Origin of the sequence: Rhizobium sp. UBA1881 (assembly GCF_002338015.1) — a bacterium.
Classification (GTDB): Bacteria; Pseudomonadota; Alphaproteobacteria; order Rhizobiales; family Rhizobiaceae; genus Rhizobium.
Window position 1 is genome coordinate 1 of record NZ_DDHH01000192.1, and the last position, 55,798, is coordinate 55,798.

Below are 55,798 nucleotides of genomic sequence, written 5' to 3' on the forward strand. Positions count from 1 at the left end.
CGCTGGCCGAGCCGAGGCCGCCCTTGAAGGTCGCCGTGGTGGCGCCGGTGCCGGCGCCGACCGTGCCGAGCGCGAAGTCGCCTTTGCCGGCAGCGCGGAAGGCTTCGTAGCCGAGTTCGCGATAGGGCGATTGCAGGCCCCAATCCTTGTCGCCGCCATTCAGGAGATCCATCAGGATCGCTTGTGGAACGATGGGGACGCGCTGGTTTCCAACAGGAAAGCCGCGACCCATGGCGCGCAGGCCGGCCTGGACGCCACCGGCGGCATCGAGGCCGAAGGCGGAGCCGCCCGAGAGCACGAGAGCATCGACCTCGGCCACCGTCATCGACGGGTCGAGCAGCGCGGTGTCACGGCCGCCGGGCGCACCGCCGAGCACGACGCCGGAGGCGACCGCCGGCCGATCGAAGACGATGGCGGTGACGCCGGAGCCGAGGCCGAGATCCGTGGCGTGGCCGACAGAGAGGCCCTCGATATCGGTGAGCAGGTTGAGCAAGTGCTGCGTCCTCTTCGTCAGTGGGCTTTTCGCAGATGGGCGATCAGCAGGAGGCGATAGGACGATATGGACGGCCAAAAAACAAGACCGGCCCCGCTATAGGCGGGACCGGTCAGATATCCTCGAATTGTTTTCGCCCGGCGATTTCAAGCCGGCATCGAACCATGCCCTCAGGCATGGATGGGTTTGGGATGACGGCGGGTCATCAGGTCGTGGATCGCGTGCTTGACCTCTGCCGGCGAGCTGAAGTGCTGCTCGTCGAGGTCATGGACGTGATACTTCACGGCGATGAATTTCAGCCGGTTTTCATCCGGAATGACGATGCCAACGGGCACGCCTGCGTATTCGATAACTTCTTTTTTCATGCATAGAACTCCTGCCGCGCGGAGTGCGTCGGCGATGGCGAATTGACTTGTCTTTTACCGTTTAAGGGGGGACGAAGGTCACATTCGACAGTTCGGGCGGGAGAGAGCGCCCGGACGGTCACTGCCAAGCACCGGGCGCATCAGGAGCGTGGCAAGAATTTCAAAGTCGTTCATGTCTCATTCCTTTCTTCTGCGTCGTGCTTGCTTCGGGCCCCGGGGCATGCCGGGACCGGCGGTTTGCGTTCCGTATAATCTACTTTATTTGTAGAGAATACATAACGAACTGTCGGAAACATATTCCGAAACGTGTCAAAATGTCGGCGATTAGGAAAATATCATTCCGCCAAACCCGAATTCACGAGAAGACCATTAGCAGGTCTTTGTGCACTTGGTATGACGATACGGAACTCTCCGTCGCTCGCAGCCAGAGATAGGGAGTGCGTCTGATTCCGGCAATGGGGCTTTTGATTAAAAGTCGGTAAGCCGCGAAATGACCGAAATGGTTAACGGGCACCGGCAAGCGATTAACGCTTGAAAGTCAGGTGGATCGTGCCGCTGGGCGCCGTTTCCGATGTGACCGTGTAACCCGCTTCGAGGCCGCGCAAATCATCCCACAGGCGGATGCCGCGACCCAAAAGGATCGGCGTGATCGCGACATGAAGCTGATCGACGAGACCAGCTTTCAGAAAAGCTCGCGCGACCGTCGGTCCGCCGCCGATGCGTACATCCTTGCCGTTGGCGGCCTTCGTCGCCTGCGCCAGCGCATCGACGGGATCAGCGCTGAGAAAGTGGAAGGTCGTGCCGCCGGACATCTCGATCGACGGGCGCTCCCTGTGCGTGAGGACAAAGACCGGGCAACCGAAGGGCGGCTCGTCACCCCACCATCCGCGCCAGTCCGGATCATCGGGAAAATTGTGCAGGCCGAACATGCCGGCACCCATGATCTCGGCGCCTATATTCTCGAAATAGGCCCGCGCATAGTCATCGTCGAGGCCGGTGGTGCCGCTGCCGCTTGTGTCCTTGAAGACGCGCTCCCGGAAGGTCCGCGTGGCCATGTAAGCGCCCACGAGCGGTGGCCAGTCCTCGCCGAACGGGACTTCTGATGTCTGGTCGGTCGTCGTGGCGAAACCATCCAGCGAGATCATGAGATCGATACGGACTGCCATCGTGCCATCCTCCTCACAGATTAAATACTAAGGTCATTACCTTTGTATCAGATCAAAATACTAAGGCAAGTACCTTTCTAATATTGACCCGTAACCCGCCCTGCCGTAAAAAACGACATGCCCTATCATTCGACCCCGCTCGACCTCGCCTTTCACGCCCTCAGCGACCCCACGCGCCGGGCGGTCGTCTCGCGGCTGGCCGAGGGCGAGGTATCGGTCAGCATTCTGGCGGAGCCCTTCGACATGGCCCTGCCCTCCTTTGTCCAGCATCTGAAGGTGCTTGAGGATTGCGGGTTGATCGCCAGCGAGAAGCGCGGCCGCAGCCGCTGGTGCCGCCTGGTGCAAGCCCGCTTCGACGAGGCCGCGGACTGGATGGCATCCGAGCGGCTGCGCTGGAGCCAGCGGCTGGATCGCCTGGAAACTTATCTGGACAATACGCAAGATGAAGTGGGAGGAGATTGAAGCACATGGCAGATCCGTTTGGCAGCTGGTCGCTGGACCGCGAAATCGTGCTGGTGAAGGTCATCAATCATCCCCGCCACAGGGTCTTCGCGGCCTGGATGGACCCCAATGCCTTGGCGCAATGGTATGGCCCCACAGGCCTTGCGATCGAGAGCATCGAGGCCGATATCCGCGAAGGCGGCGTGTGGCGGTTCGACATGGTGGGCATGTTCGAAGGCCGGGAGCAGCGCTTCCCCAATCTCATGCGCTTTCTCGAGATCGTGCCCGACGAGCGGATCGTCATGGACTACGGCACGCCCGACCCCGAGGACCCCGATCGCTTTCGGGTGACGGTGACCTTCGACGAGCAGACCGACGGCAAGACGGTGCTCACCATGCGCCAGCTGCATCCGACCCGCGCGCGGCGTCAGTTCGTCATCGGCTTCGGCGCGGTCGAATACGGGCTGCAGACGCTTGACGGACTGGTGGCCTGGCTGGATGGCCAGGCAGGTGGGGCGGCCGAGTAAGGCCGCTCACCAGCCCTCGGACAGCACCTTTTCCAGCATGTCGGCGAAGAAGTCGGCGCTTTCGGCGGCAAGGCAGAGCGGCGGCTTGATCTTCAGCACGTTGAGGTGATCGCCGGTCGGCTGCATAATGACGCCGAGCTCGAGCAGGCGCGCACAGATCGCCGCCGTCTCCTCGGTCGCAGGCTCCAGCGTTTCGCGGTCGCGGACGAACTCGACGCCGAGATAGAGCCCCATGCCATGCACCGCGCCGATGAGCGGATGATGATCCATCAGCGCCATCAGCCGGCCCTTCAGCCGATCGCCGATCTCGCGGGCGTTCTGCTGCAGCGCCTCGTCGGCCATGATGTCGAGCACGGTGATGCCGACGACGGAGCTGACCGGACTGCCGCCGGCCGAGGAGAAGAAATAGCCCTCCTTCTCCAACGAGTCGGCAATGGCGCGCGTGGTGATCACCGCGCCGAGCGGGTGGCCGTTGCCCATGCCCTTGGCGACCGTGATGATATCGGGCACTACCTGCTGTTCTTCGAAGCCCCAGAAATGATAGCCGAGCCGGCCATAGCCGACCTGCACCTCATCGGCGATGCAGACGCCGCCACGGGCGCGCACCTGGCCATAGACGGCGGCGAGATAGCCGTGCGGCAGCGCGATGCCGCCGGCGTTGCCGTAAACCGGTTCGGCGATGAAGCCTGCCAGCCGCTCGCCGCTGGCGTCGATCAGCTCCAGTGCGGCAAGAACGCTCTGCAGATAGTCGCCGGTCGAATCGGGACCGCGGAACTCGCCGCGATAGGTGTTGGGCGCGGCGACGGGGTGGACCCAATCGGGCCGCGTCGTCAGCGCCTGCGGGTTATCGGCGATAGAGGTGGAGACGGCATCGCTTGCCACCGACCAGCCGTGATAGGCCTCAAGCAGGCTCAGCATGTTGCGCGCGCCGGTGTGCGCCCAGGCGAGCCGCAGCGCCAGATCGTTGGCCTCCGAACCGGAGTTGACCAGGAAGACGGTGTCGAGACCTTCGGGCGCAAGGGCTGCCAGTCGTTCGGAGAGATCGGCGACGGCGGCATAGTGAAAGCGCGAATTGGTGTTCAACCGCAGCCATTGTTCGCCGACAGCGTCCGCCAGACGGGGATGGCCGTGGCCGAGGATGGTGACGTTGTTGACCATGTCGAGATAGGCGCGGCCCTCGACATCGAACATGTGCTCCTTCCAGCCGCGCTCGATGCGCGGCGGGGTCTCGTAATAATGCTTCTGGGCGGCGGCAAAATGGGCCGTGCGGACGGCGAGGATTTCCGCATCGACCGGCTTCGGCGCCTCGACGCCCTTGCCGAGCAAGGCTGCCGGCGACGGGCAGAGCGCCGACCATGCGAAGACTTCGGCGGGCGTGCAGAAGAGCGGCGGCTCCGCGCCCTTCAAGGTCGAGAGCTGCACGCGCAAGCCGCCGAGCGAACCCTGCTCGCCGGAGACCACGCCGATCGCCTGGCCCGATTCAAGCTCGGCGCCATCCTCGACCGATGGATCGAGACCGTCGAGATGGAGGCTGATATCGGCACCCTCGAGCACCAGATGGTGGTTCTGCCAGCTGATGCGGCCGGAAAAAGGGGCGGCGATCGTGTTGCCGGCGGCGAGGCAGATATCGGCATGCAGGGCGTAGGTGGCCGACGGCCTGGCGCTCAGCAGGCGGGCACGCGACAGCCTGTATTCGCCGTAGCGGGTGGCGGCGGCATCGGCCTCGGAGGCGGCGCGAGCAAGCAGGCGCCAGTCCATGTCGCCCTGGCCCCAATTGCCGGCGGCGAAGTGCTGGCTTTCCACGCCGAGGTCGACATAGAGCATGTTCTGGAGATCGAGATCGGGCAGCAGCGGACGCCAGTGCTCGGTCGCAACGGCGGGAAGTTCGATGCCCGCCGTCTTCAGGATCGCCGTTTCCATGAGATCGAAGGGCGCGGCGATGGCGGTATCGAAGATGCGCTGCTCGAGCACGAGGTTGGCGCGGACATATTCGTTTTCGGGATCGATTGAGATCTGCTGCTCGCTGCTCGCCACCAGAATGACGGCACGGGCGACGACCAGCGGCCAGAGCGCCCTGAGCTCCTCTTCCTTTAGTGGATAGACCTCGTGATAAGCCTTGACGGCGGGCAGCACGAAGAAGGGATCGCCATCGGCCTGGTGCAGCAGCGAGGCGCAGGTGACGGCGAGATCGCCGACCAGCCAGCCGCGGATGATATCGCCGAAATCGATGACGCCATCGGGGATGAGGCGACCCTTGTCGTCGCGGCGGCTGACGACATTGTCACCGGTGACGTCGTGGTGGACGGCCTGCAGGCGCAGCGCCGGCGCGAAGGGCTGCACGCGGCGGACGGCGGCGACCATGTTCTTGGCGATGCGGTCGCGCGCGGCGCCATCGGTGATCGCCGACAAGAGCTGGACGGCGACCGGGCCGGCGCGGCGCAAGTCCCATTGCAGGTTGCGGTCGAGGCCGGGGTGATCGAAATCGGCCAAGGATTTGGCGAGATTGGCGCAGAGCGCGCCCAGCGCCGCCACGGATTGCCGGGGGAGATACGAAGGCTTGGTGAGGCCCTCGCCTTCGAGATATTCGAGCAGGCGAACCTGGTAGGTCTGGTCGCGGACGACGACGGCGACGATGTCCTGGCCATCGGTGGAGGCGACCACGCGCGGCACGCGCGGCGCGCCCTCGATGCCGGCGAGGTGTCGGATCGCGGCATTCTGCGCCTCGAGCTCGATCGTCTCGTAGATCATGTGGCAGATCTTCAGGACATATGTCTGATCGCCGGTATCGACGCGGTAGTTGCGGTCCTGCTGGCTTCCGAGTTCGCTGAGCTGGCCGGACAGACCGTAACGCGACTGCAGGATGTCTCCCGCTTCCTCTGCCGTCACATCTGGACGCGGAAGCTCGAGACGCTGAGCGAGCGTTTCATCGGTCATGGCATTCCCCCACCGCACGATTCGATCCTGCACAATAAGCAGATAATCGACAGCTTGCTATCGGCAAGCAAGGGATCGGGCGTCATCACTAGGAATTACCGCCTTGGGTATTAGAGGACGCCCGATAACTGTGTCAGCCCATGCGCTCGGAGGCATAGCTGCCCGGGCTTGCCGGGAAGACCACGGTGCGGTTGCCGTTCAGGAACACGCGGTGGTGGATGTGGGCGTGGATGGCGCGGGCGAGAACCTGGCTCTCGACATCGCGACCGATCGAGACGTAATCGTCGGCCGACTGCGCGTGAGTGATACGCGCCGTGTCCTGCTCGATGATCGGGCCTTCGTCGAGGTCGGCGGTGACGTAGTGCGCGGTGGCACCGATCAGCTTCACGCCACGCTCATAGGCCTGCTTGTAGGGGTTTGCGCCCTTGAAAGACGGCAGGAAAGAGTGGTGGATGTTGATGATGCGGCCGGACATCTTCTTGCACATGGCATCCGAGAGCACCTGCATGTAGCGGGCGAGCACGACGAGCTCCGTGCCAGTCGATTCGACGATCTGCATGATCTGCGCTTCGGCCTCGGGCTTGTTTTCCTTCGTCACCTTGATGTGGTGGAAGGGAATGTCGTGATTGACCACGACCTTCTGATAATCGAAGTGGTTGGAAACGACGCCGACGATATCGATCGGCAGCGCGCCGATCTTCCAGCGGTAGAGCAAGTCGTTCAGGCAGTGACCGAAGCGCGAGACCATCAGCAACACCTTCATGCGCTGGTCGCCGTCGTGGATTTCCGCGGTCATCTCGAATTTCTCGGCGATCGGCTGGAAGCCTTCGCGGATATCAGACAGCGCCGCACCCTCTTCGGAGATGAAGCTGACGCGGGTGAAGAACATGCCTGTAGAGAGGTCATCGAACTGCGAGCTGTCGATGATGTTGCAACCCTTGTCGGCCAGATAGGTCGAAATCGCCGCCACGATGCCGCGTGTCGATTTGCAGGCTACCGTCAATACATATTGCGTCATGCGTCACGTTCCTTGTTTAAGCGTCTGCCTTGTTTAGCCATTGGCCTTGTTCAAGCGTCGGCCTTTTAAGCGTTAGTCTGGGGCGACCGTCGAGCCTGCTTAGATCAAAGCGACATGGCCGATCAAGCACGACGCTCACGCCGCTGCACCAAGTTTATCGAGAAGATCGGCCTTAATAGCCGGAACATCCCATCGACCGTCAGCTTACGGCGTTTCCTATCGGAGTCCGTTCACTTTGCGTCGTGGAACCGCGAATCCCCGCCGTTCACGTCAGGTCGCGGCGAGCGCCCTTTTGCGCGGCGTGGTAATTTCGTGGACGGCAGCGCCCACCAGCGAAGACAGGAGCAGGCAGAGGATGATGAAGGAGACGGGATTGTGCAGGATGCCAATAGACAGATGGCCGCTCAGGATGCGCAGGAAAGCAAGGGAAAAGGCATGAGTGATGTAAATTGCGTATGAGCAATCACCGAGATAGCTTAGCCACCCGATGACCCGCCGCTTCGAGAGATCGATGGAGACGGCGCCGTAGACGATGAAGATCGCCGGCACGCCCCAGGCATAGAACCGGCTGCCAGCCCCTGTCAGCCGCTCATTGACCAGAAGAAATACAGCGCCGACAATCAAGACCAGCCACGCGGTCTTCTTTGGCAGCAGCACTTTTTCAGTATAGAGCCAGCCGATCGCGACCCCGGCCAGGAATTCCAGAATGATCGGCTCGCCATAGAACTTGGTCGCCGTGGTAGCAGGCGAGAGATGGCACAGCGTAAGGATCGCCGCGAATGTGGCCGCAAGCGCCGGAATGCGCCAACGCTCGGGCAAGGGCAGCAACAGGGCGAAGACAAGATAGAAGAACATCTCGTAATTCAGTGTCCAGCCAGGAACGACGACCGGAACGATCATGCTCATGTCGGCCGGATTTCTCCAGGGGAGGAAAAAGAGCGAGGCAAACAGATGCTGGATGTCGAATTGGGTCGATTTCAGCAACTGTGGTGCGGCGAATGCGATGGCAGCCGAAAACAGCGTCGCAAGCCAGTAGAGGGGGACGATGCGCTTGATACGGCGGCGGTAGAACTCGACCGGGGTTATGGCCCTACCCGTCGTGGTCAGCCACATGACGAAACCACTCAGAACGAAGAACACATCCACCCCGGTCTCGCCCAACGTATAACGCTGCGGATCAAACCCGGCATCGACCTTCTGGAACTGCAGGACGGCATGGAAATAGACAACCAGAAGCGCGGCGATTGCTCTTAGATATTGAAGCTGGAACAGCATTGCGCCCAGCGCTCCCTTCGATCTCGTGGCGCCTGCCCCTTAGGGGGCGGCACCGCACCTCAACTCGTGACACCAGCGACGACGCGGTCCTGTGTCACACGCGGCCGATCGACGAAACGCATATAGCCGATCACCAGCCATAGCAGCCCCGAGATCTTCATGGAGAAGATCGCGGTTCCACCGATCATCATATTCAGAAAAATGAAAAGACAAAGTGAATGCCCGGCGCGGCGTTGTGCCGGTGTGGCACCCGCAGGATACAGGCATACGAACAGCCAGAATGCGATCACGCCGAATATGGTCGACCCATACAGGAGATAGACGTATCCGCTATCGGCGAATTCGAGAATCCGGTCCACGGCAAGGCCGAGCGGCGCCAGCGGCTCGATCTCCATGAATTTGTGCATGGTCAGATTGATGCGCCCGGTGAAATTGTCTCCCGTCGCATTGGGATTGATGGAGAAAATGAGAAAGCCGGCGGCCAGAATCAACGGCATCAGCAGGAGATTGCAGAGCTTGGGAATGAGTGGGAAGACAAAGTAACCGACGATACAGGCCAGACTGAAGATCAGCATGGTTCGGGTGTCGTTCGTGGTCAGGATGAGCAGCGCGGTGGCGACCATCAGCACGCGATCGCCACGACCAAGCCTATCCCACATCGAGATCAAGTAGATCGCGATCACGCCGCAGAAATTGGCAAGTGATACCTGCTCCAGGAAAATCGACGACGATCGGTGGTCGATGATGCCGAACGAGAAACGGCCGGGGAAGCCGAGTGCGTTCTGAAACAGGCCTGTCTTGTTGAAGCTATAGGGTTTCAGTCCGCGTGTATTGGCGAAGTAATCCGACGGATGCACGAGGCTGACGTAGAAATTGGTGTCAACGATCTCGAACATCAGGAAGATGAAGACGACCATCGCGGCAATGCGGAATGTCAGCTTCAGCGTTCTTTCGTTGCACCAGCTTCCCAAGCCCGCGAAACAGAAGATGATCAGCACGTTACGGAAATGGTCGATGAACGCGATCTTGTTGACGACGCTGATGTAGACCGACACGAACAGCGTGAACAACATGAACAGCAGCGTCGGCAGATCATCCTCATAGAAGCCTTTCTTGAGGAGATAGGCGACCGACCAGACGATGATTATCCCCTCCATTCCGGCGACATGCGTCATCGAAAGAGGCATTATGTTGTGGTTTATGTAGGCCAGCAAACCGTTGTAGAGTACGGACAGCAGGCCGAGCACCAGGATGGGATATGCAATGCGCTGTTTCGCCACCGACCCGACCGGTCCCAACGCGGTTGCGGAATAGCCGGCGGCATCCTGGCTGGCGAGTGATGCTGATGCCATCATCAATCTCCGCCCGGTGTCGGGCCGGCGCAGCTTGCCGGCGGCTTGCCTTCGCTAGCCGTCGCGCGCGCCAGTGCCGTCATCTGAGGGCGCTCAGAACCCTCGCGCGGCTGCACGTTGAAGGGCTCCTTTTCCGGCCACCAATCGCCGGCCGCCCAGTATGACCAGCCGAGCCAGACGTCGCTATTGTCGGACATCTCCTTGAGGATCACGTCCAGCGCCTCGACACATGGCTTCATGGAGGAGACGCCGAACTCTCCTAGAAAACCGCGCTTTCCGTTTTTCTTGAGCCAGGACGTCATGCGGGCAATCGCATCGATGGCGGAACCTGCGCCTTCGCAGGTTGCGTGTGTTCCCGATGAGTCCAAATCGAGGTACTGATGCACCTCATAGGCATAGTTGTTGGCGGGGTCGCGAACGCCGAGCATCACCCGGCCATTTGCGCCGCCGACGACATCGTTCTCCCATGACCACGCGCCGCTCCACGAGGTGCCGGGCACCAGCACGAGATTCTTGGCGCCGGCCGCGCGGATGCCGCGGATCGCCGCGTTGGCAGCTTTCAGCCAATCTTCCGAGGTTATGTCATAGGGCTCGTTCATCAGCCCGAAAACGACACCCTTTTGGTTGGCGAATTCGACGGCAAGCCGCACCCAAAAATCGGCGAAGGCCGCGTTGGTGACAGGGCGATTGCCGATCCGTGTCTTGTCGTAATAGGCGAAATTATGCGGATCGATGATCACCGCCATGCCGGTGGCGCGGATCATCGCCACCGTGTCGGTCAGCCGCTTCAGCTCGTCGGCATCGAGCGCCGCGTTAAGCGTGGGCTGTAGATGCTCCCAGCGCACCGGCAAGCGGATGACGGTCATTCCCTTATCGGCGAAGTAGCGGATCGTGGCTTCCGGTGGATATGTATAATTGGTGCCGATCACGCCGGTGCGGTCGCCGTACTCGGCGCCGGACAGGTTTACGCCGCGATAGCAGAGCGGCACGCTCGGGGATGCGACGGTCGCAACGGGCTGCACGATCGCCATCGTGGCGAGCGCGATTACCGGAAAAATCCGTGATTTCAGGCGGGAGATCATGCGTCGCACTTCTTCCAGAGACCGTTTCCCGCACCTTAACGGTCCGTTAGCTAAGAATTTCTAAAGTCTCGCGAGCGCAGCCGACGTTGGCAGCAGCGCCAGAGTGCATTTATGAGCCAATACGACCGATCCAAGGCCAGCCGGCTGCCACAGTGGCGCAGCTATGAGACGGATGCCGACGGCCCCGAATCACGGCCCGCGCGCGCACCTGTATTGCGGCCTGGCGATTTCGCGAAGGCGCGCCCTGTCGTCGTCACACCGACGCAGACGCCCGCTGCAGAACCAGCTGCAGAGATAAAGACCGAGGCGCCCGTCGTCGTTGAGGAACCTGTTCAGCCGGCGTCGAAACCGACGATCCCGGACGCCTCCCTGTCCTCTATCGAAGCGCCACCCGCGCCGCATAGCGGGCCGCTTCTGGACGTCGGATCCGCGATTGCAGCCATCTGGCGCCGACGCCTGATCGTGCTCGGCCTTGCTGGAGCCGGCGCCGTCGCCGGCGGTGTCGTGGTGCCGACACTGCCACAGAAATTCACCGCCACGGCCAGCCTCTATTTCGATCCCAACCAGATCGTCAAAGCCGATAACTCCTCTTCATCGGGGCCATCGCCAGAGATGCTGTCCGCGCTGGTGGATAGCCAGACACAGATCCTGACGTCGGGAAACGTCCTGCGCCGGGTGGCGGAGGCGATGAACCTCTATCAGGATCCGGAATTTACCGGCGGGCGACCCGACGGCGCCGCCGTGATCAGCGCCCTGCAGAAGGCCGTGGTGATCACCCGGCAGACGACCACCTATGTGGTGACGCTGGCGGCCACGACGCGTGATCCACAGAAATCCGCCAAACTGGCCAATCAGGTCGTGGCATCCTTTCTGACGGAGGAAAACAGCGCCTCCAGTGGCCTTTATGAGAATGCCACCAGTACGCTGGATGCGCGGTTGAACGATCTTCGCCAGAAGGTGCAGGAAGCCGAGCAGGCCGTCGAAACATACCGTGCCGATAACGACATGGCATCGACGCAGCAGGGACTGATCTCGGACCAGCGCCTGACCTCACTCAACGCGCTGCTGGTCACCGCGCAAGACAAGACAATCCAGGCCAAGGCCAGGGCGGACGCCGCCTCCAACCTCAGCTTCGAGCAGGTGGTGGCGACAGGTCCACAGGACCAGAACGCAACCTCGACTGCGCTTTCGAGCCTCAGGCAGCAATACGCGGCACAAGCCGCGCTGATCGGCAACCTGCAGAGCCAGATGGGCGCTCGTCATCCGCGCCTGCAGGCGGCTCGATCCTCATTGCAAAGCATTGCCGGCGAAATCCGCAGCGAGCTGGAGCGGATCGCCGTGTCGGCACGCGCGCAATACGATCAGGCCAGGAAAGCCGAGGAGTCGATCTCCAAGGAGCTTTCCGTGCAGAAGGCGCTGCAAGTGACCACCTCCGACCGGCAGGTGGAACTGAATGAGCTCGAGCGCAAGGCCGCGGCCGCGCGCGACATATACGCATCGTTGCTGAAGCGCTCCGACCAGACGACCGAGGACCAGAACCTTTCGCGCAACAACATGCGCGTGATTTCCGAGGCCGAGGCGCCGGTGAAGGCCGATGGCCCGAGCAAGAAGATGCTGCTCGTGGCCGGCATTATCGGTGGATTGCTGGCAGGTTTTGCCGTCGGCGCCGCCTTCGCCATTCTCACCGCACTTTTCACGCACCCGACGATCAGAGGCTACTTCCGCAAGCCGGCCTAGGCTCGCATGAGGTCACGTTTGCGGGAGCGGCGCGTGCTTCCGCTTGATGCGTTAGAGTGGCATGCTTACATCGAGCGCATTGATAGAGAGACCGGCAAACGGCCGGAGGGAATTGATGCGGCTTGGTAATTTCGAAAAAATCGTTCTCGTGGCGCTGACGCTGTCGAGCGGCGTTCTTCCCGCGCCGGCGTTTTCGACCGACTGGGGCCGCGCCGGCCAGGGCCGGGTGCAATCGGCCTATCCCTATCCCAACCTGCCCGGCGTCAAGGCGCCTACCGACCCTTCGCTGGAGCCTAAACTGACCTGCCGCACCGAGACGCAATTTGTGCGCCGGCGCTACGACGAGATCTTCCGCTCCGGCGGCATGCCGATGACCGTTTATGTGTGCGATCGAGACGGCGTGATTTCCACCGGCAGCCAGGTTCCTTTGCGCGGCCATTACCAGCCCGTCCGCTGATCGGCTCTTTCCCTTCCCCACGGAATTCGATACTCGTCGCCGACGCTTTTTTAAGCGATGCAGCCTTGCGAGGTCGGCGAAATATTTCCAAGGTCCGGTAACAATTGCATGTGCCCGTTCGTAGAGGATGATGTCGGGTGAATTATTCGGCGCGTGAAGAGGAATGGGCAGACTGGATGCGCCGCGCGCTTGATGGCGACGCGCAGGCCTATCAGCGCTTTCTTCTGGCGGTGACGCCGCATCTGCGCGCCATGGCGCGGCGGCGTTGCGAGCAGTTCGGCGCGCCGGCAAGCGAGGCGGAAGACGTGGTGCAGGAAGTGCTGCTCGCCGTGCACCTGAAGCGCGGCACCTGGGATCCGGCGCGGCCGATCGGCCCGTGGCTGTCGGCCATCGTGCGCAACAAGCTGATCGACAGCCTGCGCCGGCGCGGACGGCATGTGAGCGTGCCGATCGAGGATGTGATGGAAACGGTCGCCGCTGACGATGAGGCCGCCGATGCCATGGATCGGCTGGACGCGATCCATCTGCTGGAACGGCTGAAAGATCCTCAGCGCGACATCGTTCGATCGATCTCGATCGGCGGCGCTGGGATTAGGGAAACGGCGGAGCGGCTGAAGATGAGCGAGGGTGCGGTGCGCGTTTCGCTGCATCGGGCGCTGAAGAAGCTTGCCGGCTTTTATCGCGGCGAGACGGACGATCGGAGTGGACGTGTTGAAGACGAATGAGCTGATCAGCCTGCTGACCGAGGATACGCCCGTGCGGATGCGGCTGGGGCGCGCGCTGAAGACCGCGCTTGTCTCGGGCATCGTCGTTTCTGCGCTGATTCTGGTGTTCGCGATCGGCATCCGCCACGACATCGCGAGCATGGTCGGGACCACCCGCGTGCTCTTCAAGGTGAGCCTGATGCTTGTGCTCGCCATTCTCGCATCGACGATCGTGTTTCGCATCGGTCGCCCTGACGTTCCCGTCAGCACCCTCGCATGGGCGCTTCTGGCGCCGACAGGCGTGCTTGCGGCCGCCGTCCTGATCGAGCTCCAGGTGCTGCCGCGAGAGCTTTGGGAGCCGCAGATGATGGGGCACAATGCGGCCTACTGCCTGATGCTCATCCCGCTTCTGTCGATCGCGCCGCTTTTGGGCTTCATCCTGGCGCTCCGCGCCGGTGCGCCGCGTCGACCGGCGCTTGCGGGCGCTGCCGCCGGGCTTGCCGCCAGCGCGATCGCGTCTGCGCTCTACGCCTGGCATTGCGTCGATGACAGCCCGCTCTTCGTCGCCACCTGGTACACGATCGCGATTGCGCTCGTGACCGCCATCGGCGCGGCACTCGGCCGTCGCTATCTCAGATGGTGATGATCAAACGGCGGCCTGATCGGCCACCCCGCACGCGGGATTGCTAGCCGCCACTGGCGACATCGCCATCGACCGCCTGCTGCTGCGTCGCCTTTGGCCCGACCGGCTGCACGACGTCGTCGATCCTATGCCTGGTGCCATAGCCTATGATGGCGCAGGCGACGATGACGGCCATCAGCAGACAGGCAAGCACGCCCGTCAGATCGACCCTCAGCGCGATGCGGCGGCCACTATCGGAAGAAGACGTCACGTTGGTCATGCAGCACCCGGTCCTTCGAATACTATCGATGAATATCGTCGCCTCCCAGCGGAGTGACCTAAGCATCATTCGAACAGGATGGAAAGAGATTGGGGCTTATCTAAGGGATCGATCGCGCAATAATACTTGGTAGAGTTGCATGAAAACATGACTACGCGGGCAGAGGTAGAAATAGGCTTATCGGCACTTGCGATAAGGCAGTAACGCACGGGCGTTGGCGCAGCAATGACATGCCTGCGCTCAGCGCGCGCCGCCTGCCAGAGCCCTACGTACGGCATCCGGCTCCTTCTCAATTACCCTCAGCAATGCCGCAGCCGGGCCACTGATGCGTCGCTGGCCTTGCTCCCACTTGCGGTAGCCGGAGAGGCTCATGCCCATCAGTGGCGCCATCTGCGCCTGGGTCAGCTTTACCCTCTCACGCACCTCGCGGGGATCGAGAGGAGTGTGAACGACAGCTGGGCCGCCACCCTTTGCATGGGCGAGAGCCTCTCCAAGAGACTGGATAAGATCGTCTGCGAAGCTTGTCATTTTCGTCTCCGTCATTTCGTTTGCCGCGCGGCGGCCTTGAGAGCCGAGGCCAAGGCCGAAACAATCCGTTTCTCGTCCGGCGTCATGTCGGTCTTGGCGTTCTTCTCGTAGGCCAGCAGAGCATAAAGCGGCATCGTTTCATCGAGATAGTAGTAGATGATCCGGGCGCCGCCTCGCTTTCCTCGTCCGGACGTCGCAAAGCGCAACTTGCGAACGCCGCCCGTGCCCGGAATTTCATCCCCGGCAAGAGGATTTTCCGCGAGAAAGTCTATCAGCTCCCGCTTCTCTTCCTCGCTGAACAGTTTCTCGGCTTGTCGGGTGAAGGTCGGAGTCTCTGCAACAGTCTGCATGAAATGTACCCCATTGGGTTATCATTTTCAAGATAATCGACTATCCGTCAGGCACGCGAGGAGCCCGCTCAAATTCGCATTAATCCAAAATGCTGCGGATTGCAGTTGGCATCCGGCAGCGACAGTGCAGAGTCCTGGCTGCACTACGCCCGGCGCGAACAATAACTGAGAAATCTACGATTCTAAAAATGGAATGATGCCAAGAATAGGAAGGAACAATTCCTTTATTTTACTATTGATTTTACTTAATAAATCAGACTTTTCCGAAATGTTCTCGCCTTAGAATTGTGTGAAAATTAAATCGGCAGACCAAGCGACGCAGTTCGCGGCGAATAACACTATTGATAGACCAAAGAATCACGTAGCCAATACAATTCACTCGAAGGTCAGTGCTATGCACCTCCGGACGATCACAAAATTCCTTAAGACCCAAATCGCAAGGGTAACATCTTCCTCACCAAAATTGCTGGCGTGTTCGAATTGCTTTTCAGACCGTGGGCTGAGATTTGATGCCGAACGGTTCGGTCAAAAGTGCTCGTCAGCTTGCCCCAACTGCGGGGCGACCGGCTACGGCCAACTGACAAGCGAGCAATTGCTCGGCCTATCCCATCGCTTTTTCGTGTGGGGCTCGATTAAGAGAGCCGACTACGGCGCCGCGCCTTCGGTCCAGTTCAACGACGTTCAATCGACCTCCATTGAAGTGGAGCCTTGGCTGAGGCCAGATGTTGCGCTTTTGGAGCGCCTACTAGGGATAGGGTTCTTTTATTACGGACCGCGACTGTGGATGGTCGGGGAAGTCGAACCGCTGAAAGACTTGAAAAGGAAGAAGCAGCGCGGTCGCATTTTAAAGAGGATACTTACTGAGTATCCAGTGCGGTCAGTTGGTCCTGCTGACTCCTTCTTCCGCGTCCGCATAAATCCATCGGTTCCAAATGATCCGATGCAGTACGATAGCCCGCCCGTCGCCTTTTCTGGCAATGGGAGACTTGATTCCACGAGGCACCCAATTCTCTACGGTTCTTCAGACCTCGAGATTTGCGTTCACGAATGCCGTGTGTCCGCTGAAGACGAAGTCTTTGCGGCCACTTTCGCCCCACTCAGGGAATTGCGTCTACTTGACCTATCGGCGCTCTTGCCTGAGGAAGATGGCGTTACGGAGTTCGACAGCCTAGATATGGCTGTGCATATGTTGTTCCTTGCTGGCAAGCACGCTTACGACATAACAAGAGCGATTTCCGAAGCCGCGCAGAAAGCAGGATTCGATGGGGTGATCTACCCATCCTACTTTAGCTTGTTGCGTACCGGCGCAATGCCTTTTGAAACTACTTTCGGGATATCGCATCGCAGGATAGAGCAGATGCAAATGCGGGAACAGGACAAGTCAATCCAGAACATTGCCTTATTTGGCCGACCCATCGCCGAAGGCAAGATATCTGTGGGCTGCATCAACCGGGTGATCATCAGTAGAGTCGCTTACGGATTTCATTTTGGCCCGACGCTTCCAGAGAGCTAGGGTGACACGTTTTGGTCGCCGCAACTACCCGCAGTTTTGCGCCGTCTGTACGGTGGCTCACGATATCGATATATGGGATCAGCGCATCAATTTTCAGGTCTGATACCAGCCATCGCCTCAGCCTGAGTAACTGCTTAAATTCACCTTGATCTAGGACGTTGCGGCGCGCTGCCGGTATCCGGCACAACAATCCAAAGACCCGGATTCAATAAGCCGGACGCAAATGAAGACAAGCCCCGTGAGGGCTTCCGGTGAACCGGAAAGCGTATCGAAGATATCTGCTAAGTCTTGAAATAGTTGAGGAATCTATGTTTCTCAAAAATGGAATGGTGCCCAGAAGAGGACTCGAACCTCCACACCCTTTCGGGTACCAGCACCTGAAGCTGGCGCGTCTACCAATTCCGCCATCTGGGCGACGGAGAGCCATGTACGGGGGTGGCCCGTTGGTGTCAACAGGGTTTTTGAAGTTTTTCTGACACCACGCAAAAAAGTCTAAGGCGAAGGCCGGGAAAGGTGGGTTTTTGGGCGTTGGGGGATTTCGGGCGATGCCAAGAAAGCTTGGGCGCACTATATGTCATTCAAGGAAAAGGATGGTGCGATGCGCGTTTTTCAGAAATTGCCGGTTGTTGTGATTCTATCCGTCATGCCGTTCAGCCAGGTTTCGGCCATGCCGATGGCGCCTGCTCCCGAAAATATCGGCAATCGCGATATCATCCGCGTGCAGACCATGTGCGATTTTCGCGGCTGCTTCACCTTCGGCAAGACGCAATCGTTCACGCCATCCTACATACAGCCGAACTACCGGCCGCCGACTGCGACCGGACCCACCTATTATCGCCCGCGCGAAATGGGCCCGGCGCCGCAATACTACAACCCGCAGCCGCCGACGCGCTACCGGCCATCGCAGCCACAGACGCGGACCGCGCGGCCGAACACGCCCGATCGCAACTTCCATGTCGATTGGTGCCGCAATCAATATCGCAGCTACAATCCCAGGACGGATCGCTTCGTCACCTATGAGGGGATCTACAAGACCTGCAACTCGCCTTACGATTAGGAGCGAACTGAGCCTGCCGGGTGTGGCTCAGCTTTCCTTCGAAGTCCTGTCGGTGTGGCCGAGGTCGCGGTCGGGGTCGATGATATCGCGGATGCGCTGCTTCAGCTCCTTGGGGCCGGGAAAGCCGCCGTCGCGCTTGCGCTCCCATATCAGCTCATCATCGACGCGGATCTCGAAATTGCCGCCGGTGCCGGGGATGAGCGCCACTTCACCGAGGCTGTCGGTGAACGTCTGCAGCAGTTCCTGCGCCATCCAGCCGGCGCGCAGCAGCCAGTTGCACTGGGTGCAATAAAGAATGGTCACGCGGGCTTTTTTCTCTGTCATGGGGGCTTTCCGTGAGGCTTCGGGCATGTCGTTCCAGTTGCGCCGAGCTTACGAAGTGACCGGATGCTGCGCAACGGATATTGCAATGCACGATGGCTTGGTGTTCTTCCTGTCGCTCAAAGGAAGACAGGAGATGCCGATGCGGGTTGCCGTGGTCGAAAACATGAAGAACACGTCGCTGGGTTCGCTCGGCATCGCGCTGGCCGAGGCCAATGCCGAGCTCGACATCTACCAGCCTTATCTCGACGGCCGGCTGCCGCAGAGCATCTTCGAGCATGACGCGCTTGTCTTTCTCGGCGGGGAGCAGGATGCGCTCGACGATGTGAACTATCCCTACCTGCCGGCGCTTGCGCGGCTGATGCAGCGCTTTTGCGAGGCGGGCAAGGCGGTCATGGGCATATGCCTGGGATCGCAGATCCTGGCGCGTGCCTATGGCGCGGAAAACCATCTCGGCCGGCAGCTGGAATTCGGCTGGAAACCCGTCGAGATGACGGAGGAGGGAAAGGCCGATCCGCTGCTTTCGGGTCTCGATGCCGATTTCACCACCTTCGAGTGGCACAGCGATACGTTTACGTTGCCTGAGGGCGCCTGCCTGCTGGCGACCAGCCCGCTTGTGCGCAACCAGGCCTTCCGGCTTGGCCGGGCGACTTATGGCACGCAGTTTCATTTCGAGGCCAGCCGCGCGGTGGTCGAAGGGTGGACGACGGGCTTCGAGGCGACGATCGAGCGGATGGAGCCCGGCTGGCTGAAGCGCCATCCCGATCTCGCTCCCGTGGATGGCGCCGCGGCCGATGCCAGCGGCCTTCAGATCGCGCGCAACTGGGTTGCGATGATCGAGGTCGCGACCGCGAAGGCACCGGTCGCCGCCAACGCCTGAGGATAGGGCCGATGGCGTCAGCTATCGGCTTACATCAACCCGCCTTCGTCGGCCGGCTTGCCTCAACCCGCTTTCAAGTCCGGGCTTGCATCGCCGCCCGTGAGCTCCGGCATCAAATCGGCGATCTTGACCACCTTGCCGCTGCGCGCACTCGACAGTGCCGCGATCCCCGTCAGCACCGACATGGCGCCGGCGCGGGTGCCGGCGCGCTGGCCAAGGCGGTCTTCCATGCCGGGCTTGAAGATCATGTTGCGCATGCGGTCGTCGCCGCCATAGTGGCCGCCGGAGAAATGCGGCACGACGATGCGCTCGACCGGCGCCCTGCCCTTCGGAAAATTGCGGATCAGGAGGATCGTATCCTCATCCGGCGTTTCCCATGGCTGCTTTTCGAACTGGCGCAGCTCAATCCGCCCCTCGGTGCCGTTGAAGGCGATGTGGTGGCCTTCGATCGGCTGGAAGGTGTTCAGCGAATAGGAGACGTGGACGTTGTTGCGGTAGCGCAGGCTGACGACCATGGTGTCGGGGATATCGATATCTTCGCGATAGACGCAGCCATCGCGGAAATAGCCGTCGATCTCGGAGGGGTCTTCATAGAGCGCGTCGAGGAAGGGATCGGCCTCGAGATCGAGGTAGTAATCGCATTCCCCGGTGTGCGGACAGAGCTTGCAGCGCGGGCCGCGGAACGGGCCTTTGCGGCCGTAATTCTGCAGGTCGGCAAACGAGGTGACGGCTTCGGGGTCGCTGTCGAGATACCAGTTCAGGAGATCGAAGTGGTGGGTGGCCTTGTGGACGAAGAGGCTGCCGGAATTTTCCGTATAGGCGTGCCAGCGCCGGAAATAATCGGCGCCGTGCTTGGTGTCGAGATACCAATGGAAATCGACGGAGGTGACGCGGCCGATCTCGCCTGAGGAGAGCAGCTCCTTGATTTTGGCCGCCGTCGGCGCGTAGCGATAGTTGAAGGAGACGTCGACGCGCTTGCCGCTGCGCTTTTCGGCATCGAGGATGCGGCGGATCTTATCGACGGCTGTGGTCATCGGCTTTTCGGTGATGACGTCGATGCCCGCCTCCAGCGCCCGCACGACGATGTCGTCATGGGTATAATCGGGCGTGCAGACGATGACCATGTCGACCTGCTGTTCGGCAAGCATGGCGTCGATATTCTCATAGATCGGGGCGTTGCTGCCGATCATGGTGCGGGCGCGTTCGGCGCGCAGCGAATTGGTATCGACGATCGCCACCAGATCCACATGCTCGCGCCAGCCGCCCAGCAATTCCTTGCCCCACATGGTCGTTCCGCGATTTCCGGTGCCTATCAGTGCGAAGCGGCGTTTCTCCATCGAATGATCCTCCTTCATGCGTGCGGAAACGGGTATGTTGTTTTGCCGGCTCAAATCCGGCAGCAGTCGTGGAAGCGCTCGACGCAGGTGCGGAGCACCTCGTCGGCCGGGCGTTTCCACCAGTTCTCCGCCGAGAATATCTCGACCTCCTGCGCGCCATAAAACCCGGCGTCCTCCACCATCCGTCTTATGCCCTTCAGGTCGATGACGCCATCGCCCATCATGCCGCGATCGGTCAGCATGTCCCGCGTCGGGACCAGCCAATCGCAGATGTGGTGCGCGAGAATGAGCTTCAGCTGACCCGCGCGGGCGATCTGGCGTGCGAGATCGGGGTCCCACCAGACATGGTAGACGTCGATCGCAACGCCCACCCCCTCGCCCAGCGTCTCGCACATGTCGAGCGCCTGTCCGAGCGTGTTCACGCAGGATCGGTCGGCGGCATACATGGGATGGAGCGGCTCGATCGCCAGCGGCACGCCGCTCGCGCGGGCATGCGGCAGCGTGGCGGCGATGCCATCCGCCACCATGTTGCGCGCCTCATCGATATTCTTCGAGCCGCCGGCGAGCCCGCCAACCACGAGCACGAGGCAATCGGCGCCCAGAGCGGCGGCCTCATCGACAGCGCGCTTGTTGTCGTCGATCGCGGATTGGCGATCCGCCGCCGTGGCTGCAGGAAAGAAACCGCCGCGGCAAAGGCCGGTGAGCTTGATGCGGTTTTGGCGGACGATGCGCACCGCCTCGTCGAGCCCCACCTTGGCGACCTGATCGCGCCAGGGGGCGATCGAGGTGATGCCGTGTTTCAGGCAGAGATCGACCGCTTCGGCGAAGCCACATTGCTCGCGTATGGTCGCGAGATTGATGGATAGATCGTCTACCATGCTTGCCGTGCCCCACTTACATGCGGGGCAACAGGCGCGATCACCATCAGTGCATAGCGCGCTATATCGGGCATGGCTCAGAACTCCAGCGCGGGCACATCGAGCCAACGGCGTTCGGCCCAGGATTTCAGCCCGAGTTCGGCGAGCTGCACGCCCTTGGCGCCGGCTTCCAGACCATAGGGCCAGGGCGCATCCTCGGCGACATGGCGCAGGAACATCTCCCACTGCGCCTTGAAGCCGTTGTCGAAGGCCTGCGTGTCGGGCACCTCGTCCCAGGTCTTGTAGAAATCGATCGTCTGCGGCTGGTCGGGGTTCCAGACGGGCTTGGGCGTATTGACGCGATGCTGGGTCCAGCATTTCGTCAGCCCGGCGACGGCCGAACCGTGGGTGCCATCAACCTGGAAGGTGACGAGATCGTCGCGGCGCACACGCACTGCCCAGGACGAATTGATATGGGCGATCGCCCCGCCTTCAAGCTCGAAAGTGGCATAGGCGGCGTCATCGGTGTCGCAATGATAGGGCTTGCCCTGTTCGTCGACGCGGGTGCCGATATGGGTGGCGCCGAGGCAGGAGACCGACTTGACCTCGCCAAAGAGATTGTCGAGCACATAGCGCCAGTGGCAGAGCATGTCGAGAATGATGCCGCCGCCATCGGCCTTGCGGTAGTTCCAGGAGGGGCGCTGCGCCGGCACGCCCCAATCGCCCTCGAAGACCCAGTAGCCGAACTCGCCGCGCACGGAGAGGATCTTGCCGAAGAAGCCACTGTCGCGCAGCAGCGCCAGCTTGCGCAGGCCGGGCAGGAAAAGCTTGTCCTGCACGACACCATGCTTGAGCCCCGAGGCGCGCGCCTTGCGGGCAAGCGCGATGGCGACTTCGAGATCATCCGAGATCGGCTTTTCGCAATAGACGTGCTTGCCGGCGTCGAGTGCACGCGACAAAAGCTCGGCGCGCATCAGCGTGGTGCCGGCATCGAAGAAGATCTGGTCGTCGGGATTTTTGAGGGCCGCGTCGAGATCGGTCGACCAGCGCTTGATGCCGTGGCGCTTTGCCAGCTCCTCCATCTTGGCGGCGTTGCGGCCAACGATGATGGGGTCGATCTCGAGCTTTTCGCCTGATTTCAGCGTCAGGCCACCCTGATCGCGGATCGCCAATATCGAGCGGACGAGGTGCTGATTGTAGCCCATGCGGCCCGTTACGCCGTGCAGAATTATTCCTAGACGTGCCATGTCTGCCTCCCTGCAAAACCGTGTTGCAATGCCGGACGCGCGATGCCGCGCGGCTCCTCCCGGCCAGTAACCAAACAGTTACTTGATGGCAGAGGAGAAGCGGCGCTGTCAATAGCCGGGGCTAAATTTCAGCGATCAGGCTTTGATCGAGGCAAGCGTGACGTGAACGATATGGCGTTCCCAGGCGTCGAGATTGCCCTTCTCCGCAAGGTCGCGGCCGAAGATGGTCGAGAGCGTGTACTGATTGGAAATGTAGAAATAGCCGAGCGAGGCGATGGTCAGATAGACGTTCAGCGGATCGGCGGCATCGATGAAGACGCCCGTCTTCTTGCCGCGATCGAGCACCTCGGTCAGTTCGACGATCAGATGCGAATGAAGCTCCTTCAGTCGCACCGACTGGCGCAGCCAGCGGGCGCGGTGCAGGTTTTCGGTGCCGAGCAGGCTCAGGAATTCGGGGTGCTTGAGAAAATAGCGCCAGGTGAAGAGCGCAAGCTCCGCGATCCCCTCCTCCGGGCTGCGGTCGCCGATATGCAGCTCGCGCTCGGCGGTGCGGATGCCGACATAGGCCTCCTCCAGCACATGCAGATAGAGCTGCTCCTTGTCGCCGAAGTAATGATAGAGCATGCGTTTGTTGGTGCCGGCACGCTCGGCGATGGCATCGACGCGGGCGCCGCCCATGCCGTTTTCAGCGAACTCCCGGGTCGCGGCTTCGAGAATGGCGGCGCGCGTTCGCTCGGGATCGCGCTGCAGGACGCGTTCTTGGGAACGCCGCTTGGCCGGTTTCTTCTCTCCGCTGCCATCCATCCCTATTACCCTTTCCTTTAAACCTCGCGCTCATAGTTGTTTATGAACAGATTGTAAAAAACCAAGCCTGACGATCCCGCCACCACATGTCGCTTGACAGTCCCGGTGCTTCTTCATAGCTTGTAACCAAATAGTTATTTGTTGCAAGAGAAACCAGCCGGGAGCGTGTGGAGGCGCTCCCCAAGGGAGGAGGAAAAACAGATGACGTTTCGTGTGAGCAGACGCAATTTCGTTGCGGGGGGAGCCACGCTTCTTTCGCTGTCCGCACTGGGGCCAGGGGCTTTTGCCGCCGATGCCCGACTGCGGCTCTTGTGGTGGGGTTCGCAACCGCGCGCCGACCGCACCAACAAGGTTTCGGATCTCTACAAGGCCAAGAATTCAGGCACGTCGATAACAGGCGAGTTCCTCGGCTGGAGCGATTACTGGCCGCGCCTGGCGACGCAGGTCGCCGGCCGCAACGCGCCCGACGTGATCCAGATGGATTACCGCTATATCGTCGAATATGCGCGGCGCGGCGCGCTTGCGCCGCTTGAATCCTACATGCCGTCGAAGCTCAATCTCGACGATTTCGATCCGGCACAGATCGAGGGCGGCAAGGTCGACGGCCATCTCTATGGCGTCAGCCTCGGCGCAAACTCGGCCGCAACCGTCGTCAATACGGTGGCGCTGCAGGAAGCCGGCGTCGAGATGCCGACAAACAAGACGACCTGGGAAGAGCTCGGCAAGATGGGCGCCGAGATCACCAAGGCGGGCAAGCGCAAGGGCTTCTTCGGCTTTGCCGACGGCAGCGGCGCGGAGCCGCTGTTCGAAAACTACGTGCGGCAGCGCGGCAAGGCGCTCTACACGGCGGATTCGAAGATCGCCTTCGGCGCCGACGACGCCTCCGAATGGTTCGACATGTGGGCCAAGTTCCGCGAGGCGCAAGCCTGCGTGCCGCCCGATGTGCAGGCGCTCTACAAGGACACGATCGACACCGCGCCGCTGACGCTCGGCAAGGCTGCGATCGACTATGCGCACAGCAACCAGTTCGTCGGCTTCCAGGCCGTGGTCAAGGACAAGCTGACACTCAACAACTACCCGCTGATCAAGGCGGATTCGAAGGGCGGTCACTACCGCAAGCCGTCGATGTTCTTCTCGGTCTCGGCGCAGTCCAAGGCACTCGAACAGGCCGTCGACTACGTCAACTTCTTCGTCAAGGATCCGGAAGCCGCCAAGGTGCTCGACGTCGAGCGCGGCATCCCGGAATCCAAGGCGATGCGTGATGTCGTGGCCGGCATGCTCGACGATGTCGGCAAGATCCCGCTGAACTATGTGGCCAATCTCGGCGATCTCGCCGGGCCGCTGCCGCCGCCGCCTCCTTCAGGTGCCGGCGAAGGCCAGACCGTTCTGCGCCAGCTTGCCGAGCAAGTCGCCTTCGGCCAGGTCACGCCAGCCGATGCCGGCAAACAGCTTGTCGACGAGATCACGCGCCTTCTCGCGCGGGGTTGACCGACATGAGCAATGCGATGCGCGCGACGGCTGACCGGGCCGCGACGGCGGAGCAGTATCAGGGAGTGGTCGCCGACAGCCGTTGGCGACGCCTCCTTGCCGCCAACGGACCTGGATATCTCTTTCTTCTTCCATGGCTGCTCGGCTTCCTGGGGTTGACGCTCGGGCCGGCGCTGGTGTCGCTCTACCTGTCGTTCACGGATTTCGACATGATCCGCTCGCCCGAATGGGTGGGGGCTGCGAACTATGTGCGCATCACCACCGCGGACCCGAAGTTCGCGGCGGCGATGAAGGTGACGCTGACCTATGTGGTGCTGTCGGTGCCGTTCAAGCTGATCTTCGCGCTTCTGGTGGCGATGGCGCTCAACAAGGGGGTGCGGGGGCTGACGTTCTACCGCGCCGTCTTCTATCTTCCGTCGCTGCTTGGCGGCAGCGTGGCGATCGCCGTGCTCTGGCGGCAGCTCTTTGCCGGTGACGGCCTGGTCAACGCCGCGCTCTCGCATATCGGCATCCAAGGACCGAGCTGGATCTCGCATCCGAGCTACTCGATCTATACGCTTGTCGCGCTCAGCGTCTGGCAGTTCGGCTCGCCGATGATCATCTTCCTCGCCGGACTGAGGCAGATTCCGACCGACATGTACGAGGCGGCCAGCCTCGACGGGGCCTCGAAGTTCCGGCAATTCTACAAGATCACCCTGCCGCTGCTGACACCCGTCATCTTCTTCAACGCCGTGGTGCAGACGATCGACGCCTTCAAGGCGTTCACGCCGGCCTTCATCATCTCCGGCGGGTCGGGCGGGCCGATCAATTCGACGCTGTTCTACACGCTCTATCTCTATCAGGAGGCGTTCGGGAACTTCCGCATGGGCTATGCTTCCGCTCTTGCATGGATCCTGGTGCTGATCATCGCCGTGTTCACCGCCTTCTCGTTCCTGTCCTCACGCTACTGGGTGCATTACGATGACTAACGGGATCACATCCGCGGTCGCCGCGCCGCCATCCGACATCACCAAGCGCAGCCTGCCGGCCTCGATCGTCGTTCACACGCTGCTGATCATGGCCTCGCTGCTGATGCTCTATCCGCTCTTGTGGATGGTGTCGGCCTCGGTGCGGCCGGAGAACGAGATCTTCTCGTCGACCTCGCTCATCCCGTCGTCGATCGATTTCACATCCTACGTACGCGGCTGGAGCGGGCTCGACATCACCTTCGGGCGGTTCTTCTGGAACTCGCTGGTGATTTCGCTTCTGACGGTGACCGGCAATGTGGTCGCCTGCTCGCTGGCGGCTTACGCCTTCGCGCGGCTGCGCTTTGCCGGGCGGAACTTCTGGTTCGCAATCATGCTTGGCACGCTGATGATCCCCTATCACGTGACGCTGATCCCGCAATATGTGCTGTTTCTCAACCTCGGCTGGGTGAACACCATCCTGCCGCTGGTCGTGCCGAAGTTTCTCGCCAGTGACGCCTTCTTCATCTTCCTGATGGTGCAGTTCTTCCGCGGCATCCCGCGCGAGCTCGACGAGGCGGCGATGATGGACGGCTGCAGCGCCTGGCGGATCTACTGGAAGATCATGCTGCCGCTCTCGCTGCCGGTGCTGGCGACGGCGGCGATCTTCTCCTTCATCTGGACCTGGGACGATTTCTTCGGGCCGCTGATCTACCTCAACGACATGGACACCTACACGATCCAGCTCGGCCTGCGCACCTTCGTCGATTCGAGCAGTACATCGGACTGGGGCGGGCTGTTCGCCATGTCGACGCTGACGCTGGTGCCGGTGTTCTTCTTCTTCCTGTTCTTCCAGCGGCTGTTGATCGACGGCATCGCCACGACGGGCATGAAGCGTTGAGACCGGCCGCAATGAACATGCCAAAGAGACCTGCCCCATGAGCATAAAGAGAGTTGCGATCATCGGCTGCGGCATCGGACGCTCGCATATCGTCGAAGGCTACCTGCCGCATCCCGACAAGTTCGAGGTGGCTGTTCTCTGCGACCTCAACGAAGCACGCCTTGCCGAGGTGGCCGACGAGTTCGGGATCGCCGGGCGCACAACATCCTTCGCCGAGGTTCTCGCCGACGAGAGCATCGACATCGTGGACATCTGCACGCCGCCAGGCATCCATCTCGAGCAGGTGGTGGCGGCCCTTCAGGCGGGCAAGCATGTGATCTGCGAGAAGCCGCTGACCGGGTCTCTCGCGGGCGTCGACGAGATCATGCGCGTCGAAAAGACCGCCAAGGGCGTGCTGATGCCGATCTTCCAGTATCGCTACGGCGACGGCGTGGAGAAGGCGAAGCGGATCATCGAGGCGGGGATTGCGGGCAAGCCCTATATGGGCTCGGTCGAGACCTTCTGGCTGCGCACGCCTGCCTATTACGCCGTTCCATGGCGCGGCAAGTGGGCAACCGAGCTTGGCGGCGTGCTGGTGACGCATGCGCTGCACCTGCACGACATGCTGCTGCACCTGATGGGACCGGCGACACGCGTCTTCGGCCGCGTCGCGACCCGCGTCAACGACATCGAGGTCGAGGACTGCGCCTCGGCGAGCCTGCAAATGGAAAACGGTGCCTTCGTCTCGCTTTCCTGTACGCTTGGCTCGCAGCAGGAAATCAGCCGGCTGAGGCTGCATTTCGAGAACGTCACCTTCGAGAGCAACCACGAGGCCTATTCGCCGGGCAAGGACCCATGGACGATCCTTGCCGCCAATGACGAGGTGCAGCGCCGGATCGACGCCGTGATCGGCGACTGGCAGCCGGTGGCGCCACGCTTCACCACGCAGATGGCGCACTTCCACGCCCATCTCGAAGGCAACGGCCCGCTGCCCGTCAGCACGCAGGATGCGCGGCGGGCGCTGGAATTGGTGACCGCCATCTATCAATCGTCGGACAGCGGCCAGGACATCGCCCTGCCCGTCGGACCCGACAGCCCGAAATACGCCGACTGGCGCGCAAGAACCCGGTAATGGACAGACAAGAACGAGATAAGGAAAACCAAGAGATGGCAACAAGCGTCGTTCTTCAGAAGGTCGAGAAACGCTATGGCGCGCTTGACGTCATCCACGGCATCGATCTCGCGATCGATCCCGGCGAATTCGTCGTCTTCGTCGGCCCTTCCGGCTGCGGCAAGTCCACGCTGCTTCGGATGATCGCCGGGCTGGAGGAAATCTCCGGCGGCGCGCTGATGCTCGACAACGAGCGGATGAACGAGGTGGCGCCGGCCAAGCGCGGGATCGCCATGGTGTTCCAGTCCTACGCGCTCTATCCGCACATGTCCGTCTACAAGAACCTCGCCTTCGGGCTGGAGACGGCGGGCTACAAGAAGGCCGATATCGAGCCGAAGGTGCAGCGGGCAGCACAGATCCTGCAGATCGAGAAGCTTCTGCAGCGCAAGCCGAAGGCGCTTTCGGGCGGACAGCGGCAGCGCGTCGCGATCGGCCGCGCCATCGTGCGCGAACCGCGCATCTTCCTGTTCGACGAGCCACTCTCCAACCTCGACGCGGAACTGCGCGTGCAAATGCGCGTGGAAATCTCGCGGCTGCACCGCAGCCTGGGGAATACGATGATTTACGTCACCCACGACCAGGTGGAAGCCATGACCATGGCCGACAAGATCGTGGTGCTGAATTCCGGGCGCATCGAGCAGGTGGGCGCGCCGCTCGACCTCTACAACGACCCCGCCAATCGCTTCGTCGCCGGCTTCATCGGCAGCCCGAAGATGAACTTCCTGCAGGGCAAGATCGAAAGCGTCGGCGGCAACGAGACGACGATCAACGTCTGCGGCAACAGCGTGCGGCTGCCGCGCCGCGTGACCGCGCAGGCGGGAGAAAACGTGACCTTCGGCATCCGCCCGGAGCATCTGTCGCTGATCGACAAGGGCGGTATCGCGCTCTCGTCCGTCAACATCGACCTTCTGGAAAACCTCGGCGGCGCGACGATGCTCTACACGACGACGCCGGACAAGCAGCAGCTGACGATCGCGCTCGACGGGCAGCAGAAGGTGGAGCGCGGCGCCAACGTCACCGCCTATTTCGACCCGGCGCGCTGTCATGTCTTCGACGGCGCGGGCTCGACGATCTAGCTCGGCCATTTACCCCGCTTGACAGCACAGCCCGCTCTGGCCAAGATTTCAATAGGATAAGGCCGCGAGGGGGACAGCGTGACGCCTGAAGACCGGATACATGCGCTTGGCATATGGAATGGTCCGATCGATATCTCGGCGATCACGGGAGGCATCACCAACCGCAACTATCTGGTCCGCGACGGCACGCTGAGGCGGGTCGTGCGGCTGGGCGACGATATCCCCGTCCACCACATCAGCCGATCGAACGAACTGGCGGCGAGCAAGGCGGCGCATGCGGCCGGGCTTTCGCCCGCGGTGATCCACCACGCGCCGGGCGTGCTGGTGCTCGACTATATCGAGTCAAAAGCGCTAACGCCCGAGGACTTGCGCGACGCCGGGACGCTGCAGCGCGTGATCCCGCTGGTGCGCGCCTGCCATCATGATATCGCACGCGAATTTCGCGGCACGGCCACGATCTTCTGGGTGTTTCATGTGGTGCGCGACTATATCGCGACGCTCGATGCCGCCGGCAGCCCCTATCATCAGCTGTTTTCCGATCTCCTGATCAAGGCGGAGCGGCTGGAGCAGGCGGCCGGGCCGTTCGAGATCGCCTTCGGCCACAACGACATGCTGGCCGCCAATTTTCTCGACGACGGCAAAAGGCTCTGGCTGATCGACTGGGACTATGCCGGCTTCAACACGCCGCTCTTCGATCTCGGTGGGCTCGCCTCCAACAACGAATTTTCCGAGGATGCGGAGCGGGCAATGCTGGAGGCCTATTACCAGGCACCGCTGACGCCCGATATCTGGCGGCGCTACCAGGCGATGAAATGCGCCTCTCTCTTGCGCGAGATGCTGTGGAGCATGGTGTCGGAAATCCATTCGACCATCGATTTCGACTACGCCGCCTATACTGCCGAAAACCGCGCGCGCTTCGAGCGCGCCTATGCCGAACAGGATCAATGACATGACGAAGGAATTGCCCAGGACCGCCAAGGTTGTCGTCATCGGCGGCGGCATCATCGGCTGCTCGACGGCTTATCATCTCGGCAAGCTCGGCTTGACCGACACCGTGCTCTTGGAACGCAAGAAGCTGACCTCTGGCACCACCTTCCATGCCGCCGGCCTCGTCGGCCAGTTACGCACCAGCGCCAATATCACCCAGCTGCTCGGCTATTCCGTCGATCTCTACAAGCGGCTCGAAGCCGAGACCGGGCTCGGGACCGGCTGGAAGATGAATGGCGGGCTGCGGCTTGCCTGCAACGAGGAACGCTGGACAGAGGTGAAGCGGCAGGCGACCACGGCGCAATCCTTCGGGCTCGACATGCAGCTCCTGACCCCGCAGGAAGCCTTCGATCTCTGGCCGCTGATGACGATCGACGACCTGATCGGCGCCGCCTATCTCCCAACCGATGGCCAAGCCAATCCTTCCGACATCACGCAGGCGCTCGCAAAGGGCGCGCGCATGGCCGGCGTCTCGATCTTCGAGGATACCGAGGTGCTCGACCTCGAGATCGACAAGGGCCGCATCCGCGCCGTCATCACCGGGCAGGGCCGCATCGAATGCGAGCGCGTCGTCGTCTGCGCCGGGCAATGGACGCGCAGTTTCGCGGCCCGCTTCGGCGTCAACGTGCCGCTGGTCTCGGTCGAGCACCAGTACATCATAACCGAATCCTTCGGCGTGCCCTCCAACCTGCCGACGCTGCGCGATCCCGACCGGCTGACCTATTACAAGGAAGAGGTGGGCGGCATCGTGATGGGCGGCTACGAGCCGAACCCGATCCCCTGGGCGACATCTGGCATCCCCGATGGTTTCCACTACACCCTGCTCGACAGCAATTTCGATCATTTCGAGCAGATCATGGAGCAGGCGCTCGGCCGCGTGCCTGATCTCGAGAATGTCGGCGTGAAGCAGCTGTTGAACGGGCCGGAGAGCTTTACGCCTGACGGCAACTTCATTCTAGGCGAAGCGCCGAAACTCAGGAACTTCTTCGTCGGCGCCGGCTTCAATGCCTTCGGCATCGCATCTGCCGGCGGCGCCGGGATGGCGCTGGCGGAGTGGGTCTCCAAGGGCGAGCCGCCCTACGATCTCTGGCCGGTCGACATCCGCCGCTTCGGCCGCCCGCATTTCGACACCGACTGGGTGCGCACCCGCACGCTGGAAGCCTATGGCAAGCACTACACGCTGGCCTTCCCCTTCGAGGAATATGCAAGCGGCCGCCCGTGCCGCAAATCGCCGCTCTACGACCGGCTGAAGGCGCAGGGCGCCTGCTTCGGCGAGAAGCTCGGCTGGGAGCGACCGAACTGGTTCGCCGATCTCTTCGCCAACGAGGAACCGAAAGACGTCTACAGCTACGAGCGGCAGAACTGGTTCGAGGCGGTGGGCCGCGAGCACAGGGCGGTGCGCGAGGCAGCGGTGATCTTCGATCAGACCTCGTTCGCCAAGTTCACGCTGAAGGGCCGCGACGCGGAAAAAGCACTGTCCTGGATCGCCGCCAACGATGTGGCCAAGCCGGTGGGCTCGCTCGTCTACACGCAGATGCTGAACGACAAGGGCGGCATCGAATGCGACCTCACCTGCGCGCGCATCGCCGAGGACGAATATTACATCGTCACCGGCACGGGCTTCGCGACCCACGACTTCGACTGGATAGCCCGCAATATTCCAGACGACATGCATGCCGAACTGGTCGATGTGACCTCGGCCTATTCGGTGCTGGCGCTGATGGGGCCGAATGCGCGCGCGGTGCTGGAGAAGGTGACAAGCAGCGACGTCTCCAACGCCGCCTTCCCCTTCGGCCGCGTGAAAACCATCGGCATCGCCGGCTGCCCGGTCAGGGCGCTGCGCATCACCTATGTCGGCGAACTCGGCTACGAGCTGCATGTGCCGATCGAGTACGCCACGACCGTCTATGACGCGCTGATGGCGGCGGGCGCTCCGCTGCATCTCGTCAATGCCGGCTATCGCGCGATCGAAAGCTGCCGGCTGGAAAAGGGCTACCGCGCCTGGGGCTCGGATATCGGGCCCGACCATACACCGATCGAAGCCGGGCTCGGCTGGGCGGTGAAGACGAAGAAGACCACGCCGTTCCGCGGCCGCGAGGCGATCGAGCGGCAGCTGGCATCGGGCGTCAAGAAGATGCTCGCCTGCTTCGTGCCTGATGATCCCGACGTGGTGCTGCTCGGCCGCGAGACGATTTACCGCGACGGCAAGCGCGTCGGCTGGCTCTCTAGCGGTGGCTTCGGCTATACGGTGGGCAAGCCGATCGGCTACGGCTATGTGCGCAACGCCGAGGGTGTGAGCGAGGATTTCGTGCTGTCGGGCCAGTATGAGCTCGATGTCGCACGGGTGCGGGTGCCGTGCAAGGTGTCGCTGACGCCGCTCTATGATCCGGGGATGGAAAGGGTCAAGGCGTAAACCTTCTACCCGCTCCAATCAGAACAGCGGCAGCTTGTTGTCCTGGATGAGGATGTCGAGCTTGTTGGCTACATCCTCGGTCCAGGCGAGGTTTTCGGTGAGCGCCACCGGAAACAGCCCAGGGAGCGTGAACAGCGCGGCGGCGACGGCGCCGCCGTTGCGGGGGACGTCGGCCAGCAATGCGGCGATCTCGGCGGCTCGGGGGTCGCGGAGTTCGTAGGCCTTGCCGTTGCGGTCGATGCCGAGCGCGTAGCGCATCCAGGCGGCGACGGCGATGGCGTAGGTTTCGGCCTTGCTGCCATCGGCGAGCGCTTCCGTGGCCGGTTCCAGCAGGCGCTGCGGCAGCTTCTGGGTGCCGTCCATGGCGATCTGGTAGGTGCGGTGGGCGATCGCCTTGTTTGCAAAGCGGGCTGTCAATTCGTCGGCATAGGCTTCCAGATCGATGCCGGGAACCGGATCGAGCGTGGCGGCGGCGGCGTTCATGTGGCGGCGCGCGAGGGCGGCTAAGCCGGTATCGTCCATCACGTCGCGGATGAATTCATAGCCGCCGATATAACCGAGATAGGCGAGCAGCGAATGCGCGCCGTTCAGCATGCGCAGCTTCATCTTCTCATAGGCAGAGACATCCTCGACCATCAGCGCGCCGGCCTTTTCCCATTGCGGGCGGCCATTGGCGAAGCTGTCCTCGATAACCCACTGCGTGAAGGGCTCGGTCTCGATCGCGACAAGATCGACGCGGCCGATGAGCGTTTCGGCGTCGCGATAGGTGGCCTCGGTGCTGGCGGGCGTGATGCGGTCGACCATGGTCGAGGGGAACGGGACGTTGCTCTCGATCCACGCCTTGAGCTCGGGATCGACGCGGCCGGCGAAATCGAGGACGAGGCGCTTCAAGACGGCGCCGTTGCTTGGAAGGTTGTCGCAGCTGAGAGGAGTGAAGGGTGCTGCGCCCTTGGCGCGGCGGCGGGCGAGGCCCTCGACGAGATAGCCGATGACGCCGCGGGGCGCGTGGCGGTTTTGAAGGTCGGCTGCGACATCCGCATGCTTGAGATCGAGACCGCCGGTGGCGGCATCGAAGCCATAGGCCTTTTCCGTCACCGTCAGGCTGACAATGCGGATGGCGGGGTCTTCGAGCCGCGCCAGCAGTTCGTCGGGATTGCGGGTCGCGACATGCGCCTTGAGGATTGGCCCCATGACATGCGCGACCGTGCCTTCGGTGTCGCGCACCAGCATGGTGTAGAGGCCGTTCTGCTCGTTCAGATGATCGGCGACATCGGCGGTGCGCAGGCTTGCCACCTCGATCCCCCAATCGCCGCCGCCAAGCGCCAGCGCCGCATCCGTATAGGGCGTGAAGTGGGCGCGGAAGAAGGCGCCGGGGCCGAGGTGCAGGATGCCCGGCTTCAGCACATCCCGGTTGAAGGCGGGAAGCTTGGCTGTATGTGCAAGGCCGGTGAGGCGCGTCAGTCGTTCGGTCACAGCTTGTAGGCCTTCTTGGCGTTGCCGTAGGAGAGATCGGCGGCGGCGATTGCCGCATCCTGGCGCGAGATCCGGTGCTCGGCGGCCAGCGTCGCGAGGAAGCCGCAGACTTCGCGGCGCCAGACATCGTGGCGGGCGGGGATGGAGAGCAGCGCGCGGGTATCGTCGTTGAAGCCGGCCATGTTGGCGAAGCCTGCGGTCTCGACCACCTGGTCGAGATAGCGGCGAATGCCGGCCGGGCTGTCGTGAAACCACCAGGGCGGGCCGATCATCAAGCAGGGCCAGTGGCCGGCCATCGGCGCCAGCTCGCGGGCATAGGTGGTTTCGTCGAGCGTGAAGAGCAGGACGCGGAGACCCGGCGCATGGCCGTATTTCGCCAGAAGTGCCGAGAGCCCGCCGACCCAATCGGTCGGCGTCGGGATATCGGCGCCCATGTTCGGCCCGCGCGTCTGGAAGAGTTCGCGGTCGGTGTTACGGCGCGATCCGGCGTGGATCTGCATGACCATGCCGTCTTCCGCCGAAAGTCCCGCCATCTCGGTCAGCATCTGACCACGGAAAAGCTCGGCCTCGCCAGCCTCCAGCGTGCCCTTGTGCGCCCGGTCGAGCAGCCGCTGCTTGTCGGAATGCGGGAGATCGGCGGTGAAGGCGGTGGGGACGCCGTGGTCGGTGGCGGTGGCGCCGAACTGGCGGAAATAGGCGCGGCGCTTGCGATGCGCCTCGATCAGGCCATCCCAGCTTGCGACGTCGCAACCGGTGAGCTCACCGAGCTTCGCGAGATTTTCGCGGAAGCCGACGGCATCGGGATCGGTGACACTATCGGGGCGATAGGTGGTGCGCACACGGCCGATCCAGCCGTCCTCTGCCATCTTCTGGTGGTGCGGCAGTTGGTCGAGCGCGCCCTCGGTGGTGGCGATCGTTTCGATGCCGAAGCGCTTGTGCAGCGCGCGCGGGCGGAACTCCGGCAGGGCCAGCTGCGCGTTGATGTGATCGTAGAGCGCATCGGCATTCCCTGATGTCAGCGGCTCCTCGCAGCCGAGCACGGCCGACATGGCGTGATCGACCCAGAGGCTCGACGGCGTGCCGCGGAAGAGATGATAATGCGCGGCGAAGGTGCGCCAGATGTCGCGGCCGGACGAAACGGGCTTGCCGTCGAGGCGGGGAACGCCGAGCTCGTCGAGCTTGACGCCGACGCTGTGCAGCATGCGGAAGAGATAGTGATCGGGAATGACGAGCAGCGAGGCGGCGTCCTCGAAGGGCTTGTCGTCGGCGAACCAAGAGGGTTCGGTGTGCCCGTGCGGGCTGACGATCGGGAGCCCGCTGACGCTCTCGTAAAGCTCGCGCGCTATGCTGCGCGTTGCCGGATCGGCCGGAAAGAGCCGGTCCGGATGCAGAAATCCATTGCCGATATCCATCTGTATTCCTCCCTGGTGCCTATCGGCCTAGCGCACAAAAAAAGATGCGGCAAGGGCTTTTAGTAACCAAACGGTTCACTTTGTGAATCGGCAGCGGCCCCTCTCGAAACGATTGACCTTGCGGCCTATTTCCGCTTTGGAGAGCGCAATCACATGACCGGTTCATCTGGCCGGTCGTGGCAAGGAGAGCCCGATGTCTGATCAGACCGATCGTATCACCCAACTCGAGGAAACCGTCGCCCATCAGGCAAAGACGATCGAGGAACTGTCCGATCAGCTGACGGAGCAGTGGAAGGTGGTCGAGCAGACGCGCGCTAAGCTGGACCGGCTGACCGAGCGCTTCCTTTCGCTCGAGGAACAAGCGCTGGAAGCACCCGCGATCACCCGGCCGCCGCACTACTGATCGTCCCGGCCTTGCCCTTTGCGGGCGAGATCACTATATCAGCGCTGCGAGGACGACCTCCCCCTTCTGGGCAAAAACTCGGGACGACCCGAACTATCCCACAGGGGTTATTCATGCGATCCACATCCGACCGTATTCGTCACGCCGTCAGCTTCGAACTCATTGGCCTTGCCCTTGTCACGCCTCTCGGCGCGCTGGCCTTCGGCATGCCTGTTGCCGATATCGGCGTCGTCGGCGTTGCCGGCGCCACGATCGCCACGGGCTGGAACTATCTCTACAATCTCGGCTTCGACCATGTGATGCAGCGCCTCACGGGCGGAACGAAGAAGAGCCTTGCCGTGCGCGTGCTCCATGCCGTGCTGTTCGAGGGTGGTCTGCTTGTGGCGCTCTTGCCGCTGATTGCCTGGTATCTCGGCGTCAGCCTGCTGCAGGCCTTCATGATGGACGTGTCCTTCGCGCTTTTCTATCTGGTCTATGCCTTCGTCTTCAATCTGGCCTATGACCGGATTTTCCCGCTGCCGGACTGGCAGGAGAAGGCGCCGGAGGCCGCGCGCGGCTGATCGGCGACACGCCGCGCCAAATGGCGTGGTTTGCGATCGCGGATTTCGGGTCTATATAGCGCCAGACCATCATTACTCAGCGAAAGACGACAGCATGGCCGCGACGATCCGTTACCACGAAGGCGACATTTCCGCCGCCGATGCAGCCCGCTACACCGGCGCGATCGCGATCGATACCGAAACGCTCGGCCTCGTACCGCGCCGCGACCGGCTCTGCGTCGTCCAGCTTTCGCCGGGCGATGGTTCGGCCGACGTGATCCGCATCGCGGCCGGCCAGACGGAGGCGCCGAACCTCGTGGCGCTTCTTTCGGATCCGACGCACGAGAAGATCTTCCACTATGGCCGCTTCGATATCGCCGTGCTCTTCAATGCTTTCGGCGTCACGACGACGCCGGTGTTTTGCACCAAGATCGCCTCGCGCCTCTGCCGCACTTATACGGACCGGCACGGGCTGAAGGACAATCTGAAGGAGATGCTTGAGGTCGATATCTCCAAGACCCAGCAATCCTCCGACTGGGGCGCGGAGACACTGTCGCAGGCGCAGCTCGAATATGCAGCGTCTGATGTGCTCTATCTGCATGCGCTGCGCGACAAGCTCACCCACCGCCTCATTCGCGATGGGCGGTTCGAGCATGCCACTGCCTGCTTCGCCTTCCTCCCCACCCGCGCCAAGCTCGATCTGCTCGGTTGGGACGAGACGGATATTTTCGCGCACAGCTGAGATTGCTTGCCAGCTTCTCACCGTCCAAAGGCTGAGTGTCCCGCCACGCACCGAAAGATTAGTGCTTCGTTAACAGTGAATCACTAGGATGCTCATTAACTTCTGAGCATTCCGTGGCGCGATGCAGCGTCCTCCAGGCACGCGAAACCGCCGGAGAATGCGAACAGCCCGATGAACGCGGCTTTCCTGTAACCTGCTTCAGCGCATTTTACGAAAGAGGAAGCATGCCATGTTGTCTCCGGTTCGTGCAGCGTCAAGCTCAAGCTTTCCCTCGCAGGGCTCCACCTCGGCGCTGAGCGCCAGCGACATCGTGCGCGGTGTCACCGCGGTTGCGCCCGTCAACCAGGTCGAGAGCCCGGACCTGACATCCGGCGCCACCGCCAAGCTCAACATCCTGCTGCTTGCCGTTCGCGCCCGCATGGTCGAGGCGCTGCTCAACGTGCTGACCGCCACCGGCGAGGCGCTTTCGCAGCCGCGCGACGATAACGAGCCGGACCTCGTCTTCGCATCGCGGCTTGCCGACGCGATCCAGAAACTGCCGGCCGCCAAGATCGAAATGATCGAGCGCCAGCTGGCGGCCCAGGGCCACGCCATCCCGCTGCGGCTGCTTGCCGAAGCGCTGCAGAACCCGGCCGGCCCCGCCGCGACGCGCATTGCCGCCTATCTCGAAACCATCGGCACAAGGGATCGCGATCTTGCAACGCGCGCCGTTCTCAAATCCTACAGCCAGAACGACGGTTCGCCGGCGCGCCCGGAACAGCGGCCCGAGATCAGCCTGCATCGCGATACGGTCGCGTCAGCGCCGCGCGCCGCGACGGCAACGTCCGAGAGCGCTGGAGCCAGGAACGCGGCGGCACCGGCTTCAAGCGGGACGATCGGCCACGAAAGCGACGTGATCGCGCAGGCCGCCGTGACCGACGAGGCACCCGCGGCTCCCGTCGCCGAGCGGGCGGAGCCGAAGGCTGCGATGACCGCCGCAAGCCCCACGCTTTCGACCGACGAAGCGGCGGAAGCGCCTGTAGCAACGAAGGCATCCGCTCCCCCTACCGAAGCGGAAGCAACCGAGGTCGCGGCTGAGCCGGCAATCACGCGCGACACCAAGGCCGATCCGATCATCCCCAAGAGCTGGGTCGGCATTCCGGCTTCGCTGTCGAAGGACGAGACCGACATGATCGTGGTCATCATCCGCGATCAGGCGACCGAGACACTGCTCGAGGCGACGGATGTCGAGCCTGCGGTCGATATCGACGTTCTGCTCGACGACACGCTGATCGCCGACACCCCTGATAATCTGAAGCGCCCCGCCGAGCAGATGCTGATGGCGAACGGGCTTGCGAAGCCGATGACAGCGCAAGCAGCCCCCTCTCCGCTAGAGGCTGTGGCGGCACAGGCTGCGGCGCGGCAGCCGACACAGGCGGATACCGACACGCCATCGGCAACGCGGCAGATGATCGACGCGACCTACGCGCCGGTTCTGATGAAGGTCATCGAAGGCGTGCCCTATGCGCCGCAGCCCTACGACTTCGCCAAGGACGAGACCGACGATGCCGGTTCTCGCGAAATGAACCGCGAGGACCACAACGGCAATATCGACCAAGGCGACGAGAACGAAGACGGCGACGAACAGGATGGCGCAGACGAGGCGGAGACGCCTGAGGCGCAGGTGCTTGCAACTGATGACGACGCTGCATTCATGGCCGCGCAGCAATCCGCGATCGCAGCACCCATGCTCGATGACGCGGGAGAGCCTATCCTGATGTTGCCGGGTCCCGGCCTGCCGATGGCGCCGGCAAGCGATGAGGCCTATGCGCGCTACCGGCGCATGGTTGGCTGGGAATAGCTCGGCCCGGAACGGGCGCGAGCCGCAACGACCAATCCTTCAAAACAAAGAACCCGCCGGAGCGATCCGGCGGGTTCTCTTTTTCTTCAAGCCTTGAAGGCTGGCGATTATTCGCCGCGGTTCTTCAGAGCCGCGCCGAGGATGTCGCCGAGCGAAGCGCCAGAGTCGGACGAACCGAACTGAGCAACGGCTTCCTTCTCTTCAGCGATTTCCAGAGCCTTGATCGAAAGCATGACCTTGCGGTCCTTCTTCGAGAAGTTGGTGACGCGAGCGTCAACCGTCTGGCCAACCGAGAAGCGCTCCGGACGCTGGTCGTCGCGATCGCGAGCGAGGTCAGCGCGGCGGATGAACGAGGTGATGTCTTCGTGGTCCACGAGCTTCACTTCGATGCCACCGTCGTTGACGGCGATGACTTCAGCCGAAACAACAGCGTTCTTGCGCAGGTCGCCGGAAGCGGCGGCTTCGCCGACCGAGTCCTTGCCGAGCTGCTTGATGCCGAGCGAGATGCGCTCCTTTTCGACGTCTACATCGAGAACGACAGCCTTAACGACATCGCCCTTGTTGTATTCTTCGATGACCTGTTCGCCCGGACGGTTCCAGTCGAGGTCAGAGAGGTGCACCATGCCGTCAACATCGCCGTCGAGGCCGATGAACAGGCCGAATTCGGTCTTGTTCTTGACTTCGCCTTCGACTTCAGTGCCAGCCGGATGGTTGCGAGCGAATGCCGCCCACGGATTTTCCAGCGTCTGCTTGAGGCCGAGCGAAATACGACGCTTGGACGGATCGACTTCGAGAACGACGACTTCGACTTCCTGGCTCGTGGACAGGATCTTGCCGGGGTGTACGTTCTTCTTGGTCCAGGACATTTCCGAGATGTGGATCAGGCCTTCGATGCCCGGCTCCAGCTCGACGAACGCACCGTAGTCGGTGATGTTCGTGACGGTACCGGAGATCTTCTTGCCTTCCGGATACTTGGCCTGGATGCCATCCCACGGATCCGACTCGAGCTGCTTCATGCCGAGCGAGATGCGGTGGGTTTCCTGGTTGATGCGGATGATCTGAACCTTGACCTGCTGGCCAATGGACAGGATTTCCGACGGATGGTTCACACGGCGCCATGCCATGTCGGTGACGTGCAGCAGGCCGTCGATGCCGCCGAGGTCAACGAACGCACCGTAATCGGTGATGTTCTTGACGACGCCGTCAACAACCTGGCCTTCTTCGAGGTTCTGAACGATTTCAGAACGCTGCTCGGCACGGGATTCTTCCAGAACCGTACGACGCGATACGACGATGTTGCCGCGACGCTTGTCCATCTTGAGGATTTCGAAGGGCTGCGGGTTGTGCATCAGCGGGGTAACGTCGCGGATCGGACGGATGTCGACCTGCGAACGCGGCAGGAAGGCGATGGCACCGTCGAGGTCAACCGTGAAGCCGCCCTTGACCTGGTTGAAGATAACGCCTTCAACGCGCTCACCAGCTTCGAACTTGGCTTCGAGCTTGACCCAGCTCTCTTCGCGGCGAGCCTTTTCGCGCGACAGAACAGCTTCGCCGAGAGCGTTTTCGATGCGCTCAACGTAAACTTCGACTTCGTCGCCGACCTTGAGCGTGCCGTCCTTGGCCTTGGCGCCGAATTCCTTGAGCAGAATGCGACCTTCGACCTTGAGGCCAACGTCGACAACGGCGGAGTCCTTCTCGATTGCCGTTACGATACCCTTGGTTACATAGCCTTCAGCCAGATCGTTCTTGGCAAAGGATTCTTCCAGAAGGGCCGCGAAATCTTCGCGAGAGGGAGTAGCTACTGACATGAAATCTCCTGCGTGTCCGAATCTTTGGACACGTATGCGCCGGTTGGTTCGTGTTGAATGAGCCTGATCCCCGTCCGCCCTCTCATCGAAGGCAATCCGGCGCTTGGACGGAATTTCAGGCTGTCGTTCAAGGCGGTCAGGGCAAAGCCTGGCGGAACGCCTCAAATCCTAGTTTCTGTTCAAGGCGGCATCGATGACCGATTTCGCGGCTTGAAACGCGGCTTCTATACTCATTTCCGACGTATCAAGCAAGTGCGCGTCTTCGGCTGGTTTCAAAGGGCTGTCGGCCCGTCCCATGTCGCGTTCGTCGCGTCGCTTGACGTCTTCGAAAATCGCCGCGAAATCGGCAGCGATCCCCTTGGCCTTGATCTCGTCGAAACGGCGCCTCGCGCGCACTTGCGCCGATGCCGTCACATAAAGCTTCACCGGCGCCTCAGGGCAGACCACCGTTCCGATGTCGCGCCCATCAAGCACCGTGCCCGGCGTACGCTGCGAAAACCTGCGCTGCGCCTCGACCAGCGCACGGCGCACCGACGGCATCACCGCGATCTTCGAGGCGGCTTCGCCGATCTCGTGCTTCGACAGGATATCGCGATCGAGGCCGGCGAGTTCAACCTCGCGGGCGATTTTTTCGGCCGTCGCCTCGTCATCCAGCGCCAGGCCGGCATCGAGCAGCGCCTTGGCGGTGGCGCGGTAGGTCAGCCCGGTGTCGAGGTGGTGGAAGCCATAGGTCTCGGCGATGCGACGCGACAGCGTGCCCTTGCCGGCCGCAGCCGGTCCATCGATGGCGATGACAAAATGGTCTGAACTGGTCGGCATGCTCGTCTTTCTATCCCGCCCGATCGTCCCGGGCCATTGCTGTCGGCCAAATTCGATCGGCCGGTGTCTCAATTATTTCCGGCTTCAGGCAAGCCGCCATAGCGGCGCACGAGATCCGTCATCTCGTCCTGACCTGCCGTTTCGCCGAGCCCTGCCGCGACCCCTTCGCGGTCGGCGATCGGCCGGTTCTGGCTGACCTTCCACTTGCCCTCGATGGCGGTGATCTCGATTTCCACGCCGACGATGCCCTTCATCTGCGCCTTCACATAGGCATCCGGCGCATCGCTGACGGCCCAAGGCTTTTCACGCGGCGTCTCGTGTTGCGTGGTCAGCGCGGTGATCTGAGCGAGCAACCAATCGGCGTCGTCGATGACGCGGGCGGTGCCGCGCACCTGCACCACGGCGTAGTTCCAGGTCGGCACCACCTTGCCGGTCTCGCGCTTGGTCTCGTACCAGGAGGGCGTGACATAGCTGTCGGCGCCCTGGAAGACGGCAAGCAGCTCGGCGCCATCTGCGAGATCGCGCCATTGCGGATTGGCCTTGGCCAGATGCAGCCGGAGCGTTCCCTTCTCGGACGCCGCCGCATCGAGAAGAAAAGGCACGGAATTGGCCATCAGGCCGGAGGCGCCGGTCGTGATCAAAAGGCCGAGCGGATGCGCCTTGATCAGCGCGTGCTGAACGCCGAGATCGTCTTCCCTGAAATGCGGTGGCTGATACATGTCGCCCATCCGTCTTGCCGCCGGAACCGGCCGGCGTCATGTTGCCCATCGAGTATTCGCGGCTCACTAGCACAAAGCAAAGGCCCGGTCATCTGCCGCGCAGGCGCGCGCTTGCGTTGGCGATACGTGAAGTTAGGCTTTGACATGGCGGCCCGCAACGATTATGGGGACCGGCTTATAAATTCCGAACAGAACGCCGGTTTCAACGGCATTTGCCGAACTCAGGTTCGGCCATTCTCACGATCACGAGGCTCAACAGTGGCGAAAGCTGAACTTGGAACCAAGCGTACCGATCCGGAAACCGGCAAGAAATTCTACGACCTGAACCGGAACCCGATCGTTTCTCCTTACACGGGCAAGACCTACCCGCTCTCCTTCTTCGTCGAAAGCTCGGCTGCGGCCGCTGCTGAAGCCGCGCAGGAAGAGGAAGAAGTGGCCGAAGTCGATACCGAAAGCACGGAAGTCGAACTGGTCTCGCTCGAAGACGCAGACGGCGATGCATCCGGCGACGATATCCCTGACATGGGCGACGACGACGTCGAAATCGAAGGCGATGACGACGACGATACCTTCCTCGAAGCCGACGAAGACGACGACGATGACGACATGAGCGACATCATCGGCGTGACCGGCGACGAAGAAGACGTCTGATTTCGAACAAGGATCGGCCCGGGCGAGAAAAATTCACCGGGCCGTTTTTTTTGGCTTGCCATCTGCGAAAACCGCACGTATTAAGCCGCCACTTCCCGAGGACAAGCGCTTCGCGAAGCATCCCAGGCCCGGCACAAACCGGTCCACCCTGATGGGGCTATAGCTCAGCTGGGAGAGCGCTTGCATGGCATGCAAGAGGTCAGCGGTTCGATCCCGCTTAGCTCCACCAAGTTTTTCTCCACACGTGATTGACCTGATCAAGGGCAAAGAAGCCTACCAAAGTCCGATGATCTTGACGGCACCTGCAGCGATTGATGCTAGCGCAAGATAGGTTACCGCAAGTTTTCCGGACGCGGCGACTTCGATCAAGCCGATCAGCTTAATACGCAAAAATTGTTCATTCGATTTCATAAAAGCGCTTCCCAACCATAGATGACATGATCGGCTTAAACGCACGGATATCACAGAAAAAGACAGTCTGATTTGATGTGACGAAAACCTATCACATCAAATCAGCGCTGGTTTGCCGTGATGGAGAAACTATCCACGAACATAGACATAAATTGCTCCGGCGATACCTGCGACCTAACGGCGTCGTAAAGAGCCATAAGCGGATTTTCCGACTTGTTGGTGGCTTTGACCAAACGGTTTTCGAGCGTCCTTTTGTCAAAGCTACTCCATCGGCTTGCAAACCTGGACGAGGTTGCCAGTATCGAACATGCTTCGCTATCCGAACGGTTTTTCTCGCTTTTTAGTAGCGTCACATCAGCGAGCAGTTCAGTGTATTTTATCGCATCCCATATCTTCTGGCGCCCTTTTTGGCGGCGCGTGGATACGTTCTTGACCTTAAAGCCGGGAACAAATTCCATTGCCATCTTCAAAGAAAGCAGCACGTATGCGCTGTGATCGTTGGGTGTTGGATCTATCTCGTAATGCTTGAGCAGATCACCTAGTTTCTCCACGCTCTCGTGCAGGGCGCGCCCGATTTCTTCCTTGTTATGTTTGTCAATTTCAGCACGGCCCTCGGGCGTGTCTGTTAACAGCGTGACACTACGAGTTTTTATAAGAATGGGGTCTGCCAAAGACCCTTCGAATTTTTTCGCGGGCATGTGCTGTCCTTTGTAGGGTTTAGTGGCGTGCCTACTTAGAAAGCATGCTGTTTGCTTTCAAAGATCGGCGAATCTAAGCTAACCTCATTTGATACAAACATACTCGGCCTCATTCATCCATGACACGACAGAGACGACGGCGGATCATTCATACCAGGCGCACCGCGACCGGGCTTGCACTCGCCGGAGCGATCTCGTTCTTGGCGGGGATGACGGATGCGACCGGGTTGGTGCTGAGCGGCGATTTCGTGTCGTTCATGACCGGGAATACGACGCGCGCCGCACTTTCGCTTGGAGCAGGCAATTTCGGGCATGCGGCCGTGCTGATTGCGGCGATCACCGTCTTCGTGCTCAGCAATGCCGCCGGGATCGTGCTTGCGCATTTCGCGGAGCGGCGGGTTTTCGTGGTGCTTGGCTGCGTCGGGCTGATGCTGGCAGGCGCCTCGCTGATGAGCGAGCCCGGCCTTGCGCTGCCCCGTTTCTATTTGATCGTCGCCTCCATGGGGATGGTGAACGCTGCGGTGGAGCATATCGAGGGGTTGCCGATCGGGCTCACCTATGTGACCGGGGCGCTGTCACGTTTCGGGCGCGGCATCGGCCGCTTTCTGATCAGCGATCGGCGGCTCGACTGGACGATCCAGATCGTACCCTGGCTCGGCATGCTGCTCGGCGCCATAGTCGGCGCGCTGCTGACGCAGGTTGCGGGTGCCTCAGCGCTTTGGGTGGTCGCCGCCTTCGCGATGTTGATCGCGCTGGCCGCTCTGCTGATCCCGAAGCCGCTGCAGCGGCGGTTCAACCAGTCGGCTGCCACGCGCGCGTCGGTCCAGCGCGCGAAGTGATCGTCGCACCATCGTCAGCGCGAATCAGCTAGACGTCGTTCCAGAACCGATGCAGGAACGGAGGCCCCCGCGTGTTTGTCTTCTCGAAACTCGTCTGGATTTTCGGCCAGCCCCTGTCGCTGGCTTTCCTGCTTGTCCTCGTCGCACTGATTGCGGGACTGATCCGCTTTCGCATCATCGGCCTGCTCGCGGCCGCCTGCGCTGCGCTGGTGCTCTTCCTCACGCTCTATACGACATCAGGCAATTATCTGTTGCAAGGGCTGGAGGATCGTTTCGCCAAGCCGCAGGATCCGGCTGAGCTCACATGCATGATCGTGCTTGGCGGCGGCTTCGAAAACGAGGTCAATACGTCCAGGCACGGGATCGAGATGAATGCCGGCGGAGACCGGTTCATCGAGACGCTGAGGCTGGCGCAGAAATATCCGCAGTCGCGGATTCTCGTCTCGGGCGGCGATGGGTCGATGTCTGGTGTCTACGAGGGCGATGCGGTCATGGCGGAGCGGTTCTTCCCGCTGTTCGGCGTGGCGAAGGAGCGGCTGGTCCAGGAGACGACCTCGCGGACCACCTTTGAAAACGCCATCAACACCAAGGACCTGCTCGCGAGCCAGGGGCTTTCCAACTGCCTGCTGATAACCTCGGGCTATCACATGCCGCGCTCGGTCGGGATCTTCCGCAAACTCGGGATCGACGTGACGCCATGGCCGACGGATTACCGTACAGACGGCCACGAGCACCTGGCGCTCGATTTCACCCAGCCAAACCGGAACGCGCAGAACATGACGACGGCGATCCGCGAATGGTTCGGCCTCGTCGGATATTACTTCGCCGGGCGCACCTCGGAGCTCTATCCGCGCTGAGCCCGGCCGTTCTCGGTTACTTCTTGGAGATGGTGACGAACTTGGTGCCGCGCACGCGGGTGGTGATGACGCAGGGATCTGTCTTCGGATCGCTGTCGGGACGGTCGCAGAAGCGCGGATGCATCTTCATGGCCAGCACCTTGTTGCCGAAGCGCTGCACGAAATCGTAGCCATAGGTCTTGGCGGTGGCGATCATGAAATAGCCGCCCTCGGCGACCTGCAGATAGAAATTGTAGACGCAGCCATCCTCGTCGCACTGCGGGCCCTTGGTGCCGTCGCAGGTCATTTCGCCCTCGTTGACGACGACGTCGACCAACCCGTCATTGTTGATGTCCTGATGGGTGACGAAGCCGTCGGAGAACTCGACCTCGGTGCATTGCTGCTTGAAATGATCCTTCTCGTAAATCTCAGGATCGGGAAGCAGCGACTGCTGGGCGTAGGCCGCGGTGGATACGGCCAGGGCCGCAACGAGGTTCAAGGCGATCAGCAGCGTTTTCACAGGTTCTCTTTTCGTCGGATAAGGACGGCATTGGTTCGCGAGTTTGGCTGATCCGCCTTGCGCCGCCCTTGCGGCCATGATTATTCGAGGGAAAGATCGCCATTGGAGCACGCGATGTCGCCATTCGTCTATCTCGACTATGCCGGCGTTGCCCTGTTTGCGGCAACGGGTGCGCTTGCCGCTTCGCGCAAGCAGCTCGATCTGATCGGCTTCCTGTTCTTCGCGGTCATCACGGGCATCGGCGGCGGCACGGTGCGCGACATCGTCCTGGGTCGTGTGCCGGTCTTCTGGGTTCTGAACCCCACCTATATCCTGGTCTGCTGTGCCGCCGGCGTTTTGGTGTTCTTCACCGCGCATATGGTGGAATCGCGCTACCGGCTGCTGATCTGGCTCGATGCCGTCGGGCTGTCGGCCTATTGCGCCATGGGCGCGGCAAAAGGGCTGGCCGCCACCGGCTCGCCGACCATCGCGATCGTCACTGGCATGCTGACGGCGACCTTCGGCGGCGTGTTGCGCGATCTTGTCGCCAACGAGCCCTCGGTGTTGCTGAGGCCGGAGATCTACATCAGCGCGGCGCTGGTCGGCGCGGCGATCTTCACCGGCGCCAATGAATTCGGGCTGCCGCTTTATGCAGCATCGGCCGCAGGCGTGCTTGCGGCATTCGCGGTGCGCGGCGGCGCGCTTTACTACGGCTGGACGTTTCCGACATACAAGGCAAAGCCCGGGCGGCATCCTGACGATGTAATGTGAAAATCGATCTGGATCAGGTGCTGATCAGGAGCGCTTGGGACGCAAGCGGATCACCACGTCGACATGGGCGATTTCCATGCCCTCCGGCGGCTCCGGCAGATTGTCGATGGTGAGGTTGCTGACTGGAATATCGAGCACATCGTTGTCGCCTTCCACGAAGAAGTGGTGGTGATCGGAGACATTGGTGTCGAAGTAGGTCTTGGCGCTTTCGACCGCGAGAACGCGGATCATGCCGGCTTCCGTGAACTGATGCAGCGTGTTGTAGACGGTGGCGAGCGATACAGGCACGCCGGCGACAACAGCCTCTTCGTGCAGTTCCTCGACGGTCAGGTGGCGATCGCCCTTTGCAAAGAGCAGGTCGCCGAGCGCGACGCGCTGGCGCGTCGGCCTGAGGCCAGCGCCCCGCAACCTTGCTTCAATGGTAAGAGGGGCTTCAGCCGCCATCAACAACTCCCGCTAATCTAGCGTCTCGCAATCATGTTTCTATTAGCCATATAACTTTTGCACGAATGGCTTTCAATAGTTTCAATGGGGACAACAGGTGCCAAAGCGCCGCGAAATCGGGCTTTTCGCGTAATTAGTGCTGGTCGGGGGCTTGGCCTTCCTGTATGCGACCACCAAATAAGGCGCGCAGCCGGTCCTTGGACGTGGGTGAAGCTCAGTCATGCTTATGCTTCATTTTCCGTCGAACTTGGATTAAACGTTCACATCCATCAGCTTAGTTGCGGGGGGAATTAGAGTTTTCATGGCGACGAAACAATCCAGCTTCAACTATGAGGAAATCCTGGCATGCGGCCGCGGCGAGCTTTTCGGCCCCGGCAACGCGCAGCTTCCTCTGCCGCCAATGCTCATGGTTCACCGCATCACCGACATCTCCGAAACCGGCGGCGCCTTCGACAAGGGCTATATCCGCGCGGAATACGATGTGAAGCCTGACGATTGGTATTTCCCCTGCCACTTCCAGGGCAACCCGATCATGCCGGGCTGCCTCGGCCTCGACGGCATGTGGCAGCTGACCGGCTTCTTCCTCGGCTGGCTCGGCGAGCCCGGTCGCGGCATGGCGCTGTCTACGGGTGAAGTGAAGTTCAAGGGCATGATCCGCCCGACCACGAAGCTGCTTGAATACGGCATCGACTTCAAGCGCGTCATGCGCGGCCGCCTGGTGCTCGGCACCGCCGACGGCTGGCTGAAGGCCGATGGCGAAACCATCTACCAGGCCTCCGACCTGCGCGTCGGCCTGTCCAAGGACAAAGACGCCTGATTGCACCGGGCATCCGTGCCCGGTTTTCCAAGTTAGAAAAAACGAAAAGGTCGAAACACATGAGACGGGTAGTTGTCACGGGTCTGGGCGTCGTTTCCTCGATCGGCAATGACGCCGCCGAGGTCACCGCTTCGCTGCGCGATGCCAAGTCCGGCATTTCCTTTTCCAACGATTTCGCCGAGCACGGCTTCAAGTGCCAGGTCTGGGGTCGCCCTTCGCTCGATCCGACGGACCTGGTTGATCGCCGCGCCATGCGCTTCCTGTCGCAGGGCGGTGCGTGGAACCACGTCGCGATGAAGCAGGCGCTCGCCGATTCCGGTCTTGAGGAAAAGGACTACAGCGAAAACGAACGCACCGGCATCATCATGGGCTCGGGCGGTCCTTCGACGCGCACGCTGATCGAAGCCGCCGAGATCACCATCAAGAACAACAGCCCGAAGCGCATCGGCCCGTTCGCCGTGCCGAAGGCGATGTCTTCGACGGCCTCGGCCACGCTCGCCACCTGGTTCAAGATCCACGGCGTCAACTACTCGATCTCGTCTGCCTGCTCGACGTCGGCGCATTGCATCGGCAACGCGGCGGAAATGATCCAGTGGGGCAAGCAGGACATCATGTTCGCCGGCGGCCACGAAGATCTCGACTGGACGATGTCGAACCTGTTCGACGCCATGGGCGCCATGTCTTCGAAGTACAACGACACGCCAGAGACGGCCTCGCGCGCTTATGACGCGACCCGCGACGGCTTCGTGATCGCCGGCGGCGCCGGCGTTCTGGTTCTCGAAGAGCTGGAACACGCCAAGGCCCGCGGCGCCAAGATCTACGCCGAAATCGTCGGCTACGGCGCCACCTCCGACGGCTACGACATGGTCGCTCCGTCGGGCGAAGGCGCGATCCGCTGCATGCGCCAGGCGCTCTCGACGGTGAAGGGCGATGTCGACTACGTCAACACGCACGGCACCTCGACGCCCGTCGGCGACAGCAAGGAAATCGGCGCGATCCGCGAAGTGTTCGGCAACAAGATCCCGCACATCCAGTCCACGAAGTCGCTGACCGGCCACTCGCTGGGCGCTGCCGGCGTGCAGGAATCGATCTATTCGCTGTTGATGATGCAGGCTGGTTTCATCGGCGAAAGCGCTCATATCACCGAGCTCGACCCCGAGTTCGACGGCGTGCCGATCGTGCGCAAGCGCATCGACGATGCCAAGATCGACATCGCGCTTTCCAACTCCTTCGGCTTCGGCGGCACCAACGCCACGCTCGTCTTCCAGCGCTACAACGGATAATAACATGACGGGAATCATGCAGGGTAAGCGCGGGCTTATCATGGGTGTCGCGAACAACCACTCCATCGCCTGGGGCATTTCCAAGGCGCTGGCGGCACAGGGCGCGGAACTTGCCTTCACCTACCAGGGCGATGCGCTGGGCAAGCGCGTCAAGCCGCTTGCCGCCGAAGTCGGCTCCGACTTCGTGCTGCCATGTGACGTCGAGGATATCGCTTCCGTCGACGCCACTGTGGACGCGATCGAGGAACGCTGGGGCACGCTCGATTTCGTCGTGCACGCAATCGGCTTTTCCGACAAGAACGAGCTCAAGGGCCTCTACGCCGACACCACGCGCGAGAATTTCAGCCGCACGATGGTGATCTCCTGTTTCTCGTTCACCGAGATCGCCAAGCGTTTGGCGCCTTTGATGAACGAAGGCGGCTCGATGCTGACGCTGACCTATAACGGCTCGACGCGCGTCATCCCGAACTACAACGTCATGGGCGTCGCCAAGGCCGCTCTCGAGGCCTCCGTGCGCTACCTGGCGGCCGATTACGGCCCACGCGGCATTCGCGTCAACGCGATCTCCGCCGGCCCGATCCGCACGCTCGCCGGCGCCGGCATTTCGGACGCCCGCGCCATCCTGTCATGGAACCAGCAGAACTCGCCGCTGCGCAAGACCGTGACGATCGATCACGTCGGCAACTCGGCGCTCTACCTGCTCTCCGACATGGCGGCAGGCGTGACCGGCGAAATCCACTTCGTCGACGCCGGCTTCAACATCACCTCGATGCCGGCGCTCGATACGCTGCGCAAGGCCGACGGCGAGTAAGCGGCAGCCAGCCAGAACCGAATGCAAGGCCATGCGCATTATATTGCGCATGGCCTTTTTCGTTTTCGATACTATTCTGCGGACCCGCAGATCAACACAGGCCCAGCCTTCGAGGCTGGGCGAGTAGGGAAAGCGATGATGAGATATTTCTTCGCGCTCGTGCACAAGGAGCCGGATAGCGCCTTCGGAGTCAGTTTTCCCGATCTGCCGTCTGTGTTTTCGGCAGCAGACGTCGGGGATCATCTGACCGCCAATGCGATCGAAGCTTTGCGGCTGTCGGCGGAAGACGAGGCTTTGCCGATACCGTCGTCCTTCGACGAGATCAGCGCACGTCCCGAGGTGCGGAGTGAGCTTGCGTCAGGCGCCTTCCTGGCGCGGATTCCGGTCAGGTGCGTGGCAAGCGCAGGTGGTGCGTAAGCGTCATGAAGCATTGCATGCCAAGCTTCTCGGCAACGCGAATTGATGCGCTGTTGTCGGCGCTGACTTGATAGCGCGGGAGCATGTTTCTCTTGGCAAGTTCGGCCAGGGCCGTGCGGACGACTTTGCCCGCGAGACCTTCGCCCCTCGAATTCTCGGCGGTATAGACGCCGCCAATCTCCCAGACCGCCCCATAGTTCCGGAAGACGAAGCAAAGCGATTGCGGCCGGTCCTGGTCACCGAGGATGCAGACAAAAGCCTCACCGGCATCGAGGAGGGTTTGCAGCCAGCTGCGGTCGTGCCCTTGCTAGTCAAGCGTGTCGAGAACGGCGTTTCCAGCTGCGACGGTGACAGCCACGTCGATATCGCGCTCGACGCTGCCCTGCCCGGTGTAAGATAGATAGCAGGCTCTCTGTTCTGTTGCGTAGCGCGTTGAAATGAGCCGTCGGTCGGCATCATTGGCCACCTTGAACACGACGCCGATATTTTCTGGCACGTGCTCGAGAAGCCGTTCTGTAAGGGCGGGAGCGTCGCTTGAGACGAAAGCGACCCAATCCGCCTCGGGATAGACGTCCCGATCATAGGGGCTGGCGGAGACCTTGAGGAGTACGAGAGATCCCGATCCCGTGCAATCCGAGACGCGATGCGCAATGGTATCTTCGGGGAAGAGCGAAAGCTGCTTCAGCAGAACGATATTACGCAGAAGCTGCCGCTCAAGGTGGACGGCAGTCTCATGATGACGCTCTAAAGCGGGCAAGGTGACCTCGGACGCGACGATGCGGATCGAGATACCCCTAGGCCTTATTTCTTCGCCCACAAGACCTTGAAGCGGGCGTTGCGGCAGGTTTCGCCGCTTTCGCGGAAGCTCGCCGCCAGTACCGGCTCGTAGGGCAGGCCGCGGTTGGCGACCAGCAGGAGACGGCCGCCGGAGCGGAGCGAGGATGCCGCCGTCTTGATCATTGCCTGGCCGAGCGCCGGCTCGGCGGCGTGGCTTTCGTGGAAGGGCGGGTTCATGATGATCAGGTCGTACTTGTCCTTGACCGGCTCGCCCGCCAGATCGTGCCAGAAGAAGCGTGCCGGTACATTCGGGCAGTTCTCCTCGATGTTGGCCTTGGCGGCCTCCAGCGCGGCGTAATTCGCCTCGTAGAGGTCGAGGCGGCTGACACCGGGGGAGCGTTCCGCCATTTCGACAGAGAGATAACCCCAACCGGCGCCGAAATCGGCGACGTCGCCGGTGAAATCGACTGGCAAGCGCGAGGCCAGCAGTTCCGAGCCATCGTCGATGCGGTCGTGCGAGAACATGCCGGCGGCAGCCTCGAAGCGGCCGTCGACGCGCACAGCCGGCTTGGCGAACTTGGCGATGATTTCGGACGGATCGGCGGGCGCGCCGAACCAGAAAGCAACGCCGTGGTATTTCGGCATGTGCTCGAGCGACAGGCCGAAGGCTTCCATGCGCTTGCGCAGCGGCTGGATACCGTCTTCCTTGCCGCCGGCGACGACGACGAGGCCGCCCATCTTCACGCGGGTGAGTGCTTCGGCGATATTCGCCTCGTTCTCGCCCTTGTGCTTGTTGCAGAGAACCAGAACGGCATCGTAGTCCTCGCCTTCGACCTCAGGCGTGGTTTCGATGCGCTGGGCGATGAGCTGGCGGTACAGCGGACGGAAGCCCTGTACGGCGCTCAGCGCGGCGGCAAAGCCCTGCGGCAGGGCGAAGCCAGCCTCGGCGCCGAGGAAGAGCACGCGCTCGCCCTCGCCGGGCGCCTCGACGGTGCCGCTTACAAAGGGGTGGAACAGTGTCTTCAGCGTCTCGCTGCTCATCGTTTTATCTCGATCCTGAATAGAAAAAGGGCGCGAGAAGATTCCCGCGCCCATGAAGTCTTCGGAAGGCGCAGCTTACTCGGCTGCTTCTTCCTTCTTCTTGTCGGCAGGGATTTCCTGGCCGGTTGCCTGGTCGACAACCTTCATCGACAGGCGGACCTTGCCGCGCTCGTCGAAGCCGAGGAGCTTGACCCAAACCTTCTGGCCTTCCTTGACGACGTCCTGGGTCTTGGCAACACGCTCGGAAGCGAGCTGCGAGATATGGACGAGGCCGTCGCGGGCGCCGAAGAAGTTGACGAAGGCGCCGAAGTCGGCGGTCTTTACAACCGTACCTTCGTAGATCACGCCGATTTCAGGCTCGGCAACGATCGAGTGGATCCACTTGCGGGCCGCTTCGATTTCCTTGCCCGAGGAAGATGCGATCTTCACGGTGCCGTCGTCTTCGATGTTGATCTTCGCGCCGGTCTTTTCGACGATTTCGCGGATGACCTTGCCGCCGGAGCCGATGACTTCACGGATCTTGTCGACCGGGATGTTCATGACTTCGATGCGCGGAGCGAATTCGCCGAGCTGCGAACGGCCTTCGGAGATCGCCTTCGACATTTCGCCGAGGATGTGCGTGCGACCGCCCTGTGCCTGGCCGAGAGCGACCTTCATGATCTCTTCGGTGATACCGGCGATCTTGATGTCCATCTGCAGCGAGGTGATGCCGTCGGCAGTACCTGCAACCTTGAAGTCCATGTCGCCGAGGTGGTCTTCGTCGCCGAGGATGTCGGAGAGAACGGCGAAGCGGTCACCTTCGAGGATCAGGCCCATGGCGATACCGGCAACCGGCTTAGCCAAAGGAACGCCTGCGTCCATCAAAGCGAGCGAGGTGCCGCAGACGGTTGCCATCGAGGACGAGCCGTTGGACTCGGTGATCTCAGAGACGACGCGCAGCGTGTAGGGGAACTGTTCAGCCGAAGGAAGCATCGGGCGGATAGCGCGCCATGCGAGCTTGCCGTGACCGATTTCGCGACGGCCAGGCGAACCCATGCGGCCGGTTTCGCCAACGGAGTAGGGAGGGAAGTTGTAATGGAGCAGGAAGCGCTCCTTGTACATGCCCGTGAGCGAGTCAACGTACTGTTCGTCTTCGCCGGTGCCGAGCGTGGCAACGACGATCGCCTGCGTTTCACCGCGGGTGAAGAGAGCAGAACCGTGGGTGCGCGGCAGGAGGCCGACTTCCGATACGATCGGGCGAACGGTCTCGAGGTCGCGGCCGTCGATGCGGCTCTTGGTGTCGAGGATGTTCCAACGAACGATCTTGGCCTGCAGGTGCTTGAAGATCGCGCCGATGACTTCGGCGGTGTACTTCGGCTCTTCGCCCTCAGGGAAGAAGTGCGCCTTGACCTTCGCCTTGACGGCGTCGACGGCAGCGTAGCGTTCAGCCTTCTGCGTGTTCTTGTAGGCGGTGCGCAGCTCGGCTTCGAAGTGCTTCAGCATTTCGGCTTCGAGTTCGGAGAAGTCTTCCGGCTGGAAGTCGCGCGGCTCCTTGGCAGCCACTTCGGCGAGCTTGATGATCGCGTCGAGAACCGGCTGGAAGCCCTTATGGCCGAACATGACGGCGCCGAGCATGACTTCTTCGTTCAGTTCCTTGGCTTCGGATTCAACCATCAGAACGGCGTCGTGCGTACCGGCGACAACGAGGTCGAGGATCGACTCGTCCATCTCGTCGAGATGCGGGTTCAGGACGTATTCGCCGTTGATGTAGCCGACGCGTGCGCCGCCGACCGGGCCCATGAAGGGAACGCCAGAGAGCGTCAGAGCAGCCGAAGCGGCAACCATCGACAGAACGTCCGGGTTGTTTTCCAGATCGTGCTGGACAACGGTGACGACGACCTGCGTGTCGTTCTTGTAGCCTTCAGGGAAGAGCGGGCGGATCGGGCGGTCGATCAGGCGCGAAACCAGCGTTTCGTTTTCCGACGGACGGCCTTCGCGCTTGAAATAGCCGCCGGGGATCTTGCCGGCTGCGTAGGTCTTTTCCTGGTAGTTGACGGTCAGCGGAAAGAAGTCCTGGCCAGGCTTCGGCGCCTTGGCGGAAACGACGGTGGCGAGAACCACGGTTTCGCCGTAGGTCGCGAGAACGGCGCCGTCAGCCTGACGGGCGATCTTGCCGGTTTCGAGCTTCAGCGGGCGGCCTGCCCACTCGATTTCCACGGAATGAGTGTCGAACATATGTCTTGTCCTTCAATGCGGAGGCGCGCCATTGGCCCTGAGGCACGGCGCAGACGACCGCAATTGTTGATGACGCATCATGGGCAAGACAACGGGAGGCTTTGCGGTCTCGATTTCCTCGTCGAGAAAATCGGGCCAAGGTGTGCGCCTTGGCCGAAAGCATCCGGCAATCCTGCCCCATGACAGGTCAACGGTTGGTTTTGCGGATCCGGCCCATCCGGGTCCGCGGGCAGTCCCGCAAACGCCTGCGGCGTCTTGCGGTGTCGGAGAAACGTTCCCCGGAAACAAATGCGGCGGGCGTCCATAAGGAGCGCCCGCCGGCAAAGCCTTAGCGGCGGATACCCAGGCTGGTGATCAGCTTGGTGTAACGGCCTTCGTTCTTCTTCTTGAGGTAGTCAAGAAGCGAGCGGCGGCTGGAAACCATCGTCAGCAGGCCACGGCGGGAATGGTTATCCTTCTTGTGGCCCTTGAAGTGTTCCGTGAGGTTGTTGATGCGCTCGGTGAGGATCGCAACCTGAACTTCGGGCGAACCGGTGTCGCCTTCGAACGTTGCGTATTCCTTGATAAGTGCCGTCTTGCGCTCAGCAGTAATCGACATCGGATGTTCCTTTCGATGAGAGGAGATAAGGTCGCCAAAAGCCGGGATGTCGTCCAGCTTTGGCCGCGAATGCATTCAAGCAATGCCTGATGCTGGCGCTGCCTATAAACCATTCAGGCAGCAAAGGGAAGAGGCGTGCCCGGCGCGTCGGCGCCGGGTTCAAAACATCAGCCGAAGACGCGCTTGGGGCGGAACTCGCCCTGGCCGATTTCGCCGATGGCGATCAGCTTGCCGCGGGCCGTGGCATAGGCTTCGCTTTCTTCCACCGGCGCATCGCGGCCGCGCACCAGGATGGGGTTGCCCATCTTCAGGCGGTGGGCCTGGTCGTCGTTGACGATCAGATGCGGCAGTGAGGAGAGCGCTTCGCTGGTGTCGATCAGAAGCGCATCGAGTGCCGCCAGGCGTTCTTCGTCATCCTGAATGTCTTCCAGTGCGACGAGCTCGGCGAGCGGGATCATCGTATCCTCGGCAAACGGTGCAACGAAGCTGCGGCGCAGGCCGGAGATGTGGCCGAAGCAGCCGAGATCACGGCCGAAATCGCGAGCGAGCGCGCGGACATAGGTGCCCTTGCCGCACTCGACTTCGAAGTGCGCGGTGTTCTCATTCTCGCATTCGAGCAGCGTCAGGCGA

General features: G+C 61.7%; 59 protein-coding genes and 2 tRNA genes (1 of these 61 cut by a window edge). 29 read left to right on the plus strand and 32 right to left on the minus strand.

The window, feature by feature from the left end; genetic code table 11:
* The 3 genes from B3605_RS23630 to B3605_RS23640 form a co-directional block, all read right to left on the minus strand.
* Window positions 1–493: P1 family peptidase (locus B3605_RS23630; protein WP_296436449.1), on the minus strand; the 493-nt coding region annotated here is incomplete at its 3' end.
* A gap of 170 nt (window positions 494–663) precedes the next feature.
* Window positions 664–858 carry a hypothetical protein gene (locus B3605_RS23635; protein WP_018899167.1) on the minus strand — a complete coding sequence of 65 codons (195 nt, stop codon included), beginning with the start codon at window positions 856–858 and terminating at the stop codon, window positions 664–666.
* Between the two features lie 524 nt (window positions 859–1,382).
* Window positions 1,383–2,024: a dihydrofolate reductase family protein gene (locus tag B3605_RS23640; protein WP_112973718.1), complete on the minus strand. Its 642-nt coding sequence runs from the start codon at window positions 2,022–2,024 to the stop codon at window positions 1,383–1,385.
* Window positions 2,025–2,141: 117 nt separating this feature from the next.
* On the opposite strand from B3605_RS23640, the gene B3605_RS23645 reads away from it, so the two are divergent.
* A complete protein-coding gene (locus tag B3605_RS23645) occupies window positions 2,142–2,486 on the plus strand; it encodes an ArsR/SmtB family transcription factor (RefSeq protein WP_018899165.1) in 345 nt (114 codons plus the stop codon).
* 5 nt (window positions 2,487–2,491) lie between these two features.
* The gene (locus tag B3605_RS23650) at window positions 2,492–2,992 is read left to right on the plus strand and encodes an SRPBCC family protein (RefSeq protein WP_112944952.1); all 501 of its coding nucleotides are present in this window, start codon (window positions 2,492–2,494) and stop codon (window positions 2,990–2,992) included.
* A gap of 6 nt (window positions 2,993–2,998) precedes the next feature.
* Here the strand turns inward: B3605_RS23650 and B3605_RS23655 are convergent, their stop codons facing one another.
* The 5 genes from B3605_RS23655 to B3605_RS23675 all read right to left on the minus strand — a co-directional run bounded on the left by B3605_RS23655 (window position 2,999) and on the right by B3605_RS23675 (window position 10,653).
* A complete protein-coding gene (locus tag B3605_RS23655; protein WP_112944953.1) occupies window positions 2,999–5,926 on the minus strand; it encodes an aminotransferase in 2,928 nt (975 codons plus the stop codon).
* Window positions 5,927–6,059: 133 nt separating this feature from the next.
* A complete protein-coding gene (gene purU, locus B3605_RS23660) occupies window positions 6,060–6,944 on the minus strand; it encodes a formyltetrahydrofolate deformylase (protein ID WP_112944954.1) in 885 nt (294 codons plus the stop codon).
* Window positions 6,945–7,214: 270 nt separating this feature from the next.
* Complete coding sequence (locus B3605_RS23665; RefSeq protein WP_112944955.1) at window positions 7,215–8,219, minus strand: acyltransferase family protein; 1,005 nt, start codon at window positions 8,217–8,219, stop codon at window positions 7,215–7,217.
* 59 nt (window positions 8,220–8,278) lie between these two features.
* On the minus strand, window positions 8,279–9,571 hold the full coding sequence (locus B3605_RS23670; protein ID WP_112944956.1) for a hypothetical protein: 1,293 nt from the start codon (window positions 9,569–9,571) through the stop codon (window positions 8,279–8,281).
* 2 nt (window positions 9,572–9,573) lie between these two features.
* Window positions 9,574–10,653 carry a glycoside hydrolase family 5 protein gene (locus tag B3605_RS23675; protein ID WP_409457202.1) on the minus strand — a complete coding sequence of 360 codons (1,080 nt, stop codon included), beginning with the start codon at window positions 10,651–10,653 and terminating at the stop codon, window positions 9,574–9,576.
* Between the two features lie 111 nt (window positions 10,654–10,764).
* Between B3605_RS23675 and B3605_RS23680 the strand changes: the two genes are divergently transcribed.
* The 4 genes from B3605_RS23680 to B3605_RS23695 all read left to right on the plus strand — a co-directional run bounded on the left by B3605_RS23680 (window position 10,765) and on the right by B3605_RS23695 (window position 14,194).
* Window positions 10,765–12,390 carry a GumC family protein gene (locus B3605_RS23680; RefSeq protein WP_112944957.1) on the plus strand — a complete coding sequence of 542 codons (1,626 nt, stop codon included), beginning with the start codon at window positions 10,765–10,767 and terminating at the stop codon, window positions 12,388–12,390.
* Window positions 12,391–12,505: 115 nt separating this feature from the next.
* Window positions 12,506–12,847 (plus strand): hypothetical protein, encoded by a 342-nt coding sequence (locus B3605_RS23685; protein ID WP_018899157.1) that lies wholly within the window; start codon window positions 12,506–12,508, stop codon window positions 12,845–12,847.
* Between the two features lie 137 nt (window positions 12,848–12,984).
* Window positions 12,985–13,572, plus strand: a complete 588-nt coding sequence (locus B3605_RS23690; protein WP_112944958.1) for a sigma-70 family RNA polymerase sigma factor — start codon at window positions 12,985–12,987, stop codon at window positions 13,570–13,572.
* Window positions 13,556–14,194, plus strand: coding sequence for a DUF1109 domain-containing protein (locus B3605_RS23695; protein ID WP_312471451.1), 639 nt, complete (start codon window positions 13,556–13,558; stop codon window positions 14,192–14,194). The genes B3605_RS23690 and B3605_RS23695 overlap by 17 nt, the downstream gene beginning before the upstream one ends.
* A 43-nt stretch (window positions 14,195–14,237) precedes the next feature.
* On the opposite strand, the gene B3605_RS23700 is transcribed toward B3605_RS23695, so the two are convergent.
* The 3 genes from B3605_RS23700 to B3605_RS23710 form a co-directional block, all read right to left on the minus strand.
* Window positions 14,238–14,453 (minus strand): hypothetical protein, encoded by a 216-nt coding sequence (locus tag B3605_RS23700; protein WP_112944960.1) that lies wholly within the window; start codon window positions 14,451–14,453, stop codon window positions 14,238–14,240.
* A gap of 240 nt (window positions 14,454–14,693) precedes the next feature.
* Window positions 14,694–14,981, minus strand: coding sequence for a helix-turn-helix domain-containing protein (locus B3605_RS23705; RefSeq protein WP_112945017.1), 288 nt, complete (start codon window positions 14,979–14,981; stop codon window positions 14,694–14,696).
* Window positions 14,982–14,992: 11 nt separating this feature from the next.
* Window positions 14,993–15,331: a type II toxin-antitoxin system RelE/ParE family toxin gene (locus B3605_RS23710; RefSeq protein ID WP_112944961.1), complete on the minus strand. Its 339-nt coding sequence runs from the start codon at window positions 15,329–15,331 to the stop codon at window positions 14,993–14,995.
* Between the two features lie 394 nt (window positions 15,332–15,725).
* On the opposite strand from B3605_RS23710, the gene B3605_RS23715 reads away from it, so the two are divergent.
* The gene (locus B3605_RS23715; RefSeq protein WP_112944962.1) at window positions 15,726–16,844 is read left to right on the plus strand and encodes an RES family NAD+ phosphorylase; all 1,119 of its coding nucleotides are present in this window, start codon (window positions 15,726–15,728) and stop codon (window positions 16,842–16,844) included.
* Between the two features lie 327 nt (window positions 16,845–17,171).
* Here the strand turns inward: B3605_RS23715 and B3605_RS23720 are convergent.
* Window positions 17,172–17,258: transfer RNA gene (locus B3605_RS23720), tRNA-Leu, on the minus strand.
* A gap of 184 nt (window positions 17,259–17,442) precedes the next feature.
* On the opposite strand from B3605_RS23720, the gene B3605_RS23725 reads away from it, so the two are divergent.
* On the plus strand, window positions 17,443–17,901 hold the full coding sequence (locus B3605_RS23725) for a BA14K family protein (RefSeq protein ID WP_112945018.1): 459 nt from the start codon (window positions 17,443–17,445) through the stop codon (window positions 17,899–17,901).
* Between the two features lie 27 nt (window positions 17,902–17,928).
* Here B3605_RS23725 and B3605_RS23730 read toward each other — a convergent pair whose 3' ends face one another.
* Window positions 17,929–18,225, minus strand: coding sequence for a SelT/SelW/SelH family protein (locus B3605_RS23730; protein ID WP_112944963.1), 297 nt, complete (start codon window positions 18,223–18,225; stop codon window positions 17,929–17,931).
* Window positions 18,226–18,364: 139 nt separating this feature from the next.
* On the opposite strand from B3605_RS23730, the gene B3605_RS23735 reads away from it, so the two are divergent.
* On the plus strand, window positions 18,365–19,102 hold the full coding sequence (locus B3605_RS23735) for a type 1 glutamine amidotransferase (RefSeq protein ID WP_296436488.1): 738 nt from the start codon (window positions 18,365–18,367) through the stop codon (window positions 19,100–19,102).
* Window positions 19,103–19,164: 62 nt separating this feature from the next.
* On the opposite strand, the gene B3605_RS23740 is transcribed toward B3605_RS23735, so the two are convergent.
* From B3605_RS23740 to B3605_RS23755, 4 genes are all read right to left on the minus strand, one after another.
* The gene (locus B3605_RS23740; protein ID WP_112945020.1) at window positions 19,165–20,439 is read right to left on the minus strand and encodes a Gfo/Idh/MocA family protein; all 1,275 of its coding nucleotides are present in this window, start codon (window positions 20,437–20,439) and stop codon (window positions 19,165–19,167) included.
* Between the two features lie 50 nt (window positions 20,440–20,489).
* Complete coding sequence (locus B3605_RS23745; protein WP_112944964.1) at window positions 20,490–21,317, minus strand: sugar phosphate isomerase/epimerase family protein; 828 nt, start codon at window positions 21,315–21,317, stop codon at window positions 20,490–20,492.
* A 77-nt stretch (window positions 21,318–21,394) separates the two neighbouring features.
* Window positions 21,395–22,543 carry a Gfo/Idh/MocA family protein gene (locus B3605_RS23750; protein ID WP_112944965.1) on the minus strand — a complete coding sequence of 383 codons (1,149 nt, stop codon included), beginning with the start codon at window positions 22,541–22,543 and terminating at the stop codon, window positions 21,395–21,397.
* Between the two features lie 135 nt (window positions 22,544–22,678).
* The gene (locus tag B3605_RS23755; protein WP_112944966.1) at window positions 22,679–23,347 is read right to left on the minus strand and encodes a TetR/AcrR family transcriptional regulator; all 669 of its coding nucleotides are present in this window, start codon (window positions 23,345–23,347) and stop codon (window positions 22,679–22,681) included.
* A 201-nt stretch (window positions 23,348–23,548) separates the two neighbouring features.
* Here B3605_RS23755 and B3605_RS23760 point away from each other — a divergent pair, with 201 nt between their 5' ends.
* From B3605_RS23760 to B3605_RS23790, 7 genes are all read left to right on the plus strand, one after another.
* Window positions 23,549–24,835, plus strand: a complete 1,287-nt coding sequence (locus tag B3605_RS23760; RefSeq protein WP_018899145.1) for an ABC transporter substrate-binding protein — start codon at window positions 23,549–23,551, stop codon at window positions 24,833–24,835.
* A 5-nt stretch (window positions 24,836–24,840) separates the two neighbouring features.
* Window positions 24,841–25,803 (plus strand): carbohydrate ABC transporter permease, encoded by a 963-nt coding sequence (locus tag B3605_RS23765; protein ID WP_026283119.1) that lies wholly within the window; start codon window positions 24,841–24,843, stop codon window positions 25,801–25,803.
* Window positions 25,796–26,680 carry a carbohydrate ABC transporter permease gene (locus tag B3605_RS23770; RefSeq protein WP_018899143.1) on the plus strand — a complete coding sequence of 295 codons (885 nt, stop codon included), beginning with the start codon at window positions 25,796–25,798 and terminating at the stop codon, window positions 26,678–26,680. The genes B3605_RS23765 and B3605_RS23770 overlap by 8 nt, the downstream gene beginning before the upstream one ends.
* Window positions 26,681–26,717: 37 nt before the next feature.
* Window positions 26,718–27,791, plus strand: a complete 1,074-nt coding sequence (locus B3605_RS23775) for a Gfo/Idh/MocA family protein (protein WP_112944967.1) — start codon at window positions 26,718–26,720, stop codon at window positions 27,789–27,791.
* A gap of 35 nt (window positions 27,792–27,826) precedes the next feature.
* Window positions 27,827–28,906 carry an ABC transporter ATP-binding protein gene (locus tag B3605_RS23780; RefSeq protein ID WP_112944968.1) on the plus strand — a complete coding sequence of 360 codons (1,080 nt, stop codon included), beginning with the start codon at window positions 27,827–27,829 and terminating at the stop codon, window positions 28,904–28,906.
* Window positions 28,907–28,984: 78 nt separating this feature from the next.
* Window positions 28,985–29,854 (plus strand): phosphotransferase, encoded by an 870-nt coding sequence (locus tag B3605_RS23785; protein WP_112944969.1) that lies wholly within the window; start codon window positions 28,985–28,987, stop codon window positions 29,852–29,854.
* Window position 29,855: 1 nt separating this feature from the next.
* A complete protein-coding gene (locus tag B3605_RS23790; RefSeq protein ID WP_296436460.1) occupies window positions 29,856–32,306 on the plus strand; it encodes a GcvT family protein in 2,451 nt (816 codons plus the stop codon).
* Window positions 32,307–32,324: 18 nt separating this feature from the next.
* Here the strand turns inward: B3605_RS23790 and B3605_RS23795 are convergent, their stop codons facing one another.
* Both B3605_RS23795 and uxaC read right to left on the minus strand, forming a co-directional pair.
* Window positions 32,325–33,779 carry a mannitol dehydrogenase family protein gene (locus B3605_RS23795; protein ID WP_112944970.1) on the minus strand — a complete coding sequence of 485 codons (1,455 nt, stop codon included), beginning with the start codon at window positions 33,777–33,779 and terminating at the stop codon, window positions 32,325–32,327.
* A complete protein-coding gene (gene uxaC / locus B3605_RS23800; RefSeq protein ID WP_112944971.1) occupies window positions 33,776–35,191 on the minus strand; it encodes a glucuronate isomerase in 1,416 nt (471 codons plus the stop codon). The genes B3605_RS23795 and uxaC overlap by 4 nt, the downstream gene beginning before the upstream one ends.
* A gap of 193 nt (window positions 35,192–35,384) precedes the next feature.
* Between uxaC and B3605_RS23805 the strand changes: the two genes are divergently transcribed.
* The 4 genes from B3605_RS23805 (at window position 35,385) to B3605_RS23820 (ending at window position 38,715) form a co-directional block, all read left to right on the plus strand.
* Window positions 35,385–35,594, plus strand: a complete 210-nt coding sequence (locus B3605_RS23805) for a SlyX family protein (protein ID WP_112944972.1) — start codon at window positions 35,385–35,387, stop codon at window positions 35,592–35,594.
* Window positions 35,595–35,707: 113 nt separating this feature from the next.
* The gene (locus B3605_RS23810; protein WP_112944973.1) at window positions 35,708–36,154 is read left to right on the plus strand and encodes a PACE efflux transporter; all 447 of its coding nucleotides are present in this window, start codon (window positions 35,708–35,710) and stop codon (window positions 36,152–36,154) included.
* 94 nt (window positions 36,155–36,248) lie between these two features.
* Window positions 36,249–36,875 (plus strand): ribonuclease D, encoded by a 627-nt coding sequence (locus tag B3605_RS23815; RefSeq protein ID WP_111563060.1) that lies wholly within the window; start codon window positions 36,249–36,251, stop codon window positions 36,873–36,875.
* Between the two features lie 229 nt (window positions 36,876–37,104).
* Window positions 37,105–38,715 (plus strand): hypothetical protein, encoded by a 1,611-nt coding sequence (locus B3605_RS23820; protein ID WP_112944974.1) that lies wholly within the window; start codon window positions 37,105–37,107, stop codon window positions 38,713–38,715.
* Window positions 38,716–38,822: 107 nt separating this feature from the next.
* Here the strand turns inward: B3605_RS23820 and rpsA are convergent, their stop codons facing one another.
* The 3 genes from rpsA to B3605_RS23835 form a co-directional block, all read right to left on the minus strand.
* Window positions 38,823–40,523 carry a 30S ribosomal protein S1 gene (gene rpsA, locus B3605_RS23825; protein WP_018899132.1) on the minus strand — a complete coding sequence of 567 codons (1,701 nt, stop codon included), beginning with the start codon at window positions 40,521–40,523 and terminating at the stop codon, window positions 38,823–38,825.
* 168 nt (window positions 40,524–40,691) lie between these two features.
* Window positions 40,692–41,342 (minus strand): (d)CMP kinase, encoded by a 651-nt coding sequence (gene cmk / locus B3605_RS23830; RefSeq protein WP_112944975.1) that lies wholly within the window; start codon window positions 41,340–41,342, stop codon window positions 40,692–40,694.
* A 68-nt stretch (window positions 41,343–41,410) separates the two neighbouring features.
* Entirely contained in the window at window positions 41,411–42,061 is a 651-nt protein-coding gene (locus B3605_RS23835; RefSeq protein ID WP_112945022.1) for an FMN-binding negative transcriptional regulator, read from the minus strand.
* A 258-nt stretch (window positions 42,062–42,319) separates the two neighbouring features.
* Between B3605_RS23835 and B3605_RS23840 the strand changes: the two genes are divergently transcribed.
* Window positions 42,320–42,712 (plus strand): TIGR02300 family protein, encoded by a 393-nt coding sequence (locus B3605_RS23840; RefSeq protein ID WP_018899129.1) that lies wholly within the window; start codon window positions 42,320–42,322, stop codon window positions 42,710–42,712.
* A 153-nt stretch (window positions 42,713–42,865) separates the two neighbouring features.
* Window positions 42,866–42,941: transfer RNA gene (locus tag B3605_RS23845), tRNA-Ala, on the plus strand.
* A 44-nt stretch (window positions 42,942–42,985) separates the two neighbouring features.
* Here the strand turns inward: B3605_RS23845 and B3605_RS23850 are convergent.
* On the minus strand, window positions 42,986–43,123 hold the full coding sequence (locus B3605_RS23850) for a hypothetical protein (RefSeq protein ID WP_162725011.1): 138 nt from the start codon (window positions 43,121–43,123) through the stop codon (window positions 42,986–42,988).
* Window positions 43,124–43,224: 101 nt separating this feature from the next.
* Window positions 43,225–43,821 carry a hypothetical protein gene (locus B3605_RS23855; RefSeq protein WP_112944976.1) on the minus strand — a complete coding sequence of 199 codons (597 nt, stop codon included), beginning with the start codon at window positions 43,819–43,821 and terminating at the stop codon, window positions 43,225–43,227.
* Window positions 43,822–43,940: 119 nt separating this feature from the next.
* Between B3605_RS23855 and B3605_RS23860 the strand changes: the two genes are divergently transcribed.
* Window positions 43,941–44,660, plus strand: a complete 720-nt coding sequence (locus tag B3605_RS23860) for a YoaK family protein (RefSeq protein WP_112944977.1) — start codon at window positions 43,941–43,943, stop codon at window positions 44,658–44,660.
* Between the two features lie 71 nt (window positions 44,661–44,731).
* Window positions 44,732–45,517: a YdcF family protein gene (locus B3605_RS23865; protein ID WP_112944978.1), complete on the plus strand. Its 786-nt coding sequence runs from the start codon at window positions 44,732–44,734 to the stop codon at window positions 45,515–45,517.
* Between the two features lie 16 nt (window positions 45,518–45,533).
* On the opposite strand, the gene B3605_RS23870 is transcribed toward B3605_RS23865, so the two are convergent.
* On the minus strand, window positions 45,534–46,016 hold the full coding sequence (locus B3605_RS23870; RefSeq protein ID WP_112944979.1) for a hypothetical protein: 483 nt from the start codon (window positions 46,014–46,016) through the stop codon (window positions 45,534–45,536).
* A 114-nt stretch (window positions 46,017–46,130) separates the two neighbouring features.
* Between B3605_RS23870 and B3605_RS23875 the strand changes: the two genes are divergently transcribed.
* Complete coding sequence (locus B3605_RS23875; protein ID WP_112944980.1) at window positions 46,131–46,766, plus strand: trimeric intracellular cation channel family protein; 636 nt, start codon at window positions 46,131–46,133, stop codon at window positions 46,764–46,766.
* 24 nt (window positions 46,767–46,790) lie between these two features.
* On the opposite strand, the gene irrA is transcribed toward B3605_RS23875, so the two are convergent.
* Window positions 46,791–47,210, minus strand: coding sequence for an iron response transcriptional regulator IrrA (gene irrA / locus B3605_RS23880; RefSeq protein WP_026283115.1), 420 nt, complete (start codon window positions 47,208–47,210; stop codon window positions 46,791–46,793).
* A 301-nt stretch (window positions 47,211–47,511) separates the two neighbouring features.
* Between irrA and fabA the strand changes: the two genes are divergently transcribed.
* The 4 genes from fabA to B3605_RS23900 all read left to right on the plus strand — a co-directional run bounded on the left by fabA (window position 47,512) and on the right by B3605_RS23900 (window position 50,538).
* Window positions 47,512–48,027: a 3-hydroxyacyl-[acyl-carrier-protein] dehydratase FabA gene (fabA, locus tag B3605_RS23885; protein ID WP_018899123.1), complete on the plus strand. Its 516-nt coding sequence runs from the start codon at window positions 47,512–47,514 to the stop codon at window positions 48,025–48,027.
* Window positions 48,028–48,086: 59 nt separating this feature from the next.
* A complete protein-coding gene (gene fabB / locus B3605_RS23890) occupies window positions 48,087–49,310 on the plus strand; it encodes a beta-ketoacyl-ACP synthase I (protein WP_018899122.1) in 1,224 nt (407 codons plus the stop codon).
* A gap of 4 nt (window positions 49,311–49,314) precedes the next feature.
* A complete protein-coding gene (fabI, locus tag B3605_RS23895) occupies window positions 49,315–50,121 on the plus strand; it encodes an enoyl-ACP reductase FabI (RefSeq protein ID WP_112944981.1) in 807 nt (268 codons plus the stop codon).
* Window positions 50,122–50,259: 138 nt separating this feature from the next.
* Entirely contained in the window at window positions 50,260–50,538 is a 279-nt protein-coding gene (locus B3605_RS23900) for a type II toxin-antitoxin system HicB family antitoxin (protein ID WP_112944982.1), read from the plus strand.
* Here B3605_RS23900 and B3605_RS25865 read toward each other — a convergent pair.
* The 6 genes from B3605_RS25865 to truB form a co-directional block, all read right to left on the minus strand.
* On the minus strand, window positions 50,507–50,824 hold the full coding sequence (locus tag B3605_RS25865; RefSeq protein ID WP_409457203.1) for a GNAT family N-acetyltransferase: 318 nt from the start codon (window positions 50,822–50,824) through the stop codon (window positions 50,507–50,509). The genes B3605_RS23900 and B3605_RS25865 overlap by 32 nt on opposite strands.
* A 21-nt stretch (window positions 50,825–50,845) precedes the next feature.
* Entirely contained in the window at window positions 50,846–51,295 is a 450-nt protein-coding gene (locus tag B3605_RS23905; RefSeq protein ID WP_296436469.1) for a hypothetical protein, read from the minus strand.
* Between the two features lie 44 nt (window positions 51,296–51,339).
* Window positions 51,340–52,356 (minus strand): class I SAM-dependent methyltransferase, encoded by a 1,017-nt coding sequence (locus B3605_RS23910; RefSeq protein ID WP_112944983.1) that lies wholly within the window; start codon window positions 52,354–52,356, stop codon window positions 51,340–51,342.
* Between the two features lie 75 nt (window positions 52,357–52,431).
* Complete coding sequence (pnp, locus tag B3605_RS23915) at window positions 52,432–54,570, minus strand: polyribonucleotide nucleotidyltransferase (RefSeq protein ID WP_111563050.1); 2,139 nt, start codon at window positions 54,568–54,570, stop codon at window positions 52,432–52,434.
* A gap of 328 nt (window positions 54,571–54,898) precedes the next feature.
* Window positions 54,899–55,168 (minus strand): 30S ribosomal protein S15, encoded by a 270-nt coding sequence (gene rpsO, locus B3605_RS23920; protein WP_026283114.1) that lies wholly within the window; start codon window positions 55,166–55,168, stop codon window positions 54,899–54,901.
* Window positions 55,169–55,335: 167 nt separating this feature from the next.
* Window positions 55,336–55,798, minus strand: partial view of a tRNA pseudouridine(55) synthase TruB gene (gene truB / locus B3605_RS23925; RefSeq protein WP_112944984.1) — the 3' portion only. Its footprint extends 470 nt past the window's final position; the window shows 463 of its 933 coding nt (coding positions 471–933); the start codon falls outside the window, past its right edge; the stop codon is at window positions 55,336–55,338.

Coding starts and splice junctions, on each gene's coding strand:
- B3605_RS23635 (WP_018899167.1), bottom strand. CDS start 858: ATGAAAAAAGAAGTTATCGAATACGCAGGCGTGCCCGTTGGCATCGTC.
- B3605_RS23640 (WP_112973718.1), bottom strand. CDS start 2,024: ATGGCAGTCCGTATCGATCTCATGATCTCGCTGGATGGTTTCGCCACG.
- B3605_RS23645 (WP_018899165.1), top strand. CDS start 2,142: ATGCCCTATCATTCGACCCCGCTCGACCTCGCCTTTCACGCCCTCAGC.
- B3605_RS23650 (WP_112944952.1), top strand. CDS start 2,492: ATGGCAGATCCGTTTGGCAGCTGGTCGCTGGACCGCGAAATCGTGCTG.
- B3605_RS23655 (WP_112944953.1), bottom strand. CDS start 5,926: ATGACCGATGAAACGCTCGCTCAGCGTCTCGAGCTTCCGCGTCCAGAT.
- purU (WP_112944954.1), bottom strand. CDS start 6,944: ATGACGCAATATGTATTGACGGTAGCCTGCAAATCGACACGCGGCATC.
- B3605_RS23665 (WP_112944955.1), bottom strand. CDS start 8,219: ATGCTGTTCCAGCTTCAATATCTAAGAGCAATCGCCGCGCTTCTGGTT.
- B3605_RS23670 (WP_112944956.1), bottom strand. CDS start 9,571: ATGGCATCAGCATCACTCGCCAGCCAGGATGCCGCCGGCTATTCCGCA.
- B3605_RS23675 (WP_409457202.1), bottom strand. CDS start 10,653: ATGATCTCCCGCCTGAAATCACGGATTTTTCCGGTAATCGCGCTCGCC.
- B3605_RS23680 (WP_112944957.1), top strand. CDS start 10,765: ATGAGCCAATACGACCGATCCAAGGCCAGCCGGCTGCCACAGTGGCGC.
- B3605_RS23685 (WP_018899157.1), top strand. CDS start 12,506: ATGCGGCTTGGTAATTTCGAAAAAATCGTTCTCGTGGCGCTGACGCTG.
- B3605_RS23700 (WP_112944960.1), bottom strand. CDS start 14,453: ATGACCAACGTGACGTCTTCTTCCGATAGTGGCCGCCGCATCGCGCTG.
- B3605_RS23705 (WP_112945017.1), bottom strand. CDS start 14,981: ATGACAAGCTTCGCAGACGATCTTATCCAGTCTCTTGGAGAGGCTCTC.
- B3605_RS23710 (WP_112944961.1), bottom strand. CDS start 15,331: ATGCAGACTGTTGCAGAGACTCCGACCTTCACCCGACAAGCCGAGAAA.
- B3605_RS23715 (WP_112944962.1), top strand. CDS start 15,726: ATGCACCTCCGGACGATCACAAAATTCCTTAAGACCCAAATCGCAAGG.
- B3605_RS23725 (WP_112945018.1), top strand. CDS start 17,443: ATGCGCGTTTTTCAGAAATTGCCGGTTGTTGTGATTCTATCCGTCATG.
- B3605_RS23730 (WP_112944963.1), bottom strand. CDS start 18,225: ATGACAGAGAAAAAAGCCCGCGTGACCATTCTTTATTGCACCCAGTGC.
- B3605_RS23735 (WP_296436488.1), top strand. CDS start 18,365: ATGCGGGTTGCCGTGGTCGAAAACATGAAGAACACGTCGCTGGGTTCG.
- B3605_RS23740 (WP_112945020.1), bottom strand. CDS start 20,439: ATGGAGAAACGCCGCTTCGCACTGATAGGCACCGGAAATCGCGGAACG.
- B3605_RS23745 (WP_112944964.1), bottom strand. CDS start 21,317: ATGGTAGACGATCTATCCATCAATCTCGCGACCATACGCGAGCAATGT.
- B3605_RS23750 (WP_112944965.1), bottom strand. CDS start 22,543: ATGGCACGTCTAGGAATAATTCTGCACGGCGTAACGGGCCGCATGGGC.
- B3605_RS23755 (WP_112944966.1), bottom strand. CDS start 23,347: ATGGATGGCAGCGGAGAGAAGAAACCGGCCAAGCGGCGTTCCCAAGAA.
- B3605_RS23760 (WP_018899145.1), top strand. CDS start 23,549: ATGACGTTTCGTGTGAGCAGACGCAATTTCGTTGCGGGGGGAGCCACG.
- B3605_RS23765 (WP_026283119.1), top strand. CDS start 24,841: ATGAGCAATGCGATGCGCGCGACGGCTGACCGGGCCGCGACGGCGGAG.
- B3605_RS23770 (WP_018899143.1), top strand. CDS start 25,796: ATGACTAACGGGATCACATCCGCGGTCGCCGCGCCGCCATCCGACATC.
- B3605_RS23775 (WP_112944967.1), top strand. CDS start 26,718: ATGAGCATAAAGAGAGTTGCGATCATCGGCTGCGGCATCGGACGCTCG.
- B3605_RS23780 (WP_112944968.1), top strand. CDS start 27,827: ATGGCAACAAGCGTCGTTCTTCAGAAGGTCGAGAAACGCTATGGCGCG.
- B3605_RS23790 (WP_296436460.1), top strand. CDS start 29,856: ATGACGAAGGAATTGCCCAGGACCGCCAAGGTTGTCGTCATCGGCGGC.
- uxaC (WP_112944971.1), bottom strand. CDS start 35,191: ATGGATATCGGCAATGGATTTCTGCATCCGGACCGGCTCTTTCCGGCC.
- B3605_RS23805 (WP_112944972.1), top strand. CDS start 35,385: ATGTCTGATCAGACCGATCGTATCACCCAACTCGAGGAAACCGTCGCC.
- B3605_RS23810 (WP_112944973.1), top strand. CDS start 35,708: ATGCGATCCACATCCGACCGTATTCGTCACGCCGTCAGCTTCGAACTC.
- B3605_RS23815 (WP_111563060.1), top strand. CDS start 36,249: ATGGCCGCGACGATCCGTTACCACGAAGGCGACATTTCCGCCGCCGAT.
- B3605_RS23820 (WP_112944974.1), top strand. CDS start 37,105: ATGTTGTCTCCGGTTCGTGCAGCGTCAAGCTCAAGCTTTCCCTCGCAG.
- rpsA (WP_018899132.1), bottom strand. CDS start 40,523: ATGTCAGTAGCTACTCCCTCTCGCGAAGATTTCGCGGCCCTTCTGGAA.
- cmk (WP_112944975.1), bottom strand. CDS start 41,342: ATGCCGACCAGTTCAGACCATTTTGTCATCGCCATCGATGGACCGGCT.
- B3605_RS23835 (WP_112945022.1), bottom strand. CDS start 42,061: ATGTATCAGCCACCGCATTTCAGGGAAGACGATCTCGGCGTTCAGCAC.
- B3605_RS23850 (WP_162725011.1), bottom strand. CDS start 43,123: ATGAAATCGAATGAACAATTTTTGCGTATTAAGCTGATCGGCTTGATC.
- B3605_RS23855 (WP_112944976.1), bottom strand. CDS start 43,821: ATGCCCGCGAAAAAATTCGAAGGGTCTTTGGCAGACCCCATTCTTATA.
- B3605_RS23860 (WP_112944977.1), top strand. CDS start 43,941: ATGACACGACAGAGACGACGGCGGATCATTCATACCAGGCGCACCGCG.
- B3605_RS23875 (WP_112944980.1), top strand. CDS start 46,131: ATGTCGCCATTCGTCTATCTCGACTATGCCGGCGTTGCCCTGTTTGCG.
- irrA (WP_026283115.1), bottom strand. CDS start 47,210: ATGGCGGCTGAAGCCCCTCTTACCATTGAAGCAAGGTTGCGGGGCGCT.
- fabA (WP_018899123.1), top strand. CDS start 47,512: ATGGCGACGAAACAATCCAGCTTCAACTATGAGGAAATCCTGGCATGC.
- fabB (WP_018899122.1), top strand. CDS start 48,087: ATGAGACGGGTAGTTGTCACGGGTCTGGGCGTCGTTTCCTCGATCGGC.
- fabI (WP_112944981.1), top strand. CDS start 49,315: ATGACGGGAATCATGCAGGGTAAGCGCGGGCTTATCATGGGTGTCGCG.
- B3605_RS23900 (WP_112944982.1), top strand. CDS start 50,260: ATGAGATATTTCTTCGCGCTCGTGCACAAGGAGCCGGATAGCGCCTTC.
- B3605_RS23910 (WP_112944983.1), bottom strand. CDS start 52,356: ATGAGCAGCGAGACGCTGAAGACACTGTTCCACCCCTTTGTAAGCGGC.
- pnp (WP_111563050.1), bottom strand. CDS start 54,570: ATGTTCGACACTCATTCCGTGGAAATCGAGTGGGCAGGCCGCCCGCTG.
- rpsO (WP_026283114.1), bottom strand. CDS start 55,168: ATGTCGATTACTGCTGAGCGCAAGACGGCACTTATCAAGGAATACGCA.